Source organism: Lentzea sp. NPDC055074 (assembly GCF_053608005.1).
Genome location: NZ_JBSGUQ010000003.1, coordinates 367,226 through 423,069 on the forward strand (window position 1 = coordinate 367,226; position 55,844 = coordinate 423,069).

At 70.4% G+C, this 55,844-nt stretch carries 53 protein-coding genes and 2 pseudogenes (1 of these 55 cut by a window edge); 23 read left to right on the plus strand and 32 right to left on the minus strand.

The genetic code is table 11. The features are described from left to right. Positions 1-278: 278 nt before the first annotated feature. The 10 genes from ACWF7A_RS08895 to ACWF7A_RS08940 all read right to left on the minus strand — a co-directional run bounded on the left by ACWF7A_RS08895 (position 279) and on the right by ACWF7A_RS08940 (position 6,594). Positions 279-1,088: a tetratricopeptide repeat protein gene (locus ACWF7A_RS08895; protein ID WP_452249866.1), complete on the minus strand. Its 810-nt coding sequence runs from the start codon at positions 1,086-1,088 to the stop codon at positions 279-281. A 322-nt stretch (positions 1,089-1,410) separates the two neighbouring features. Beyond that, positions 1,411-2,445, minus strand: coding sequence for an SPFH domain-containing protein (locus tag ACWF7A_RS08900; RefSeq protein WP_452249867.1), 1,035 nt, complete (start codon positions 2,443-2,445; stop codon positions 1,411-1,413). 3 nt (positions 2,446-2,448) lie between these two features. Beyond that, positions 2,449-2,880, minus strand: a complete 432-nt coding sequence (locus ACWF7A_RS08905; RefSeq protein WP_452249868.1) for an NfeD family protein — start codon at positions 2,878-2,880, stop codon at positions 2,449-2,451. Continuing rightward, complete coding sequence (locus ACWF7A_RS08910; protein ID WP_452249869.1) at positions 2,856-3,566, minus strand: alkaline shock response membrane anchor protein AmaP; 711 nt, start codon at positions 3,564-3,566, stop codon at positions 2,856-2,858. The genes ACWF7A_RS08905 and ACWF7A_RS08910 overlap by 25 nt, the downstream gene beginning before the upstream one ends. Then, the gene (locus tag ACWF7A_RS08915; protein ID WP_452249870.1) at positions 3,563-4,108 is read right to left on the minus strand and encodes a DUF6286 domain-containing protein; all 546 of its coding nucleotides are present in this window, start codon (positions 4,106-4,108) and stop codon (positions 3,563-3,565) included. Before ACWF7A_RS08915 ends, ACWF7A_RS08910 begins: the two co-directional genes overlap by 4 nt. Next, a complete protein-coding gene (locus ACWF7A_RS08920; RefSeq protein ID WP_452249871.1) occupies positions 4,105-4,503 on the minus strand; it encodes an Asp23/Gls24 family envelope stress response protein in 399 nt (132 codons plus the stop codon). Before ACWF7A_RS08920 ends, ACWF7A_RS08915 begins: the two co-directional genes overlap by 4 nt. Positions 4,504-4,508: 5 nt before the next feature. Further along, positions 4,509-4,685, minus strand: a complete 177-nt coding sequence (locus ACWF7A_RS08925; protein WP_253325557.1) for a hypothetical protein — start codon at positions 4,683-4,685, stop codon at positions 4,509-4,511. Beyond that, positions 4,682-5,083 carry a hypothetical protein gene (locus tag ACWF7A_RS08930; protein WP_452249872.1) on the minus strand — a complete coding sequence of 134 codons (402 nt, stop codon included), beginning with the start codon at positions 5,081-5,083 and terminating at the stop codon, positions 4,682-4,684. Before ACWF7A_RS08930 ends, ACWF7A_RS08925 begins: the two co-directional genes overlap by 4 nt. After that, positions 5,080-5,559 carry an Asp23/Gls24 family envelope stress response protein gene (locus ACWF7A_RS08935; protein ID WP_452249873.1) on the minus strand — a complete coding sequence of 160 codons (480 nt, stop codon included), beginning with the start codon at positions 5,557-5,559 and terminating at the stop codon, positions 5,080-5,082. Before ACWF7A_RS08935 ends, ACWF7A_RS08930 begins: the two co-directional genes overlap by 4 nt. Before the next feature lie 291 nt (positions 5,560-5,850). Further along, positions 5,851-6,594, minus strand: a complete 744-nt coding sequence (locus tag ACWF7A_RS08940) for a siderophore-interacting protein (protein WP_452249874.1) — start codon at positions 6,592-6,594, stop codon at positions 5,851-5,853. Positions 6,595-6,678: 84 nt separating this feature from the next. On the opposite strand from ACWF7A_RS08940, the gene ACWF7A_RS08945 reads away from it, so the two are divergent. Continuing rightward, entirely contained in the window at positions 6,679-7,608 is a 930-nt protein-coding gene (locus ACWF7A_RS08945) for a LysR family transcriptional regulator (protein ID WP_452249875.1), read from the plus strand. Positions 7,609-7,724: 116 nt separating this feature from the next. Here the strand turns inward: ACWF7A_RS08945 and ACWF7A_RS08950 are convergent, their stop codons facing one another. The 6 genes from ACWF7A_RS08950 to ACWF7A_RS08975 all read right to left on the minus strand — a co-directional run bounded on the left by ACWF7A_RS08950 (position 7,725) and on the right by ACWF7A_RS08975 (position 15,880). Then, the gene (locus ACWF7A_RS08950) at positions 7,725-8,498 is read right to left on the minus strand and encodes a hypothetical protein (RefSeq protein WP_452249876.1); all 774 of its coding nucleotides are present in this window, start codon (positions 8,496-8,498) and stop codon (positions 7,725-7,727) included. Continuing rightward, on the minus strand, positions 8,470-8,625 hold the full coding sequence (locus tag ACWF7A_RS08955) for a hypothetical protein (RefSeq protein WP_452249877.1): 156 nt from the start codon (positions 8,623-8,625) through the stop codon (positions 8,470-8,472). Before ACWF7A_RS08955 ends, ACWF7A_RS08950 begins: the two co-directional genes overlap by 29 nt. Before the next feature lie 111 nt (positions 8,626-8,736). After that, positions 8,737-10,038: a ricin-type beta-trefoil lectin domain protein gene (locus ACWF7A_RS08960; RefSeq protein WP_452249878.1), complete on the minus strand. Its 1,302-nt coding sequence runs from the start codon at positions 10,036-10,038 to the stop codon at positions 8,737-8,739. An 18-nt stretch (positions 10,039-10,056) separates the two neighbouring features. Next, positions 10,057-11,346 (minus strand): cellulose binding domain-containing protein, encoded by a 1,290-nt coding sequence (locus ACWF7A_RS08965; protein WP_452249879.1) that lies wholly within the window; start codon positions 11,344-11,346, stop codon positions 10,057-10,059. Between the two features lie 46 nt (positions 11,347-11,392). Continuing rightward, positions 11,393-14,248 carry a glycosyl hydrolase family 95 catalytic domain-containing protein gene (locus ACWF7A_RS08970; protein ID WP_452249880.1) on the minus strand — a complete coding sequence of 952 codons (2,856 nt, stop codon included), beginning with the start codon at positions 14,246-14,248 and terminating at the stop codon, positions 11,393-11,395. A gap of 252 nt (positions 14,249-14,500) precedes the next feature. Continuing rightward, the gene (locus ACWF7A_RS08975) at positions 14,501-15,880 is read right to left on the minus strand and encodes a glycoside hydrolase family 43 protein (RefSeq protein ID WP_452249881.1); all 1,380 of its coding nucleotides are present in this window, start codon (positions 15,878-15,880) and stop codon (positions 14,501-14,503) included. An 875-nt stretch (positions 15,881-16,755) separates the two neighbouring features. On the opposite strand from ACWF7A_RS08975, the gene ACWF7A_RS08980 reads away from it, so the two are divergent. Beyond that, positions 16,756-16,905, plus strand: coding sequence for a hypothetical protein (locus ACWF7A_RS08980; RefSeq protein ID WP_452249882.1), 150 nt, complete (start codon positions 16,756-16,758; stop codon positions 16,903-16,905). A gap of 98 nt (positions 16,906-17,003) precedes the next feature. Next, positions 17,004-17,987, plus strand: a complete 984-nt coding sequence (locus tag ACWF7A_RS08985) for a GNAT family N-acetyltransferase (RefSeq protein ID WP_452249883.1) — start codon at positions 17,004-17,006, stop codon at positions 17,985-17,987. 53 nt (positions 17,988-18,040) lie between these two features. On the opposite strand, the gene ACWF7A_RS08990 is transcribed toward ACWF7A_RS08985, so the two are convergent. Together ACWF7A_RS08990 and ACWF7A_RS08995 are read right to left on the minus strand one after the other, a co-directional pair. After that, on the minus strand, positions 18,041-18,775 hold the full coding sequence (locus tag ACWF7A_RS08990; protein WP_452249884.1) for an SDR family NAD(P)-dependent oxidoreductase: 735 nt from the start codon (positions 18,773-18,775) through the stop codon (positions 18,041-18,043). 70 nt (positions 18,776-18,845) lie between these two features. Beyond that, positions 18,846-19,433, minus strand: coding sequence for a TetR/AcrR family transcriptional regulator (locus ACWF7A_RS08995; RefSeq protein ID WP_452249885.1), 588 nt, complete (start codon positions 19,431-19,433; stop codon positions 18,846-18,848). 20 nt (positions 19,434-19,453) lie between these two features. Between ACWF7A_RS08995 and ACWF7A_RS09000 the strand changes: the two genes are divergently transcribed. Further along, positions 19,454-19,636 (plus strand): hypothetical protein, encoded by a 183-nt coding sequence (locus tag ACWF7A_RS09000; RefSeq protein WP_452249886.1) that lies wholly within the window; start codon positions 19,454-19,456, stop codon positions 19,634-19,636. 392 nt (positions 19,637-20,028) lie between these two features. Here the strand turns inward: ACWF7A_RS09000 and ACWF7A_RS09005 are convergent, their stop codons facing one another. Both ACWF7A_RS09005 and ACWF7A_RS09010 read right to left on the minus strand, forming a co-directional pair. Continuing rightward, a complete protein-coding gene (locus ACWF7A_RS09005; protein ID WP_452249887.1) occupies positions 20,029-21,267 on the minus strand; it encodes an extracellular catalytic domain type 1 short-chain-length polyhydroxyalkanoate depolymerase in 1,239 nt (412 codons plus the stop codon). A 250-nt stretch (positions 21,268-21,517) separates the two neighbouring features. Then, a complete protein-coding gene (locus tag ACWF7A_RS09010; RefSeq protein WP_452249888.1) occupies positions 21,518-21,787 on the minus strand; it encodes a hypothetical protein in 270 nt (89 codons plus the stop codon). A gap of 445 nt (positions 21,788-22,232) precedes the next feature. Here ACWF7A_RS09010 and ACWF7A_RS09015 point away from each other — a divergent pair, with 445 nt between their 5' ends. The 5 genes from ACWF7A_RS09015 (at position 22,233) to ACWF7A_RS09035 (ending at position 27,461) form a co-directional block, all read left to right on the plus strand. Further along, on the plus strand, positions 22,233-23,591 hold the full coding sequence (locus tag ACWF7A_RS09015) for an alpha/beta hydrolase family protein (protein ID WP_452249889.1): 1,359 nt from the start codon (positions 22,233-22,235) through the stop codon (positions 23,589-23,591). A gap of 118 nt (positions 23,592-23,709) precedes the next feature. Continuing rightward, on the plus strand, positions 23,710-24,612 hold the full coding sequence (locus tag ACWF7A_RS09020) for a transporter substrate-binding domain-containing protein (RefSeq protein ID WP_452249890.1): 903 nt from the start codon (positions 23,710-23,712) through the stop codon (positions 24,610-24,612). Beyond that, positions 24,609-25,499: an amino acid ABC transporter permease gene (locus ACWF7A_RS09025; protein WP_452249891.1), complete on the plus strand. Its 891-nt coding sequence runs from the start codon at positions 24,609-24,611 to the stop codon at positions 25,497-25,499. The genes ACWF7A_RS09020 and ACWF7A_RS09025 overlap by 4 nt, the downstream gene beginning before the upstream one ends. Further along, complete coding sequence (locus tag ACWF7A_RS09030; RefSeq protein WP_452249892.1) at positions 25,496-26,311, plus strand: amino acid ABC transporter ATP-binding protein; 816 nt, start codon at positions 25,496-25,498, stop codon at positions 26,309-26,311. Before ACWF7A_RS09025 ends, ACWF7A_RS09030 begins: the two co-directional genes overlap by 4 nt. Further along, complete coding sequence (locus ACWF7A_RS09035; protein ID WP_452249893.1) at positions 26,304-27,461, plus strand: CapA family protein; 1,158 nt, start codon at positions 26,304-26,306, stop codon at positions 27,459-27,461. The genes ACWF7A_RS09030 and ACWF7A_RS09035 overlap by 8 nt, the downstream gene beginning before the upstream one ends. Here ACWF7A_RS09035 and ACWF7A_RS09040 read toward each other — a convergent pair. Both ACWF7A_RS09040 and ACWF7A_RS09045 read right to left on the minus strand, forming a co-directional pair. After that, entirely contained in the window at positions 27,449-28,357 is a 909-nt protein-coding gene (locus ACWF7A_RS09040; protein WP_452249894.1) for a PaaX family transcriptional regulator, read from the minus strand. The two genes, ACWF7A_RS09035 and ACWF7A_RS09040, sit on opposite strands and share 13 nt — an antisense overlap. Positions 28,358-28,611: 254 nt before the next feature. Continuing rightward, positions 28,612-29,532 (minus strand): PaaX family transcriptional regulator, encoded by a 921-nt coding sequence (locus tag ACWF7A_RS09045; protein WP_452249895.1) that lies wholly within the window; start codon positions 29,530-29,532, stop codon positions 28,612-28,614. A gap of 69 nt (positions 29,533-29,601) precedes the next feature. On the opposite strand from ACWF7A_RS09045, the pseudogene ACWF7A_RS09050 reads away from it, so the two are divergent. The 4 genes and pseudogenes from ACWF7A_RS09050 to ACWF7A_RS09065 all read left to right on the plus strand — a co-directional run. Next, positions 29,602-29,676 (plus strand): annotated as a pseudogene (locus tag ACWF7A_RS09050) (hypothetical protein); the annotation flags it as partial. Between the two features lie 112 nt (positions 29,677-29,788). Beyond that, positions 29,789-30,835, plus strand: a pseudogene (locus ACWF7A_RS09055) (CaiB/BaiF CoA transferase family protein); the annotation flags it as partial. Between the two features lie 2 nt (positions 30,836-30,837). Beyond that, complete coding sequence (locus ACWF7A_RS09060; protein ID WP_452249896.1) at positions 30,838-31,902, plus strand: 2-hydroxyacyl-CoA dehydratase; 1,065 nt, start codon at positions 30,838-30,840, stop codon at positions 31,900-31,902. Then, positions 31,895-33,142: a 2-hydroxyacyl-CoA dehydratase gene (locus ACWF7A_RS09065; RefSeq protein WP_452249897.1), complete on the plus strand. Its 1,248-nt coding sequence runs from the start codon at positions 31,895-31,897 to the stop codon at positions 33,140-33,142. The genes ACWF7A_RS09060 and ACWF7A_RS09065 overlap by 8 nt, the downstream gene beginning before the upstream one ends. Before the next feature lie 72 nt (positions 33,143-33,214). Here ACWF7A_RS09065 and ACWF7A_RS09070 read toward each other — a convergent pair whose 3' ends face one another. Continuing rightward, positions 33,215-33,877: a TetR family transcriptional regulator gene (locus tag ACWF7A_RS09070; RefSeq protein ID WP_452249898.1), complete on the minus strand. Its 663-nt coding sequence runs from the start codon at positions 33,875-33,877 to the stop codon at positions 33,215-33,217. A gap of 101 nt (positions 33,878-33,978) precedes the next feature. Here ACWF7A_RS09070 and ACWF7A_RS09075 point away from each other — a divergent pair, with 101 nt between their 5' ends. Further along, a complete protein-coding gene (locus ACWF7A_RS09075) occupies positions 33,979-34,461 on the plus strand; it encodes a YybH family protein (protein WP_452249899.1) in 483 nt (160 codons plus the stop codon). 167 nt (positions 34,462-34,628) lie between these two features. Continuing rightward, the gene (locus ACWF7A_RS09080; RefSeq protein ID WP_452249900.1) at positions 34,629-36,560 is read left to right on the plus strand and encodes a glycoside hydrolase family 44 protein; all 1,932 of its coding nucleotides are present in this window, start codon (positions 34,629-34,631) and stop codon (positions 36,558-36,560) included. A 116-nt stretch (positions 36,561-36,676) separates the two neighbouring features. On the opposite strand, the gene ACWF7A_RS09085 is transcribed toward ACWF7A_RS09080, so the two are convergent. Further along, positions 36,677-37,375, minus strand: a complete 699-nt coding sequence (locus tag ACWF7A_RS09085) for a glycoside hydrolase family 11 protein (RefSeq protein WP_452249901.1) — start codon at positions 37,373-37,375, stop codon at positions 36,677-36,679. Between the two features lie 260 nt (positions 37,376-37,635). Further along, on the minus strand, positions 37,636-38,862 hold the full coding sequence (locus tag ACWF7A_RS09090; RefSeq protein ID WP_452249902.1) for an amidohydrolase family protein: 1,227 nt from the start codon (positions 38,860-38,862) through the stop codon (positions 37,636-37,638). A gap of 86 nt (positions 38,863-38,948) precedes the next feature. Here ACWF7A_RS09090 and ACWF7A_RS09095 point away from each other — a divergent pair, with 86 nt between their 5' ends. The 4 genes from ACWF7A_RS09095 (at position 38,949) to ACWF7A_RS09110 (ending at position 42,385) form a co-directional block, all read left to right on the plus strand. Further along, on the plus strand, positions 38,949-39,521 hold the full coding sequence (locus ACWF7A_RS09095; RefSeq protein ID WP_452249903.1) for a TetR/AcrR family transcriptional regulator: 573 nt from the start codon (positions 38,949-38,951) through the stop codon (positions 39,519-39,521). A 152-nt stretch (positions 39,522-39,673) separates the two neighbouring features. After that, positions 39,674-40,528 (plus strand): alpha/beta hydrolase, encoded by an 855-nt coding sequence (locus ACWF7A_RS09100; RefSeq protein WP_452249904.1) that lies wholly within the window; start codon positions 39,674-39,676, stop codon positions 40,526-40,528. 201 nt (positions 40,529-40,729) lie between these two features. After that, the gene (locus tag ACWF7A_RS09105; RefSeq protein WP_452249905.1) at positions 40,730-41,020 is read left to right on the plus strand and encodes an FAD-binding oxidoreductase; all 291 of its coding nucleotides are present in this window, start codon (positions 40,730-40,732) and stop codon (positions 41,018-41,020) included. A gap of 81 nt (positions 41,021-41,101) precedes the next feature. Further along, positions 41,102-42,385 carry an NAD(P)/FAD-dependent oxidoreductase gene (locus ACWF7A_RS09110; RefSeq protein WP_452249906.1) on the plus strand — a complete coding sequence of 428 codons (1,284 nt, stop codon included), beginning with the start codon at positions 41,102-41,104 and terminating at the stop codon, positions 42,383-42,385. Between the two features lie 81 nt (positions 42,386-42,466). Here the strand turns inward: ACWF7A_RS09110 and ACWF7A_RS09115 are convergent, their stop codons facing one another. Both ACWF7A_RS09115 and ACWF7A_RS09120 read right to left on the minus strand, forming a co-directional pair. Then, complete coding sequence (locus ACWF7A_RS09115) at positions 42,467-42,985, minus strand: DUF4232 domain-containing protein (RefSeq protein ID WP_452249907.1); 519 nt, start codon at positions 42,983-42,985, stop codon at positions 42,467-42,469. 389 nt (positions 42,986-43,374) lie between these two features. Then, entirely contained in the window at positions 43,375-44,148 is a 774-nt protein-coding gene (locus tag ACWF7A_RS09120; RefSeq protein ID WP_452249908.1) for an SGNH/GDSL hydrolase family protein, read from the minus strand. Between the two features lie 89 nt (positions 44,149-44,237). Here ACWF7A_RS09120 and ACWF7A_RS09125 point away from each other — a divergent pair, with 89 nt between their 5' ends. Both ACWF7A_RS09125 and ACWF7A_RS09130 read left to right on the plus strand, forming a co-directional pair. Beyond that, complete coding sequence (locus ACWF7A_RS09125) at positions 44,238-44,753, plus strand: winged helix-turn-helix transcriptional regulator (protein WP_452249909.1); 516 nt, start codon at positions 44,238-44,240, stop codon at positions 44,751-44,753. Positions 44,754-45,285: 532 nt separating this feature from the next. Further along, positions 45,286-48,279, plus strand: a complete 2,994-nt coding sequence (locus tag ACWF7A_RS09130) for a substrate-binding domain-containing protein (RefSeq protein WP_452249910.1) — start codon at positions 45,286-45,288, stop codon at positions 48,277-48,279. A 213-nt stretch (positions 48,280-48,492) separates the two neighbouring features. On the opposite strand, the gene ACWF7A_RS09135 is transcribed toward ACWF7A_RS09130, so the two are convergent. Together ACWF7A_RS09135 and ACWF7A_RS09140 are read right to left on the minus strand one after the other, a co-directional pair. Further along, on the minus strand, positions 48,493-49,944 hold the full coding sequence (locus ACWF7A_RS09135) for a phytoene desaturase family protein (protein ID WP_452249911.1): 1,452 nt from the start codon (positions 49,942-49,944) through the stop codon (positions 48,493-48,495). Continuing rightward, positions 49,941-50,405: a MauE/DoxX family redox-associated membrane protein gene (locus tag ACWF7A_RS09140; RefSeq protein ID WP_452249912.1), complete on the minus strand. Its 465-nt coding sequence runs from the start codon at positions 50,403-50,405 to the stop codon at positions 49,941-49,943. The genes ACWF7A_RS09135 and ACWF7A_RS09140 overlap by 4 nt, the downstream gene beginning before the upstream one ends. 236 nt (positions 50,406-50,641) lie before the next feature. Between ACWF7A_RS09140 and ACWF7A_RS09145 the strand changes: the two genes are divergently transcribed. Both ACWF7A_RS09145 and ACWF7A_RS09150 read left to right on the plus strand, forming a co-directional pair. Next, the gene (locus ACWF7A_RS09145; protein WP_452249913.1) at positions 50,642-51,871 is read left to right on the plus strand and encodes a sensor histidine kinase; all 1,230 of its coding nucleotides are present in this window, start codon (positions 50,642-50,644) and stop codon (positions 51,869-51,871) included. Further along, a complete protein-coding gene (locus ACWF7A_RS09150; protein WP_452249914.1) occupies positions 51,868-52,527 on the plus strand; it encodes a response regulator in 660 nt (219 codons plus the stop codon). Before ACWF7A_RS09145 ends, ACWF7A_RS09150 begins: the two co-directional genes overlap by 4 nt. Before the next feature lie 46 nt (positions 52,528-52,573). Here the strand turns inward: ACWF7A_RS09150 and ACWF7A_RS09155 are convergent, their stop codons facing one another. The 3 genes in view from ACWF7A_RS09155 to ACWF7A_RS09165 are tightly spaced (each overlapping or abutting the next) and all read right to left on the minus strand, a layout consistent with a single transcriptional unit that may run on beyond the window. Further along, positions 52,574-54,037, minus strand: coding sequence for a sensor histidine kinase (locus ACWF7A_RS09155; protein WP_452249915.1), 1,464 nt, complete (start codon positions 54,035-54,037; stop codon positions 52,574-52,576). Further along, the gene (locus tag ACWF7A_RS09160) at positions 54,034-54,744 is read right to left on the minus strand and encodes a response regulator transcription factor (protein ID WP_452249916.1); all 711 of its coding nucleotides are present in this window, start codon (positions 54,742-54,744) and stop codon (positions 54,034-54,036) included. The genes ACWF7A_RS09155 and ACWF7A_RS09160 overlap by 4 nt, the downstream gene beginning before the upstream one ends. Then, positions 54,723-55,844 carry the 3' portion of a streptophobe family protein gene (locus ACWF7A_RS09165; RefSeq protein WP_452249917.1) on the minus strand. It continues 9 nt past the right edge of the window, so 1,122 of the gene's 1,131 nt are visible here — the last part of the coding sequence; the start codon falls outside the window, past its right edge — the gene reads right to left on this strand; it ends in the stop codon at positions 54,723-54,725. Before ACWF7A_RS09165 ends, ACWF7A_RS09160 begins: the two co-directional genes overlap by 22 nt.

The window sequence follows — 55,844 nt, forward strand, 5'->3', positions numbered from 1 at the left end:
CGACGCCGGCTGGACTTGGGCCACTGCTCCGCGACGCCGGCTGGACTTGGGCCACTGCTCCGCGACGCCGGCTGGACTTGGGCCACTGCTCCGCGACGCCGGCTGGACTTGGGCCACTGCTCCGCGACGTCGGCTGGACTTGGGCCACTGCTCCGCGACGTCGGCTGGACTTGGGCCACTGCTCCGCGACGCCGGCTGGACTTGGGCCACCACTCCCCGACGCCGGCCGGACCTGGGCTCGGGTCAGGTCCTGGTCATCCGCGTCCGCCGTCGTGCTCTCACGGCTCCGAGACGAGTTCGAACTCGGTGTCCAGCAGCCGTCGAGCGTCGAGATCGCCCCACGAGGCGGCCCGCTCGAGCACGTCGACGGCTTCGTCCTCGTCACCGTGGTCGAGCAGGAACGCGCCGAGGTGGTAGCCGGCGGCGGGCTCGCCGATCTCGTCGGCCAGCCGGAACTCGCGTCCGGCGGACGTGGGATCTGCGCGGCGGCGGAGCAGGAACTTGGCGTAGTCGATGTGCGCTTGCTGTGCGTCCAGGTCGATGGCCGTGCGCAGCAGCCGCTCGGCTTCGTTCAAGCGTCCGAGTTCGGCGTAGACCTCGGCGAGTGCGCAGTGGGTCGTCGGTTTGGCCGTGTCGAGGTTCTGCTCGGCGACGGCGAGCGCGGTGACGACGTCGTGCCGGTCGTGCAGATGGGTGCGGGCCAGGTTGGCGGGCGCCAGAGTGTCGCCCAGTTCGACAGCGCGCTCGAACATCCCCACGGCCTCGTCGAAGCGCCCCTGCTCGGCCAGGAACAACGCGAAGTTGTTCATCGCCTTGCTGTCGCCCTGGTCGACCGCCACCAGGTACGCGCGCTCGGCGTCGTCGGTCAGACCGAGGTCGGCCAGCACGTCGGCCAGCACGTCGGAGAGATCGGCACGTCCGGTCGCGACCAGGGGACCGAGCAGCTCGTGCGCCTCGATGAGCCGGCCCTGCTCGAGGTAACCGCGGGCCAGCAGCCGGGCGGCAGCGACTTCGCCCGCCGCGACAGCCTGTTCGAGAACTTCGATCGCCCGCTCGTGCGGCGCTTGTTCGGTGCTGTCGTCCAGCAACTCAGAGCCATGACGGCTCAACGGGCCTAAGTCAGGCTCACTCATCAGGTCACCCACAATCTGGACCCAGGCTAGCTCACCTGCGGACGGTGCCTCGACCACAGCCCTGAGCCGGAGGGCGTGGTTCATCCGGACGAGGAAGTCCGCGGTGGCCGGTGCGGCCATCGGAGAGAGCGTCATGTCGGCGCGGTCGTCCTGCTCGATCTCGGGGTCGACGACACCGAGCCGTTCGCGCTGCCGTCCGCTCCAGCAGCGTCCCGAGTGGACTGAAAGGGGCTCGACGTCGCCGCGCCTCCCGATCTCGCCGGCCGTCCACGCCCTCTCAGCGACCCGCTGGTTCCGGTCGCAGCGCGGTCACCGGTGCGGCGGCGTCCGCGGCGTCCGAGACCGCTTCCGCCGCTGCCTCGCTCGCCTGGGCGACGTCCTTCTCGGCCTGCGCGGCGGCGGCCTCCACGGCCTCGTCGTGCCCGGCCGCGGCTGATCGCGGCAGCGCCTCGGAGAACGCCTTGGAGACGTCCTGCAGCGCGGTGGTGACCTCGCTCGGGATCACCCAGAACGTGTTGCCGGGACCTTCCGCGAGCTTGGGCAGCATCTGCAGGTACTGGTAGGCGAGGAGCTTGGGGTCGGGGTCGTTGCGGTGCACGGACTGGAAGACCTGGTCGATGGCGCGGGACTCGCCCTCCGCCTTCAGGATGGTGGCGGCCCGGTTTCCTTCGGCGCGCAGTACGGCGGCTTGCTTGTCGCCTTCGGCGGTGAGGATCTGCGACTGGCGTTGTCCTTCGGCGTTGAGGATCGCGGCCCGCTTGTCGCGTTCGGCCCGCATCTGCTTCTCCATCGCCTCCTTGATGCTCTGCGGCGGGTCGATGGCCTTGATCTCCACGCGGTTGACGCGCAGGCCCCACTTGCCGGTCGCGTCGTCGAGCACTCCGCGCAGCTGGTTGTTGATCGTGTCGCGTGAGGTGAGGGTCTTCTCGAGATCCATGGATCCGACGACGTTGCGCAGGGTGGTGACGGTGAGCTGTTCGACCGCCTGCAGGAAGCTGGCGATCTCGTAGGCGGCGGCGCGGGGGTCGGTGACCTGGAAGTAGAGCACCGTGTCGATCTCGACGACCAGGTTGTCCTCGGTGATCACCGGCTGCGGCTGGAACGACACCACCTGTTCACGCAGGTCGATCGGCGGGTAGACGCGGTCGACGTAGGGGATGACGAAGTTGAGGCCGGGCGTGAGGGTGCGCTGGTAGCGGCCCAGGCGTTCGACGTTGCGCGCACGTGCTTGCGGCACGATGCGCACGGCGCGCAGGACGGTGAACGCCGCGAAGATCGCGAGCACGAGTCCGGCGACGAGCAGTGTGGACATGGCTCACTCCCGTGGGTAGACGACGGCGGTGGTGCCGTCGATGTGCAGTACGTCGACCGTGCTTCCGGCCGGGATGACGACGGACGTGTCGTACGGGCGAGCCGTCCAGTCCTCGCCACGCAGGCGCACCAGGCCCTCGTGGTCGTTCACCTCGCGCAGCACGTAGGCCGAAGCACCGACCAACGCCTCCACGCCGAACCGTTCGAGCCGCGGCTGCAGCATCATTCGCCGCGCCCAGGGCCGCACGAGCACCACACCGGCTGCGGACACGACGCTGAACACCACGAGCTGACCGGTGAGCGGAAGACCGATCGCCGCCGACCCCGCCGTGGTGAGAGCCGCGACGCCGAGCAGGCCGAGCGCCGCCGTGAGCGTGAAGATCTCGGCGATGGCCAGGACCAGGCCGATGATCAGCCAGATGAGCCAGAGATCCATGGTGGGACCCTCCCTCGGTGGACCGCACGGATTCGTTGTTCGGCACGCACGAGGCTGAGGTCGTCAGGTGGCTTCGCGTCGAGGTCGGGTGCCTGCTCCTGATGAGCATGTCGTGCAGGTGTTCGCGGGCCGGGCTTGTCGGTGAGGTGGAACTCGACGGTCGTGGGCAACCGGTCGATGCCGAGGGCCTGTCGCAGTCTTGGCAACCCGTTCGTGACGAGTCCGTGGCGGATCGTGCCGGGCTCGCCGTCCCGCGTCGTGCTGATCACCAGCGCCAGAGCCGGGTCGTCCCGGCGCCCGGCCAGGGTGCCGTGCACGGCGTGCACGCCGGGGTAGGTCTCCACCTCGGCCAGCAAGGGGGCGATGGCGGTGCGCGCGGCGAGTTCGGTCCGGCCCTCGCCGGGGCCGACGTCGAACCGCCAGGTGCCGGTCTTCGGTGTGCGGTCCGCTTGTGCGACGAGCCACCGGGTCGCCAGGAGCCCGAGAGCGACCGCGCAGACCGCGGTGACGGGCCAGACCCACGCCGGCGGCAGGGCATCGCCGGGAACGAGAGGTGCGTCGGGGCTGAGCACGTTCAGGGTGGCGACCGTCTCGGCCACGACGACACCGCCGGCGACGAGCAGCACCAGGCCGATGATCGCCAGCACGACTCGGTTGAGCCCTGATGGCCTCTCCAGGTTGCTCATGGTGTTCTCCTGGCCCTGACCCGGACGACCACGGCCGGTCGCGCGGCCGGCCCGACGTGGTCGAGGCGGTTCTCGAGAGCGCCGCGAACGGCGTCGGCGAGCCCTTCGGTGATCGTGCGGTCCGTGCGGATGGTCGCGGTGACGGTGCGCCGTCCGAGGTCGAGTCTGGTGGCGGTCACGCCGTCGACCGAGGAGGCGGCGGTGCGCAGGACGTTGCGCAGGCTCCGGCGAGTGGTGCCGGAGTCCACTGTGGAGCTCGTGTCCGGGTCGTCGTCTCGCAACGGCAGGACGGTGGGCCTTCCGGGAAGCACCGCGCACAGCAGCAGCCCCGCACCGAGCACCACGCAGGCCGCGGCGGTGAGCGTGACGACGGGGTCGGCCCAGCGGGTGTCGTGCAGCGCACCGAAGAGGGCGCGGGGATCGACCCACGGGTCCTGCCCGAGGATCATCTGCACCGACACGACGGCGACGAGAACGCAGACCGCGAGGACGGTCAGAGCCACCAGCACGGCCGGTGTGCTGCGGCGGGGCAACCGTGTCATCGGATCCTCCGCGCGGCCACGAGCGCGCAGTGCAGCGCGGTGACGGTGATGTCGACCTTCGAGACGCTCAGGCCGGTCATCTCGTGGATCCGGCGGGTCAGGTGCGCTCGCGCGGCCTCCGTCGTGCTGCCCACCGGCGCCGGGTAGGTGATCGACAGCCGCACGTCGAGCGCGACGACCGCACCGGTGACGCTGGCGGCGACCCGCACGTCCCGTTCTGCCTCCTCGGAGCCGACCGTCACACCGAGCACGCGCAGCGCCGAACCACCGATGCCGTCGACCTCGAGGGCCGCGTGCGCGGCGATCCGCTCCACCGCGACCTCGCTGATCGTGAGGCTGCCGCGTGCGCCGGGGTCGGTCTTGTTCCCTTGTACCGCAAGGTCCGCGGTGGTCACGACGGTCAGGTCCGGTCGCGGCCGGCCAGCGCCGAGACGTCGAGCTTGCCGTCGAGGACCCTGCCGACGACGAGCCCGGCCGCACCGAGCAGCAGCACGACGATGAAGGCGCCGAAACCGCCGAACGCGGCGGCGAAACCGAGCGCGATGCCCGCGAGCATCCCGGTGGTGGTCGAGTTCACGGTGTTGTCCCTGCTGTGGTGGCCGGAGCGCGGCTCGGCGCCCCGGCTGTCGTGGAGGGCAAGGAGAGCTGGAGTGCCGAGCGACGCCCGGTGGTGATGCCGGGTGACAGGACGCGGGGAAACGCGATGTCACCGATCCACAGGTGGACCGGGGACCCGACTCTCCCGATCGCGGTGTGGACGGCGGCGCGCACGGCCGCGTCGAGCTCGGCGGTGGTGGCCGGGTACCGCGCTACGACGCCGATGACGATCTCGTCGGGGCGCAGGCGGACCCCGTCGATCCTGCGGCCCGGCAGAAGGGTGGCGATCTCGCCGTACCGGCCGCTGTGCGGCCCCGCCACCTGGGGGAGGAGCTTCACCGCGGTGGCGACGACCATCGCCTCGATCTCGGGGCTCACTGCACCCGACCGGGTTCCGGGGTCCTGTCGTCGTCGTCCTCGCCGGGGATGTGGACGTCGGTGACCGCGATGTTGACCTCCACCACCTCCAGGCCCGTCATCTGTTCGACCGCGCCGATCACGTTGCGGCGCACCGCGGTGGACAGGTCGGCGATGGACACGCCGTACTCGACGAGGATGTGCAGGTCGATGGCGGCCTGTCGCTCGCCGACCTCGACCGAGACGCCCTGACCCGCCGAGGCCGTGGCACCGGGGATGCGCTCGCGCAGCGAACTGAAGGCGCGCGCCGCTCCGCCGCCCAGCGCGTACACGCCGGGGATCTCGCGCGTGGCGAGTCCAGCGATCTTCTGGACCACGGTGTCGGCGACGGTGGTCGTCCCCTCGGAGGAGGAGAGCATGCTCCCGTTGGAAGTCGCGATCTCGGAGCTCGTGGTCTGTGCGGGTGGCTTGGCTGCGGTGATGGTCGGGTTGGTCACGGCGGTCTCCTCGAGCTTGCGTTCGGCGTGGACCGGAACCCGGGAACGTCCCTGCAACCGGGGCATCGGCCGCCAGGTGAGCGCGGCGGTGCCGGATCGGTGCAGGGAGACGTGATGTGAGAGAACGTCCCCGAGAATCCCTGTCGCCTGGGTCCGGGGCGGTTGGACATCCGACGAGTTCCCCCGGACCCGGACCGCAAACCACGACGGCGCAAGTAGCGAGACGAGCCGGACTCGCCGGATCCTGGTCACTTCGGCTTCAAGAGGCGCGCATCTGCCGCGACTGCGGTCCTAATGGCCTTTGAGGCCCTTCTTCCCCGGCGCCCAGTAGGGGATGTTGCTGATCTGGCGACCCTGCGCGCCGGCCGAGCGCAACGCCCGGTAGAGGCGTTGGATCGACGACGCCTTGCCGGTCAGCACACCGGATCCGGAGGAACGGTGGGCGCTCAGCACCTCGCGTTCGACCGCGTCCAGGTGCTCGTCGCCGGGGGCACGGGCGACGAGCACGGCGTCGGCCAGGCCGAACCGCCCCAGGACGGCGCGGGACTCCTCGACCGAGTCCACCTCGAAGACGAACCGCGCGTCGCGGTGTCCCGAAGGCGTCTCACGAGCCGCGACGGCGGTGCTGAACGACGTCTCGTCACCGAAGAACACCAGGGGCCGCCGCGGTTTCAGCAGTGAGACCGCGCGACGTGGGCCCACCACGCGGCAGGACGTGCCCGCGGTCGCGGTCGCACCCCAGTCGGAGCCGGGACCGCCGCCGTGGAGGTACCAGAGGATCTCGGCCGTCCCCGTCTCCGGATCGAGCGCCAGCGGGGTGTAGGAGCGGATCTCCCAGGGACCGAGCAACGCCGCACCCACGACGATGACCTGCACGATGTCGCCGGGAGTCCAGGACGCGTTCCTCAGCCCGTCGCCCGTGAGCGAGACCAGCCGGAAGTGGGGGCCGATCTCCTCGACGTGGCGGACCTCGGTCTCGTGCGTGGTGAGGTCGAGGAGCAGCGACGTGAGGCGGCCCTTGCTCGTGGAGATCATGAAATCGACGTTAGGGCGGACCGATTGATCTGTCCAAGACATAGAATGGCGTTCCATGAGACCTCTGGGGCATCGGTCGGGCCCGTGGAACTGAGACACCTCCGCTACTTCGTGGCGATCGCCGAGGAGCAGAACTTCCGCAGGGCCGCCGAGCGGTTGCACGTGTCGCAGTCCCCGTTGAGCCGCCAGATGAAGGACCTCGAGGAGGAGCTGGACGTCGAGCTCTTCGAGCCCGCGGGTCGCGGGATCAGGCTCACCGCCGCCGGAAGGGTCTTCGCGGAACGGGCGCGCGGCGTGCTCGCGAGCGTCGCGTCCGCCGTCGAGGAGGTCAGGGACGTCGCGCAGGGCCGCCAGGGCACCGTGGCCATCGGGTTCGAGCAGGGTTCCACGTTCACCGGCGCGCTGGCGTCGCTCATGGCCGCGTTCCGCGGGCGTGCTCCCCGCGTGCGTCTCGAGCTCGTCGCGATGAGCGGCACCGAGCAGTGGGCCGCTCTTCGCGACGGGACGATCGCCTTCGCCTGCGGAACGCAGAGGCCCTCCGACGACGCGTTGTCCTCGATGGAGATGGTGAGCGACCGGCTCGGGCTGCTGGTCGCCGTCGGCCACCCGCTCGCGTCACGCGAGGACGTCCGGTTGCGGGACCTGGCGGGGGAGCGGGTGGTCCTCGAGCCGCGGGAGCGCGATCCCCGCCTGCACACCGAGATCGCCGCCGCCTTCCAGGCGCGGGGCGCCCACCTCGGCGCGATCACGGAGGTCGCCGACCTGGAGGCGCTCCTGGCGCTGGTGGCGATCGGCGACGGTGTCACGTTCCTCGCGCGGAGGACGGCCGCCCTGGTCACCCCTTTCACCTCCATGGTGTGGCGCCCTCTCGCCGAGCTCGACGTCCGGCTGGCCGACGTGGTCGCGTGGCGGTCGAGGGACGTGGACCTGCCGGTGGTGCGGACGCTCGTCGACTGCGCCCGGGAGATCCGCCCGATGCTGCAACCGGATGCCGACGACCGGGCGCGGACGTAGAGGGCAGGTGCGGCCGGACGACCGTGTTCGCCTCCAGGGAGGTCGCTGGCTGCCGCGTCGGTGCCGCTGCCCGGCAAGGCGGCGAGGGCCGCGACGCGGTTCACAGCACTGCTCGATCAGCCCTGCTGTTGCCAGAACAGTGACAGGCGGTCGAAACGGCGTGCGGTCACGTCCTCGCGTCTGACCAGCATCTGGAGGGAGCCGATGAGGTAGCCGTGGTGCTCGCCGTCGCCCTCGGGCGTCCAGCTGCCGAGCAGCGCCCAGTCCTCGGGCTGGTTCCCGGCCTCCTCGGCCGCGATCTCGAACGTGTCGTCCTGTTCCATCCAGGGCACTCCGCCGATCTGGATCGGCGGAGTGCCGCGGACCAGCTGGTGGCCGAGGTCCCACCAGACGTCGGCGAGCACTTCCGCGGGCGGGAACAGGGGACTGTTCCGCGCCCTGTCCGGCAGGATCAGATCGATCACCGGATGAGCGTCGCCGCGGGGGAGGACCACCACGCTCGCGGATCGCGGTGGGCGTTGCGCCACCGGAGTACCGGCCTCGACGTAGATCGGGTTGTCGTAGCCGTGCAGCTGCCAGCTGGACGGCACCGGGAGAGCGGCCCAGCCGCTGTCGTCGTAGTCGGTGCGCCAGAGGTTCTGGTCCCGGTCGGCCGCGCGGGTGACGTGCTTGAACCGCCAGGTGGCGGTCAGGTCGAGCCGGAACGGAGAGTTCGTGCGCTCCCCGGTCAGCACCTGCTGGAGGTCGGCGCAGGGCATGAACGTGGCGTGTGCCGGCCGGGAGTTGACCTGGAAGTACCCGATGTTGTTGTTCCATTCGGGATAGCCGTTGGGTGGATCGACCCACGCCGCCGCGCCGGCGTCACTGGTCGCGCTGCGCCGCGGCGGCACCCAGCGTGCTCGCCGCCGCGGCGGCGGGGCCGGGGAGGACCACCAGGGTCGTCGCTGTGAGTCCCGCGGCGGCCAGGACGGCCAGCGTCGAACGGGCCCGCCGTCGCAGGGTTCGGCTGTTGAACATCGCAACCCTCGTTTCATCGGTGAAAGGTGGGGTTCCATCTGCCCTGCTGGGCCGGTGTGCCCAGGTGAAAGGCGGCCGGCGCTCCCGTTGGCCGCCTTTCACCCCTCTCCGCTAGGCCTTGGCCCAGCGCTGGCCGGTGCTGCCGTTGCAGGTCGCCACGGTCACGGCCGCTCCGTTGGCGGTGCCGGTGGAGTTCAGACAGAGTCCTGTCTGGACACTGGTGACGGTGCCGTTCGTGCCGATGGTCCAGTTCTGGTTGGTACCACCGTTGCAGTCCCAGATCTGCACCCTGGCGCCGGACCCGGCGTTGAGGGGCGCGTCCAGGCACTTGCCCACGACCTGCAGGGCCTGGCCGTTGCCGCTGAACCGCTGGTTCGCGTTGGTGTGGCAGTCCCACGCGATCATCTGGGTGCCGTTGGCGGTGCCGCCGCCGTTGACGTCGAGGCAACGGCCGGAAGCCTCACCGCGCAACCGGAACGGAGTCGGGGCAGGGGTCGTGTCGCCGGTGAAGAACCTCCACACCTCGGTCTTGACCCAGCTCCTCGCTCCGCTCTCACAGCCCGCGCAGCCGTCCACCGGTCCCTGCTGGTGGCCGCCGTCGAAGGGCGCCCACACCACCGGGTAACCGCTGCGGCAGCCCGAGTAGGCGGTGGTGATGTGCGTGTTGCTGCCTCGTGAGGGCTCGGGCGCGTTCTGCGGACTGCAGCCGTTGTTGCGGACCCACCTGTCGCGCTGGCCCCGGCCGGAGCCGATGTTGTCGCTGATGCCGTGGATCCCCATGAAGGCCACGGGCGCGGTGCCGCCCGCGCACCCGCTGATCTCGCCGGGCGAGGCGATGGCGGCGATCGCGCGGAACACGGTCGGGCGGGAGCACGCGAGGGAGATGCTCATCGCGCCGCCGTAGCTGAAGCCCAGGGAGAAGCGCTGCGCCGGGTCGACGCAGAGGTCGCCCTCGATCCGGCTGATCATGTCGTCGACGAACCGCACGTCCTCGCCGCCGGAGTTGCCCCAGCCGTTGTCGAGGCCCTGCGGGGCGACGAAGATCGCCGAGTTGTCCGCCAGCCTGCGCAGCCCGTAGTGGGCGTAGACGTCACCGTCGCTGCCACCTCCGGCCACCTGCGCGGCGGTACCGCCGAGCCAGTGGAAGCCGAACACCAGTCGATACCGGCGGTTGGGGTCGTAGTTGTCGGGCACGCTCAGGATGAACGAGCGGGACTTGCCGCTGCTCTGGATCGTGTGGGTGCCGCTGCGCAGTGCGGGGGCCTGGCCGCACGCGGCCGCCACCGGGCCGGAGTCACCGATGGCCGGGGACACCGGTTGAGCGCCGGCCACCCCGCCGCTGACGACCAGGAAGACGGCGCAGGCGGCGGCTGTCAACCACCGCACCCGCTGGAGGAAGTTGCTCTGACGCATGGGTTTCCGCACTCTCTGTCAGGAGGAGGAGACGGTGCAGGCCTTGCCGTTGAGGGAGAACGAGGCCGGTGCCGCGGCATTTCCGGTGTGGCTCGCCTGGAAGCCGATGCCGATCGACGCGCCGGGCGCGATGTCGGCGTTGTACGAGACGTTCCTGGCGGTGACCGCGCCCGAGGCGGGGGAGTAGGTGGCACTCCAGCCGGACGTGATGGTCTGCCCGCCGGGCAGGGTGAAGGCCAGCGACCACCCGCTGATCGGCGAGGAGCCGGTGTTCTTGACGGTGATGGTCGACGTCAGGCCGGTGTTCCAGGCGTTGATCACATCGGTGATCTGGCACTCCGCGTCCCCTGGCGGTGGCGTGGTCGTCGTCGTGGTGCTCGTAGGGCCGCCGCCGCCCTCGAACTGGCTGATGAACTTCCACGCCTCACCGGACGTCCAGGTGCGCCAGCCGTCGCCGCCGGAGTCGATCGGTCCCGGTGTGTGCCCGCCGTCGAACGCCGCCCACACCACGGGGAAACCCGCTCGGCAGCCGCTGTAGTGGGTGATGATGTGCGTCCGGCTGCCCGCGCCTGGTTCCGGCGCGTTCTGGGCCGTGCAGCCGTTGTTGCGCACGAACCTGTCGCGCAACCCGCGACCTTGGCCGATGCCGAGGACGTTGTCGCTGACACCGTGGATGCCCATGTAGGCGATGGGCTGGGTGCCACCGTCGCAGCCGCTGAGCTGCGCGCCGGCGTAGACCACGACCGCACGGAACACGGTGGCGCGAGCGCAGGCGAGCGCATAGGACATGCCGCCGCCGTAGCTGAAGCCACCGGCGTAGCGCTGCGTCGTGTCGATGCACAACCCCGCGTCCAAGCGCCGAAGCACGTCGTCGACGAAGGTCGTGTCCTGGCCGCCGGGGTTGGCCCAGCCGTTGCTGTTGCCTTGCGGTGCGACGAAGATCGTGCCGTTGTTGGCGGCGTCGGAGAGCCTGCGCAGTCCGTAGTAGGACCAGTTGTAGCCGTCGGAGCCGCCGGAGTCGACGTCGTTCGCGGTGCCTCCGAGCCAGTGGAACCCGACGAACAGCCGGTACTGGCGGTTGCTGTCGTAGTTGGGCGGCAGCCGCAGGATGAACGAGCGGTTCTGGCCGCCGCTGCTGATCGTGTGCTGGCCGCTCGCCAGTGCGGGGGGCTTGCCGCACCCCGCGGTGGCCGCGGCGGTGCCGGCCTGACCGCCGGGAACCGTACCGCCGAGCGCGATCCCCGCCGCGCCCAGGAACACCACGGCGCTGGCGGCCGCGAGAGCGATCGCGGTCCTACGCCGGAACATGGCAGAACCCCTTGTGCTGATGGAACATCGTCGTCCCTTCCGTCCGTCACACCTGCTGGAGTTGGAATCGCTGGTTCTCCGCCCCGCTCGGGGCCCACTGGGACAAGCGGGCGCCGTCGGCGGCCGACGCCTCCCAGACGTCCACGGCGAGGCCGCTCTGCCGGTTGACCAGGCTGATCACCCCGCCGCCCTGGTCGACCACCTGCCACTGCTGGCTGGTCGCGTTGGTGTCGCTCTGCTGCGTGATGTCCGCGCCGCTGCTCGCACTCGCGGTCTGCAGCACGAGACCGCTGTGGCGGGCGCGGATCCGGTGGTAACCGCCGCCGGCGTCGATGAAGTCGAACTGCTGGTTGAGTCCGCTGGTCCGCGACCACTGCTGCGCCAGTGCGCCGGCCGCGGTGGACACGCCGCTGATGTCGGCGCACTTCCCGCTGTGCCGCGCGACGAGGCGGTAGTACACCCCCGGCCGGACCACCGGCCCCGATCCCGTGCCCTGGCCCGTCGCGCGATAGGTGTGCCCGGCCTCGACGAGGAGCTCGGCGACGTCGGACTCCGGCTTCGCCGGTGCGATCGCGGTGCCCGTCGTCGTGTCGCGCAGCTCGTAGGTGCCGCCGAAGATCCGGTTCCGGATGCGGACGGTGCCGTCGCGGTCCGGTGTGACGGACAGGCTGACGGTGCCGTCGGCGCTCCAGGTCGCGCCGACGGTGTGCCCGCCGCGTCCCCGTAGACCCGTGACGCTGCCGGCGGGCCAGGCCGGGGGCAGGGCGGGCAGCACGTGCAGCTCGCCGTTGTGACTGTGCAGCAGCATCTCGGTGATGCCGGAGGTCGCGCCGAAGTTGCCGTCGATCTGGAACGGCGGGTGCAGGTCGAACATGTTGGGCGCCAGCCGGTCCGTCCGCACGAGGGAGCGGATGAGGTCGTGCGCCCGGCCGCCCTCCTCCAGCCGCGCCCAGAAGTTGATCTTCCACGCGAGCGACCACCCGGTGCCGTCGTCACCGCGCAGCTCGAGCGTCCTGCGGGCCGCGGTGTGCAGCTGGGGAGTGCCGCGCCTGGTGATCTGGTTGCTCGGGTGCAGGCCGTAGAGGTGCGAGACGTGCCGGTGTTGCGGCTCTGTCTCCACCCAGTCGTGCAGCCACTCCACGACGTTGCCGCGCGAGCCGACCCTCGTCGGCGCGAGCCGTTGCCGGGCCGCGCGCACCTGCGTGCGGAAGTCGGCGTCGACCCCCAGCACCTCCGACGCGCCGGCGCACCCGTCGAACAGGTCGCGCAGGATCTGCATGTCCATCGTCGGCCCGGCGCACACGCTGGCGTTCGTGTGGTGGTTGAGCTCGGGGGAGTTCGACGGGTTGGTGACGAGGTGGCCGAGACGGGGATCGGTGACCAGCGTGTCGAGGAAGAACTGCGCGCATCCCTTGAGCGCCGGGTAGTACGTGCGCAGGAAGTTCACGTCGCCGGTGAAGCGGTAGTGGTCCCAGATCATCGTCGAGAGCCACGCACCGCCCGTCTGCCACATGCCGGCCTGGGCGAAGTCGACGACTGAGGTACCGCGCCAGGCGTCGGTGTTGTGGTGGGTGACCCAGCCGCGGGCGTTGTACTGCACCTGGGCCGTGCGGGCACCGGTGACCGCGAGGTCGTTGATCATGCGGAACACCGGCTGGAAGCACTCGCCGAGGTTCGTGGTGTCCGCGTGCCAGTAGTTCATCGGCAGGTTGGCGTTGATCGTGTACTTCGAGTCCCACGACGGGGTCAGCGAGTCGTTCCAGATGCCCTGCAGGTTCGCCGGTTGTGTGCCGGGGCGCGACGACGAGATCAGCAGGTAGCGGCCGTACTGGAACAGCAGGGCGGAGAACTGCGGGTCGGCGGTGCTCGCGTGCCGGGTGATGCGGACGTCGGTCGGCTGGTCGGCCGCCGTCGTGCGCCCGAGGTCGAGGGCGACCCGCCCGAACAGCGCCTGGTAGTCGGCGACGTGGCGGGCGAGCAGGGTGCCGTGGGCGACGCCCTGGGCGGCGTTCAGGCGGCCGCGGGCGATGCCCTGGTAGTCGCCGTCGACCGTGCGATGGTCGACGTAGCTGGTGCCGATGGAGATCAGCAGGGTCACCGCGCTGGCGTTGGTCACCCGCAGCGTGCCACCCGAACTGGTCGTGGAGCCGCCCTCCGGTACCACCCTGGCCAGCGCGAGGAACCGGACGGTGCCCGCGATGCCCCGCTGGGTACCGGAGACGCCGTCCAGCGCGATCGTCGTGGCGTCCGGGCTGGAGGTCGTCGTGCGTTGCGGTGAACCGAATGACGCGGTGAAAGAGATCGAGCCCGGTGTCTCCGCGGTCAGGCGCATCACGATCACCTGGTCCGGCGCGCTCGCGAACACCTCACGTCGATAGCGCACGTTGTTCGCCGTGTACGTCACGACGGTCGTCGCGGTGGTGAGATCGAGCCACCGCTGGTATCCCGACGCGCTCGCGGAGGGCAGCGCCAGCCGGAGGTCACCGACGGTCTGGTAGGCGAGCTGTCCGGCCGGGATGCCCAGCATCGTCTGGTCGATCAGGGACTGCGCCTGCGTCCACTGGTCGTTGAACACGAGCTGCCGGATCTGGGCGAGCGATCCGGCACCACGCGGGTTGCTGTAGTCGTGCGGACCGCCCGCCCACACCGTGTCCTCGTTGAGCTGGAGGCGTTCGGTGTCGGTGTTGCCGAACACCATCGCACCGAGTCTGCCGTTGCCCACCGGCAGCGCGCGCAGCCAGTCCGAGCCGGCCGAGCGGTCGTACCACAGCGCCAGGTCGTTGACCGCCCGCACCTCCGGGGGTGCCGAGGAGGCGGTGTCGGCCGTCGCGGTCCACCCCGCGTGAGTCAGCACGACACCCGCGCCGAGCTTCATGAGCTGCCGCCGGTTCAGGTCGGACATCCTGTCCCTCCAATGAGCTTTCGCGGTCGTCGAACCGACCCCCGGCGGTGGCAGCCGGGAGCCGGGATCCGTTGTGGACAGTCAGCAGCACACCCGCGACGAGAGGGGTGAGGACGAACTTGTGCACGTGCGCCGGCGGTTCAGGACGCCGAGCACGTCACGTCGCTCGTTCGTCACCGTGAGCTCGGCCTGGTGGTCGCCCGGTCAGGTGTTGGTGACGGCTTGGCTCGCGGTGTACGCCGGGGCACCGGGCTACGGGTTCATGCCGCCCGAGCCGAACTGCCACCAGTTCACGTTGAGCAGGTAGCTGCCGCCGCCACTGAACCTCAGGTAGAGGTCACGGGTGCCGGTCAGCCCGCTGACCGGGCACGAGACGGTGGTCCACGTCTGCCAGCCGCCCGTGTTGGGCACCGTGCAGGTGCCGGCGAGTGGACCGGTCGGGCTGCCGGAACGGACCTCGACGGAACTGCCGGCGGTGGTGGACGCGACGCGGGCGGCGAAGAGTGTCGCACCGGCGCCGAAAGCGACGTTCTTCACCTTGATGTAGTCACCGTTGTTGATGAAACCGACGTTCATGCCGCCTTCGCTGGAGACCTCGGTCTCGATGCCGCTGCCCCACGCGATCGTCTCGGCCTCTTGGCGGGCGTAGGGGTTGAGCGTGTCCGCGGCGGGTGGTCCTGCCGTCGTCATGCTCATGGACGGGATGGTGCCGTCGGCGTTGTAGCTGAACTTCTCCACGGCCACGGAGCGGGTGAAGCCGCCACCGCCGGGCAGGGCACCGTTGTGGTAGAAAAAGTACGAGCCGCCCTTGAAGTCGACGATGCCGGGGTGGTTGGTGAAGCTGCTGCCCTGCGTCGCCATCACGGTGCCGCGGTAGGTCCACGGCCCGGTCGGGCTCGGCGCCGTGGAGTAGGCGATGAACTCCGAGCAGCACTTGGCGGCGAAGACGTTGTAGTACAGGCCGTTGCGCTTGTAGACCCAGGGACCTTCCTCGTAGAGGGTGGGCCGGTTCGGGTCACCGGTGCGGGTGCCGAACCCGGCGGTGGTGAGCGGGATCCTGGTGATGCCGCCCGAGTAGGAGATCATGTCGGCGTTGAGCCGGACGTAGGACAGGTTGGGGTTGCCCCAGTACAGGTACGCCTGGCCGTCGCCGTCGATCATCACCGTCGGGTCGATCTCGCCGTTCTCCACCAGGGGCCGGCCGAGGGCGTCGCGGAACGGGCCGGTGGGGCTGTCGGCGACGGCGACACCGATGGCAGGGCGTCCCGTCGCCTTGGTGACCATGGGGACGTACCAGTAGAACTTGCCGTTGCGTTCCACGGCCTGACCGGCCCACGCGTCCTGTTTCGCCCAGCTGAACGAGGCGAGGTTCAGGGGAGAACCGTGGTCGGTCCAGTTCACCATGTCGGCCGACGACCAGACCCGCCACTCCTTCATGGTGAACCAGGTCGAGCCGTCCTCGTCGTGTCCTGTGTAGAGGTAGACCCGTCCGTTGTGGACCAGCGGCGCCGGGTCGGCGGTGTAGATGTGTTGCACGATCGGGTTGTCCGCCCGCACCGGAGTGGCCATCGCCAGGATCAGGCCCACCGCCACGGCGAGGTGCGTCCAGAACCTTCGTGTTGTCGTCGCCATCATCGTCTCCCCAATGGCAGGGGAGCGCCGCAGCGGACTTCTCGTCCGATCCGCAGGGCCGTCCCCTCCGGTTGTGTGGTGCGGGATGTCAGCTCGCCGACCTCGACGTCAGTTTCGTCGTCCACACTTCGTGCCCACTGCTGGTGATCACTGCCGTCGCCTTCGCTCACGTGGCGATGAGCGTGGTGAAGGGCTGACACGCAGGAGTCTCGCAGCTCTATGTTCGCGTTCACAATGGGGTGTTCATGATTTCTTGCCCAGATTGACCTGAATGGTCCATCTGAAGAATTGAGCGCTTACAAAGCGCTAGTAGAAGCCATTGTTCGACTCGATTCGACGATGTGCTCGAACGGATCTTGCTAAAGTGAGCGTTAACATATTTAGCATTGGCGCAGAGTGGTTCCGCGGTTGTGCCGACTCCCGCCCGGCTGCTTTTCGCACAGCGGTACGCCGTAGTTTGAGAGCGCTCTCACAACCTGGATCAGGGCGCGGGCGCCCCGGTGATCCCCCGTTGGCGTGGAACGTGCTCGACGAACTTGTCCTCGGGGCCGTCGTCGAGGAGGACGAGACGCCGGGTGACCACGAGACGCCGGGTGTCCTCGACGACCTCGTGGTCACCCGGCGGCTGCTCGAGTTCGACATGGCGCTGGTCGCCGCTCGTACCGCCGACCAGGACACCGTCGACGAGCTGCGCGCTGTCGTGGAGCTCGTGGACCGGCTCGTGGACGACCCCGCCGCTACCGCGAACAGGACCGGATCTTCCACGGCACGATCATGCGGACCTCCGGCCACCGGATCGCCAGGGGAGTCGTCCGCGTGCTGGAGAGCCAGGTCGTCATCACCGCCGGCTACCTGGGCAGAACGGACCGCTGTGCGTGGCCCCGAACCGGGGCCACCGCCGCATCTGCGAACGGATCGCGGCCCGCGACCCGGACGGTGCCGCCGCGGCCCTGTTCGCCCACATCACCGAAGCCTGGCTGGTGCGTCGCAGCGACGCGGGGGACCCGGACCGCCCGGAGCGGTAGCTAGATCCCGCCCGCCCTCCGCGTTGATCGACGAGATCCTCGGCAGCGCGGCGTGAAACGGGTGGCGGGCCTGCCTCGCGGTTCGAGATCATCCGACCATGTCGGATGACGCGCCAGGACCAATCCTTCCGCTGGGCTTCGGGTTCCGGCCGTACCGCGGCGACGAAGACCACGGCCCCATGGCCGCAGTGCGGCAGGGGTCCGTTGAACGGGACGGGATCGACGCCCGTTCGGTCGTGGAAGGGCTCCCGGCAGCGGCCGAGATCGCCGAAGCCTCGGCCAAGCTGGAGGAGCCTTCCCAGAACCAGATCCTGGTGACGCACGAGGGGACCGTGGTCGGCTACTCGACGATCCGGTGGTGGCAGGAGAGGGACGACACGTGGCTGTACCTGCACCGCGGCTACCTCCTGCCCGACCATCGCAGCCAAGGCGTCGGCTCGGCCATGCTGAGCTGGGCCGAAGAGCGGATCCGCCAGCTCGTCGAACAGCACGGAACGGCCCGCACGGCGGTGATCGGCGCGAACGCCATGGCCTCCGAGCAGGACGCCACGGCGCTCCTGCTCGCAGCCGGCTACCGACGTGTCTTCAGCCTGGTCGAGATGGAGCTGGGTGATCTCCAGCAGCTGCCCGAGCCGGACAGCGGACTGCCGGCCGGGATGCGCACGGGGCCGATCGGGACGAGCCACTACCGCGCCGCCTGGAGGACGGTCGTCGATTCGTACGCGGACAAGAGTCCCACTCGGAAGTGGAGTTTCCGGGACTTCGTCGACGCCGCCGACCCTGCGTGCTGGAGAGCGGCGTGGAACGGGGAGGACGTGGTCGGCGTCGCCCTCTGCGCCCTCCGCCGTCACCACCACACCGTGGGCGAGGTCCAGGAGTTGAGTGTCCGGACGGACCAACGACGCCTGGGAATCGGCCGCGCCCTGCTGCTGGACGGGCTGCGAAGTCTTCGCGAGCAGGGTGCGACGACCGCGCGGCTGTTCACGGGCACGGCGAATCCGCACCGCTCCTACGACCTTTACGAGAGTGTGGGTTTCCGGCGGCGGAACGAGTACGTCCGGTACCGCAAGCCGCTTGCCTGATCGTCCGGTCACCGACTCGGACAGCAGGGTTGCGTGCGCTCCGCGTTGTGCCTTCAGAGCGTGTAACCGCCGTCGGCGGTGAGGCTCGCGCCGGTGATGTAACGCGCGTCGTCGCCTGCGAGGAACGCGATCAGGCCGGCGATCTCGGCCGGGTCGCCGACGCGGTTCAGCGGGCTGCCCGCGGCGAGCTGGTCGAGGGCGCCCGCGTTGATGTCGGTGTCGATGGGGCCGGGCTGGACGTTGTTCACGGTGATGCCGCGCGGTGCGAGGTCGAGTGCGACGCCCTTGACCATGCCGGCGACCGCGGTCTTGGTGAGCTGGTAGACGCTGGCCCCGCGGGTGCCGGTGCGGATGGCGACGTTGCTGCCGATGGTGATGACACGAGCGCCGTCGGCGAGGTGCGGGACGGTGGCCTGGATCGCGAGGTACACGCCGCGGACGTTGACGTCGAGCATGAGGTCGAGGTCTTCCAACGACACCGTGTCGATGGTGCCCACGCGCATGATGCCCGCGTTGACCACGACTACACCCAGCTCGCCGAAGTGGCCGACGGCCTGGTCCACGGCCGCGCGGATCGCGGCGGGATCGGCGCTGTCGGCCTGCACGGCGAACGCGCGGCCGCCGTCGCGTTCGATCGCCTCGACGAGGTCCTGTGCCTTGCCGGGGCTGGAGTTGTAGGTGAACGTGACCGCGTGGCCCTCGGCTGCCAGCCGGGTGACGGCGGCCGCTCCGATACCGCGGGACCCGCCGAAGACCAGGGCGGAGGGGCGGGTGTTCTGCGTGTTCATGGGAAAGCCCTTTCTGGATGGATCAGTCAATAACTGGGGCGCGAAGAAAAGTCCGCGCCGTGGGTGGTTGTCAGGCGCGTGCCGCGATGCGGTCGACCGTGAAGTCGGCCAGCTGCCGGATGGACGCGACGTCCGCGCCTGCCCGTGCCGAGAGTTGCAGGCCGGTCATCGTGAGCAGCACGAACCCGGTCGCGCTCGCGACGTCGACCGACTCGTCGATCTCGCCGGCCGCCTGGCCCGCCCGAACCCTGGTGGAGACCTCCTCCGTCAGGATCCGGTTCGTCCTGTCCCGCATCCGCGCCAGCTCGGGGTCCGTCGAGCCGAACTCGCTGACCGAGCCGACACCGAGGCAGCCCAGTGCGCGGACCTCGTCGTCCTCGGCCGCGACTCCGGCCAGGAGCTGCCGGATCCCCTCGATCGGCGACTCCTCGCCGGTGAGGCGCCGGACGTGCCCGGCGACCGTGGTGTCCTGATAGGACGCCAGCACTTCCAGGTAGAGCTTTCGCTTGTCCCCGAACGCGTTGTAGAGGCTCTGGCGGCCGATCCCCATCTCCTTGAGGAGGTGGTCGGTCGAGGTGGCGGCGTAACCCTTGTCCCAGAAGACCCTGGTGGCCTTCCGCAACGCCTCGTCCCGGTCGAACTCCCGTGGTCGTGCCATGCCGAGGACACTACGAGGTTATGGATCGATCTGTCAATAACGCGCGGTGCTCGCCCGGTGTGGTGCCCCGCCACCGCTCGGAAAGCCCGGCGGAGCAGGGTCTCGCCGCGGAACCCGGACGCGACGTCGGTGATGGACCGCTCGGTCCCGAGCAGGCGCCGTGCCTCGGAGACCCGGAGCTCGCGCGGTTCCGCGGCCAGTGACAGGGTCGCGTCGAAGAACCTCATCGCCTGGGGTGCCAGGACCGTGGAGTCCGGAGTGGAGACTGCCGGAGGGTCTCGGCGACATCACCGGTTCGACGCCCACTGAGGCCGGTGCGCTGCTCGCCGCCGGCGTCGCGAGCTCCGTGCTCGGCTACCTCGGTCTGCTCCTCGCCCCGCGACACTCACACTGCTCTGGGTGCTCCTCTTCCCGATCTGCCTCGTGCTCATCAACGACCGCACCCGGTTCCGGGGCCGGGCTGCTGCACGACGTGAGCGGCGTGTGGACCCTGCCGCCGCTGTTCCAGCTCGCTGTCATCCTCGTGACTGCCGTCCCGGCCATCACGCTCGAGGAGCCCGCGTTCGTCGAGGACGAACTCGCCCGACGATCCCGGTCAGCCGGCGGCGCAGGTCGTGCCGTTGAGGGTGAACGAGGAAGGCGCGGCCGCGTTGCCGGTGTGGGTGGCCTGGAATCCTATGTCGACGGACCTGCCGGGCGCGATCGTGCCGTTGTAACCGGCGTTGCGCGCGGTGACCTGTCCGGTCGACGGCGCGTAGGTCGCGTTCCAGCCGGAGGTGATGGTCTGCCCACCCGCCAGGGTGAAGGCGAGTGACCACCCGTTGATCGCGGCGGTGCCGTTGTTGGTGATGGCGAGGCTCGCGGTCAGGCCGTTGTTCCAGGCGTTGACGGTCGTCTTCACGCTGCACGTGCCCGGCACGGGCGGGTCGGGATCGGGGTTGCCGGTGATGCCGAAGAACTCGACTGCGGCGGCGGCCATTCCGGACGACGGCAGGCTGTGCCCGGCGCCCTGGATGCTGTAGGACTCGACCTTGTCGCCGTAGCGGCTGCGGTTCCAGCCGGCCCGCGGGGTGTCGGTGGACGTCGGCGTCTGGCTCAGGCCGAACACGTTGGTCCACTGCTCGACCTGCTCCTGCAGCAGGGAGTACGGCACGAGCGTGTCCGCGGTGCCGTGCCACAGCTGCATTCGCGGACGGGGGCCGGTGTAGCCGGGGTAGGCCTGCCGGACGAGATCGCCCCACTGCTGCGGGGTGCGGTTCGCGCCACCGCTTCCCGTACACCTGCTGCTGCCGGGCGGGTAGTCGGCGGCGTTGGCGAAGCAACCGAAGGGCACGCCCATGAACGCCGCGCCGGCCTTGAAGACGTCCGGGTAGAGGGCGAGCATCTCGTTGGTCATCATGCCGCCGGAGGAAGACCCGGTGGCGAAGACGCGGCCGGGGTCGCCACCGTAGCGCTGCTGGACGTAGGTCACCATCGAGACGATCGACACCGGATCACTGCCGCCACCGCGCCGCTTGGCGGCGTCGGACCAGGTGTCGAAGCACTTGCCGAACCCGGCTTCCTGTTGCGCGCTCGGGTAGATGACGACGAAGCCGTGCCTGTCGGCGAGCGAGGCGAACTCGCTGCCGGAGTAGAAGCCGGGGCCGGAACCGCCACAGCCGTGCATGGCGACCACGATCGCGGGACTGGCCGGGCGGTTGTCCGGCACGTAGACGTGCATGCGCATGCCGCCGGGGTTGTCTCCGAAGGCGGTCACCTCCACCAGCGAAGCGGCGGAAGCCTGTGGTGCCACCAGGACCCCGGCGACGGTGAGCAGTGTGACGACGAGGGTCATGAGAGTTGATCCGCGCGTGGCCAAGACCGACCTCCGGTCAGAGATTCCGGAACCGAGGGCCAAAGGTATTCAGATCTGTGACGGTCGTCAATTTTCTGCCGAATAAGAATGGTGAGGTGTTCGACGAACGTGCCTCGTGAGATGGGGCGAACTCCCGGGACCTGTGTCGAATCCGTGAACGGCGGTCTGTCGCCGGACACGGGGCCGTACTACGTCACCGCGCTGATCCGCCTGCTCGTCCAGATGAGAGTCACGCGACGTCGCTCAACGGCAGAACGCCGCTCACCGAGTCGATCCGGTCGTCGTCCTGGAGGAGGTGAACGGGGCGGTCGAACCTGTACTGCACGACTTCACGGGCCGGGTCGGTCGTGAAGATGCGCACGACGTGGCCGTGCCGGCTGACGGCGGCGGCGCGGAGCGGCACCCGGTAACCAGGCCACGGCTCGTGCCAGAACCACTGCCCGGCAACAACATCGGCGGCGATGTCGCCGACTCGCGTCTGTACGACCGACGTGTTCATTCGTTCCCCTCGAGCCGGAGCGGTGGTGGAGCTCTCCAGAGAGGTTCCCCTTTCCGGGCGAAGTCACGCTCACTCCTTCGCGGTACACGGCGCGCTGCCGTCCCGCGCGCAGGGGACGCCATCCTCTTGGCCTCTCGGCTGGCCTTCAGCACGTCCAGGACCGTCGAGGGAGGACATCAGCACGACGTCCTCGGTGACGCCCAGTTTCCTGAGGCCGGCTTCCAGGACCGACACGGCGTTGTGAGCCAGCCGCGGACCAGAGGCCTCGCCGCTCCCACCCTCGCCGGCCTCTGTCGTAGGTCGCGACCTCCGAGCCGGTGGCCTTCGCCGGGCGCGGCGCGAGGCGCCGGGTTGTCATCCGACATAATTGTTGACGGTCGTTGCTCGATGAGCACATCATAGGTCCCGCTCCCGACATGTACGTCCGGCGAGACTGGAGACATCGATGTCCACAGTGCGCAATCTGGGTACCGTCCTGACGACCGCGGTGATCCTCTTGTCCGGCGTGCCCGCCGCCAGTGCCGCGCGGCCGGACGCGGGTCCGTGCCTCGAAGCCGCGGCCTGCACGTCCGGGAGCCTCGCCGACGGCACGCCCTACCAGTTCGTCAAGCCGGACCGGTGGAACGGCGCTGTCCTGGTCGACATGGACTTCGCCGCCGGAGGTCTGACCACCCCGCTGACCGCCGCCCTCGTCGGGCGCGGGTACGCCGTGGGCGGTACCACCAGGACCGTCACCGGCTGGCGCATCGCCCAGGCGATCGGCAACCAGGCCGCCGCGCTCGACCGGTTCGAGACGGCGTTCGGTCCCGCTCGGTGGGCGATCGCCGAGGGCCGCTCGATGGGTGGCTTCGTCGCCGCGGGCGCCGCGCAGGTCCACCCCGGGCGGTTCGACGCCGCGGTGCCGATGTGCGGTGGCCTCGGTGGCTCGGTCGGGCAGTGGAACCAGAAGCTCGACACCGTGTTCACGCTGAAGACGGTGCTGTTCCCCGGCTCCGCGCTGCCGGTGACGGGGATCCCCGCGGACGTGCCGGGTGCGCAACAGCAGTGGATCTCGGCGCTGGCCGCGGCCCAGTCCACCGCGCGGGGACGGGCGCGCATCGCGCTCGCGTCCGCCATCGGGCAGCTCCCCGGCTGGGGGCTCGCGGCGGACGGCGGCACCACGCCGGTACCGCGCTGGTGGGACTCCGCGGAGGTGGAGAACGGCATGTACCTGGCGCTGGCGGGTGGCCCGCTGCCCTACGTCGGGCAGGCGATGAGCAGCAGGCGCGCCATCGAACAGCTGGCGGGCGGCAACCCCTCCTGGAACACCGGGGTCGACTACGGCCGGCAGTTCGCGCTGGCCGAACCGAGCCACCGGCTGGCCGTCGCGCGGTTGTACGCGGACGCCGGGCTGGACCTGGTCGCCGATCTGCGGCAGCTCGCGGCCGCTCCGCGCGTCGCCGCTGATCCGGCCGCCGTGGAGTACCTGGCGCGGGGCATCGTGTTCACGGGTGACGTGCGCGTTCCGGTGCTCACGGTCAACGGCACGGGCGACCAGATCTCCACGGTGGCGCAGCAGCAGTCGTACGAGACGCTGGCCCGCCGCAAGGGGAACGACAGGTTCGTGCGGCAGACGTACGTGCAGACCGCCGGGCACTGCACGTTCACCACGGGGGAGCAGGTGGCCGCGATCGACCTCGTGCTCCAGCGCGTGCGGACGGGTCGCTGGCCCGACGTCTCGCCTCGCGCCCTGAACAGGCAGGCGGGCGACGGCCGGTACGTCGAGCACACCCCGCCCCGTTTCAACCGGCCGTACGCGGGCTGACCACCGCGCCCGGCGGTGTCGGAACCTCGACGAGTCTTGACATGGCCGGGCGTCGACATTAGACACTATCCATCACGGCCGTAAACCATATGTTGTTATATCGACGGCGGGAGCACCGATGCTCAAGTCTCGTAGATCTCTTCTCGCGACACTGGCCGTGGTGCTCATCGCCGCGCCGGGGTGTGGCGGCGGCTCGGCCGACGGCTCCCAGAGCCCCGGCGGGAACGCGGGCGCCGGCCACCACGACCAGCTTCCCCAGCAGTTCAAGGACTCCGGGGTGATCCGCTTCGCCGGCGACTCGCACCCGCCGTACCGGATCGTCGGTGCGGACGGCACCACCGTCACCGGTCTCGACCACGACCTCCAGCAGGCCCTGGGCAAGGTGCTGGGCGTGCGGATGGAGACCACGATCGTGCCGGGCCTGCCCGCCGCGCTGTCCGGCATGCTGTCGGGCCGCTACGACGCGTTCAACGGCCCGGTCAAGGACACCGCGGAACGGGAGAAGCAGTTCGACGCCGTGGTCTGGATGGTCACCAGGACCGCCTACCTGGTCCCGAAGGCCAGCTCCGGCGGCATCAAGGCCAGCGACGACCTCTGCGGCAAGCGGGTCGCCGCGGTGTCGGGCAGCATCGTCCAGGACCAGGTCGTCCGGCTGACCGACTGGTGCGTGAAGAAGGGCAAGCCGCAGGTCCAGTTCATCGGGCTGGCCGACACGAACGGCACGATCCTCGCCGCGAAGTCCGGCCGGGCCGACGCCGCGGGCATGACCGAGAGCGCCGCGATCGACGCCCTGGCGGCCGCGAAGGACGACTTCACCTACGTCAAGCAGACGGACGAACAGGGCGCGGGCGTCGACAAGCTCGCCATGCTCCTGCCGAAGGCGAGCGGGCTCGGTCCGGTGATGCACCAGGCGTTCCAGGAGATCTTCGCCAACGGCGAGTACGCCCGGATCATGAAGCAGTACGGGCTGGAGAACGTCCAGGTGGACAAGCCCGAGATCAACACGGCGGCCGGCCAGTGACCACGACCGCCACCGCCACCGCGGAGAACGTCCAGGCCGTCGACGTCGCCACCGCCCGGCACCGCCCGAGGCCGCTGCGCTGGCTGCTCGGTGCGGTCATCGCCGTCCTGGCGGCCCAGGTCGCCTGGTTCGTCACGCACAACCCCCGGTTCGAGTGGCCGGTCGTGGCCGAGTACCTGTTCGACCCGAACGTCCTGGCGGGCCTCGGCACCTCGGTGCTCCTCACCGTCGTCGCCATGCTCGCCGGTTCGGTGCTCGGCGTGCTGCTCGCCCTGGGACAGCTGGCGGACTTCGGCCCGGTGCGCTGGGTGTGCACGCTCTACATCGGACTGTTCCGAGGCATCCCGCCGCTGGTGCAGCTGCTGTTCTGGTTCAACCTCGCCTACCTGCTGCCGAGGTTGTCGATCGGCGTGCCGTTCGGGCCGACGTTCGAGTCGTGGTCGACCAACGACCTGATCACGCCGCTGACCGCCGCGCTGATCGGTCTCACGCTGCACGAGGCCGCGTACATGGCCGAGATCGTCCGCGCGGGGATCCTCTCGGTCGACCCCGGTCAGCGGGACGCGGCGATGGCGATGGGCTTCACCGGCGGGCAGACGTTCTTCCGCGTGGTGCTGCCGCAGGCGATGCGCGTGATCATCCCGCCGAGCGGCAGCCAGTTCATCTCGCTGCTGAAGGGCACTTCTCTGGTGAGCGTCATCGCCATGACCGACCTGCTGCACGCGGTGCAGGTCGTCTACAACCAGACCTACCAGATCGTCCCGATGCTGATCGTGGCCTGCTTCTGGTACCTGGTCGTGGTCACCGCGCTCTCGTTCCTGCAACAGCGTCTCGAACGCCGGTTCGGCCGGGGACAGCGAACCTCCCGAGGGGAGTGGGTGGCATGACAGAGGTCGCCGAGGGGCCGGTGCTGAGCGTCCGGAACATCCGGCGCAGCTTCGGTGCACACGCCGCGCTCGACGGGGTCAGCCTGGACGTGGCCCAGGGCGAGGTGGTCGCCGTCATCGGGCCGTCGGGCTCGGGCAAGTCCACCCTCGTGCGGTGCGTGCACCAGCTGGAGCCGATCGACAGCGGGGCCATGTACCTCGACGGCGACCTGCTCGGCCACGAGCACGCCGGCTCCGGGCTGCGCCCGTTGCCCCCGCGCCGGGTGGCCGAGCAACGGCGCCGCATGGGCATGGTGTTCCAGCAGTTCCAGCTCTTTCCACATTGGACAGTGGCGCGCAACGTCACCGAGGCGCAGGTGCGGGTGCACGGGCGCAGCAAGGAACAGGCGCGCGAACGCACCATGGAACTGCTCGGCAAGGTCGGGCTGACGGAGAAGGCCGACGCGCATCCGCGGCAGCTCTCCGGTGGCCAGCAGCAGCGGGTCGCGATCGCGAGGGCGCTGGCGACCCGGCCGCGCATCATGCTGCTCGACGAACCGACCAGTGCCCTCGATCCGGAACTGGTCGACGAGGTGCTGACCGTGATCAGGGACCTGGCGGCCGCCGGGCTCACGATGATCATCGTGACGCACGAGATCGGCTTCGCGCTCGAGGTCGCCGACCGCTTCGTGTTCATGGACCGCGGCCGCGTCGTCGACCAGGGCCCCGTCTCCCGCGTGCTCGACGACGACAGGTCGGACCGCCTGCGCGCGTTCCTGTCCCGCTACACGCAGCAGCGCGGTACCGCGCAGGAGGAGAAGACCGTTGTCTGACGCGGTGACCGTGCTGTCGGTCGGAGACCTCGTGCTCGACGAGCCGGACCCGGCGTCGTTCCTCGTCCCCGCCCGCCAGGCCCTCGCGCGGGGCGACCTGGTGATCGGCCACGTCGAGGTCCCGCACAGCACGACGGACGTCCAGGTCAGCACCGACGTCCCGGCGCCACCCGCCGATCCGGCCGGGCTGGCCGCCCTGGCGGACGCCGGCTTCCACGTGGTGACCCTCGCCGGCAACCACGTCTACGACGCAGGGGAGGTCGGCGTGACCGACACGATCGCCCACGCGCGCGCCGCCGGGCTCGCGACGGCGGGCGCGGGACCCGATCTCGCCTCGGCCAGGGCACCGGCCGTGCTGGAACGCGGCGGGCTGCGGATCGGGGTGCTCAGCTACAACCTCGTCGGGCCGCGCGAGTCGTGGGCCACCTCCAGCAAGGCGGGCTGCGCCCACGTCCGCGTGCTCACGCACTACGAGCTGGACCACGCGACCCCGGGCGGTCCGCCCAGCGTCTACACCTTCGCCGACCCGGCGAGCCTCGCCGCCATGAGCGGCGACATCGAGGCGCTGGCGTCCGAAGTGGACGTGGTCGCGGTGTCGATGCACAAGGGCGTCGGGCACACGCCGGCGGTGCTGGCGATGTACGAGCAGCCGGTCGCGCGGGCCGCCGTCGACGCGGGCGCGCACGTCGTCTTCGGGCACCACGCGCACATCATGCGCGGCATCGAGGTGTACCGCGGACGGCCGATCTTCCACGGTCTCGGCAACTTCGTGACCGTCACGCACGCGCTCAGCCCGACCGGCAACGACAGCGTGGAACGGTCCGACTGGGCGCGCAAGCGCGTCGAGCTCTACGGTTTCGCGCCGGACCCGCAGATGCCGTTCTACCCGTTCCACCCGGAGAGCAGGAACACCGTCATCGCCGTGTGCCGGTTCGACCGCGACGGCGTCGTCTCCGCGGGGTTCGTGCCGTGCTGGATCGACCAGCGCGGCCGCCCGGTGCCGGTGTCGCGTTCGGACGGCGGGGAGGCGGTCGCCGAGTACGTCCTGCGGATCGGCGAGAAGGCGGGCCTGGCCGCGGAGTTCGACTGGGACGGGGACGAGGTCGTCCTGTCAGGCGTGGGCACGGGGCCTCGCGCTCAGCCCGAGTAGTCGCTGCCGTGTCCGCGCACGAGGGCGGCCACGTCCGCGTCGTACTGGCCGACGACCTGCTTCACGCGCTGCTCGGCCAGCAGCGCCAGGTCGTCGTAGAGCTCGGTGAACAGGGCCCTGGCGCGCGCCCTCGGCCACGGCTGCGGCAACAGCGCGGACGGCAGGTCCGGGTCGAGGCCGGGGAACCGGTTCCAGGCGTCCATGAGCGCCGTGCGCGCCACGAGGGCCTCGGCCGTGCCGATCCGCCCCCGGGCGAGCCGTGCCCGCACGACCGAGTACTCGTCGATCAGCTCGACGTACCGGCCGCGCAGCTCGTCGAGGTCCCAGGCGCGGAGGGGATCGCCGCCCAGCGGGCTGCCGTCGGCCACCTCCGCGCGCAGCACCGTGGCGGAGTCGATGCCGAGCGCGGCCAGCACCGCCGCGATCTCGGCGACCCGCTCGTGCGGGCAGACCCACACGCCGTCGAAGAGGGACGCGAACCCGAGCCAGCTCAGCCGGGTGCGCAGGGCGTGGCGCAGGTCCCGCTGGTCCTCGGGCACCGAGAACACCGCGACCGTCCACTGCCCCTGCCACGGCACCTCCGCCGCGCCGAACGCCACGATGTGGCGAAGGCCGTCCTCGAGAACCCGCGCGGCGCGCCCGCTCAGCGCGTAGTAGGTGTGCCGGCCGACCCGCGACAGCTCCAGCAGCCCGCGCCGGGACAGCCGGCTCAGCGTCGCTCGCGCGCTCACCTCGGTGATGCCGAACTCGCCCAGCAACGCCACGAGCGCGGCGGAGGGCAGGGGCGCGCGTTCTCCGTACCAGTAGTCGCCGAGCAAGGTGAGGAGCAGGTGCTGGGGACTGCCGCCGGACTGCATCCTGGGGAGTGCGGGCGCATCGTGAGGAGCGGCGGTCATGGCGTCACTGTACAGTTTTTCGCTCGATCGTTAGTGAGACAGTTCTACGTTTCCCGCCTCCGAGCGCGATCATGGCGTCAGCGAACGACATTGAGATACCGATCCCAGCAAGGACGCGCGCTGGCGGAGTGACGTGCCCTGCAATGCTTGACACTTTCTGTTCCGAGTGGTCGTCTATAAGTCTAGCGAGTATGCCGATCGGTGGTGTGAGGGGAGTGCGGATGCGTTCTCGGCCCGAACCGCGCCCGGACCCGTCAGGACACCCGGAGCGTCGTGTGGTGGCGCACCAGCTCGGCGTCGTCCGGGTCCAGTTCGAGCACGACCTGCCGGACCCGGTGCTCGGCCAGCGGTCCGAGACCGTCGTACACCTCGGCGAAGAGCGCCCGAGCGGTGTCCCGGGGCCAGTCCCGCGGCAGCAGCGCCTGGGGGAGGTTCGGGTCCTTCCACCGGAAGGTGCGCCACTCGTCCATGACCTGGGTGCGGCACACCAGGGCCTCGGCCGCCGTGACGCCGCCCGCCCGGACGCGGTCGGCGAGCGGCGACACGGTGCCGATGAACTCCTCGTACAGACCGCGCACCTCGTCGAGGTCCCACGCGTCGGTCAGCGGCCGGCCGCCGACGGGCCCGTTGGTGCGCAGCACGACCGCGCTCGTCACGCCGAGGGCGTCCAGCTCGCGGACCGTGTCACCGGCGGACGCGGTCGGCGAGATCCAGAACCCGTCGAAGATGGGGGCGAGCCCGAGCCAGCGCAGCCGCGTGCGCAGCTGGTGGCGGATCTCGCGCTGCTCCTCGGGGATGGAGAACGCGACGGTCGTCCACGTGCCGTCCCACGGCTCGGACACCGTGCCGAACGACAGGACCTTGTGGACCGACTCGGCCAGCGTCGCCGCGGCCGTGCCCTCGACGCCGTAGAACGTGCGGCGGCCGTTGCGGCGCACGCTCATCATGCCGCGCCGGGACAACCTGCTCAGCGCCGCCCGGCCGCTGGTCTCGGTGATGCCGAACTCGGCCAGCAGGCGGACCAGTGCCGCCGACGACGCCCAGCCGCCGGTGGACAGCCAGTAGTCCGCGTAGAGCGTCATCAGCAGGTGCTGGGGCGCGCCGCCGTGCTGCTGGCGGGGGAGCAGGTCGGAGCGAGGACCGCGCGGGGCGGCGGATCGCGGCGTGGCCGTCACGATCAGCGAGTGTAGAGGTGGTACGCCGACCGTCACGGGAAGTGCCGGTCGTGACCGGGAGGTGCGCAGGTGACAGAGCAACCGCTCGCCGGGCGGACGGTCGTCGATCTCACGACCGCGCTCGCCGGGCCCTACGCCACCCTGTTGCTCGGGGGCCTGGGCGCACGGGTGATCAAGGTGGAGAACCCCCCGCACGGGCGGGGACTCGTCCCGGGGCAACGCTCCGTACCTCGGCAGGGACGGTCTCGGCCTCGGGCGGGTCCACTCCGACGACGTGTCGGTGTCGATGCTGCTGCGGGGCCGCAACAAGGAGAGCGTCACGCTCGACCTCAAGCACCCCGAGGGCCGCGACGTGCTGACCGACCTGGTGCGGCAGGCCGACGTGCTGGTGGAGAACTACAGCGCGGGTGTCACCGACCGGCTCGGCATCGGCCCGGCGGTCATGCTCGCGGTCAACCCCCGGCTGGTCTACACGTCCATCAGCGGGTTCGGGGCCCAGGGCGGGACCGGCAAGGCCATGGACACGATCATCCAGGCCCTGTCCGGGATCATGGGCACCGCCGGGCGGGAGGGAGACGACCCGGTCCGCAACGGCCTGCCCGTCGGTGACCTGGTCGCGCCGCTGTTCGCGGTGATCGGCACGCTGGCCGCTATCGTGCAGGCCGACCGGACCGGCGCCGGGCAGCACGTGGACGTCTCGATGCTCGGGGCGTTGACCTCGCTGGTCGCCTGCGAGCCGTTCGACGCCTACGCGGCCGTCGGCCTCGCCCAGCGCACCGGCTCGCTCGTGCCGAGGCTCGCGCCGTTCGGGCTGTTCGAGGCCGCGGACGGATGGCTGGCGCTGTGCGGCCCGACAGACCGGTTCGCGGCGGGGGTGTTCGGCGCCATGGGTGATCCGGCGCTGACGCTCGACCCTCGTTTCGCGACGAGGGACGCGAGAGTGGCGAACGCGGCCGTGCTGCACGAGCTGATCGGGCAGTGGACGGCCGGGCGGCGGCGTGCCGAGGTCGTGGCGCTGCTCGTCGACAACGGGGTACCGGCCGCGGAGGTGCGCGAGCCTGCCGAGGCCGTGCGGGATCCACTGGTCCGCGCGCGGCGTGAGGTCGTCTCGCTGTCCCACCCGGCCCACGGCGCCACGGCGGACATCTCCGCCACCGGCGTGCCGATCGTGTTCTCGGGCGCGGACGTCGGGTTCGACCGGCCCGCCCCGGCGCTCGGTGAGCACAACGACACCGTCTACGGGGACTTCCTCGGGTACGACACCGGCCGGATCGCCGCACTGCGCGCGGACGGGGTCATCTGAGCATGGACGCCCCTCTGCAGCGGCTGCTCGACCACTACGAGCGGCGTTACCCGGCCACCGCCGACCAGTTCGTGATCGGCTGTGTGGGCCAGGACGTCCCGGTCGAGCTCGTGACGGCGGCGGGCGCGCTTCCCGTGCGCCTGGCGGGACGGCCCGGCGCGGACCTGACGACGGGGGAGACCTACCTCGGTCGCGGTGTGGACCCCGCGGCGGTGTCGGTGCTGACCCGGCTGCTCGCGGGCGAGTACGGCCGGCTCGACCGCCTTCTCGTGTCGCGCGACTGCGAGGCCTCGCTGCGCCTGTTCTACGCGGTGCGCGAGCTGCGGCGGCTCGAACCCGGGCTGGGGCTGCCGGAGACCCACCTGGTCGACGTGCTGCACCTGCCGCACTGGACGACCACGCGGTACGTCGAGGGCCGCTTCGCCGAGCTGGTCGCCGTGCTGGAACGGTGGACCGGGACGAGGCTGACCGCGCCGGGGATCGCGTCGGCGATCATGCTGCACGACGCCCGCCGCGACCTGTGGCGCGCGGTGTCCGCGCTGCGCGGGGACCTCCGGCTGACCGGGGTGCAGGCGCTGGCCGTCTACGGTGCCGTCCTGCCCGTGGCCGAGCACAACCGGCTCCTGAGGCAACTGCTCAGGTCCGATTTGGACGTCCACGAGGGACGAAGGGTGTTCCTCACCGGTAGCTCCCACGACAACCCCGACGTGTACCGGTCGTTCGAGGAGATGGGCAGCGTGGTGGTGGGCGAGGACCACGACTGGGGAGATCTCCTCGCGACGCGGCTCGTGGGCGAACCGACACTCGCCGCCCTGGTCGAGCACTACCAGTACAACGGCCCCACCGCCGCACGGGCGTCGATCGCCGCCCGCGCCGCGCACACGGCACAGGCGGCGGCCGACCGCGGGGCAGAGCTCGTCGTGTCCTACGTCAGGCGCAACGACGACGCGCCGCCCTGGGACTTCCCCGCGCAGAAGGAAGCGTTGCTGCCCCACGGCATTCCGGCCGTGATGTTCGACCGCCAGGAGTACGGCTCGATCGACTTCAGGGCGGTGTCCGTTGGCTGAGAAACTGCTGGCGTCGGCCACTGAGGCGACCCGCTACCAGCGCGAGTGGTTCCGCGACCTGCGGAAGTCCGCTGCCGCGGGCGGCCCGCTGGCGCTGGTGAACGCCGACGCTCCCCAGGAGATCTTCCGCGCCATGGGGATCCCGTACGTGGTCAACCAGTGGTGGGCGTCCGTGGTCGCGGCCAAGCAGCGAGCGCCGTACCACCTGGATCTCCTGCGGGCTCGCGGCTACCCGGACCACACCGAGCAGTACAGCTCGCTCTCGCTCGCGTCGCTGTTCGACCCCGATCCGGACCAGGCCCCCTGGGGAGGCCTGCCCCGGCCGACGATCGTGCTGGCCGAGACCGTGGGCGACGGCGGACGCAAGATCTTCGACGTGTGGGGCAGCCAGCAGGACATCACCTACTACGCGCTGGAGAGCGCGGCCGAGAACGTTGTCCCGGTGAACTGGTGGGACCTGATGCCGCACGACTGGGAGAAGGCGGTCGGCACGGCGAGACTGGACCTGATGGTGGCCGAACTGCACAACCTGATCCGGTTCCTCGAAACGACGACCGGCCGGGTGTTCAGCGAACGCGCGCTGAGGCGAGTCCTCGACCACGTCAACGAGCAGGCGGAGTGGAACAGGCGCACCCGCGACCTCATCGCGCGCACCAGGCCGAGCCCGCTGGCCGTCACGGACAGCATCCCGAGCGTCATGATCCCGCAGTGGCACCGCGGCACCGAGTGGGCCACCGCCGCCGCCCGGAGGTTCAACGAGGAGGTCCAGGCCCGCGTCCAGGCCGGCGCCGCGGTGTGCGAGGACGAACGCGCCCGGCTCATGTGGATCGGCCGGGGCCTCTGGTACGACATGGACTTCTACCGCAGGTTCGAGCAACGCCACGGCGCGGTCTTCGTGTGGTCGATGTACCTGGCGATAGCCGCCGACGGCTACCCGCGGTACGGCGACGATCCTTTGAGGACACTGGCGGCCAGGTTCGCCGCCTTCCACGACCAGCTCTACACCCCGCCGTGGTCGAGCGAGTGGTACGTGAAGGAAGCCAGACTGCACGGCGTCGACGGCGTGGTGCACCTGGTGTCCGACGACGCCCGCGGTGGCTACTTCACCAACCGCGCTCTCCGCGCCGCGGGCATCCCCGTGTACGAGCTGCACGCCGACAACGTGGACACCCGCTCCTTCGGGGAGACCGCCGAGGCGGAGCTGGGGGACTGGCTGGAAAGCGAAGTGCTCCGCCGGTGATCGGCCGTGCCTGTGGATGCCGACGTCGCTCGGTTCCGGCGACGTGCCGGCAGGTCGCGAAGAGCGACGTGGTCAGGCCGAGTCGCCTCGGACCGCGGGCAGTCCGGCGGCGGTCGCCGCGATGAAGCGCTGCAGCGTCGGCCGGAAAGGCGGGAACACGGCCGCGATCCCGGGTTCGCGGGCGTAGAGCTCGGCCAGCGTCGGTGGCGGCTGCGACAGGGGGTACAACCTGCCGACGAACGCCCCCGCGGCGAACACCACCGAGGAACCGTCCCTGCCGGTCAGCTCCGGGCACGCGGCCATGATCTGCTCGCCCACCCGCGCGTACATGTCGATCGCCCACAGCTTGTACGTGTGCAGCACCTCGAGCGAGACGTTGTGCTCCAGCATGGTCTCGGCGTGGCCGATGAGGTCGCAGTACAGAGGACGCTCGGCGAAGGAGTCCGCCAGCGCGGAGGCCATCTGGCCGACGCCGGAGGCGCTCCCGAGCCGGGCCCGCACCGCGTCGGCCCAGTCCGTTCCGTCGCGCATCGTGAGCTGCAGGTAGATCTCTTCGCGGGTGCCGAAGTAGCGCAGGACGTTGGACTTCACCAGGCCGACGGCGGCCGCGATGTCACCCAAGCTGACCTGGGCCACGCCCTTGGTGAGGGCGAGGTCGCGGGCGGCCGCGAGGATCGCCTCCCGCCGCTGCTCCTTCTGGTCCGGGCGCCGTGCCCGGCGGAACGACGTTTCCATGTCGCTGGGCACTCTACCAGGAGGTTTTGTTAAAAGTACGGTGTTCCTTTATTGTTCGGCCGGTCAGCACCACACCCCTGCGCGGCCGGAGGCCACGACCCATGACCCAGCAACAGCGCTCCCTGTCCGCGACGGTCGACGAGTTCGTCGACGCCTTCAACGTCAACGACCTCGACCGCGTCATGGCCTTCTTCGCCGACGACGCGGAGTACGAGCCGGGTGACGGCGCGAAGCACCAGGGCAAAGCCGCGATTCGCGCGGAGTTCGCGCCCCAGTTCGCCGGCAGGTACGGCGCGATGCGCTTCGACGTGCACGACAAGCTCGTCGACGAGCCCGGACGACGCGCGGCGATCCGCTGGGCGTGCCGGATCGACGTCTCCGGGCCACGTGGCCGCGGCGTCTACCCGTTGCTGCGGTTGCTCGGACTCCTGCGGCACGGCCCGCGGATGGTCTGGCAGGGGATGGACGTCTTCCACTTCGACGCCGACGGCTCGATCACCGGCAAGTACTCGTACGCGAACTTCAAGGTTCCGCCGATGAAGCGCGACAAGGGAGAGCCGTGGAGCATTGCCGCGTCCAGGTGACTCCGCGGCGGACACGTCGATGATCGGGTGAACGTGTTCACCCGAGTCCGGTCTTCGACTCGAACATCGTCGATTCGACCTGGTCGCTTGACGCTCTGCGCGTTTCCCGCGACCGTCCTGTGGCACATATCCACGCACTGGATCGGGCGGGGGCGTCTGTGGTCGGCATGCGGCAACGGCGGAAGGCGCGTTCGGTCACGGCCACGGCCTCGGCGGCGTTGCTCGTGGCCGCGACCTTCACGGTCCAGGCGGCCACGAGCGCCACGGCGGCGGCCACCGGGCCCGGGCTGTCGGTGGACGTGTCCGCCGCCCGGCACGCGATCAGTCCCGGCGTCTACGGCCTGAACGGCGGCGATCCGGCGTTCAACGCCGAGATCGGCCAGTCGGTGGCGCGCTGGGGCGGCAACGCGTCCAGCCGCTACAACTTCAAGAACCACACGTACAACACCGGCAGCGACTGGTACTTCGAGAACATCGTCGCCGACGAGCAGCACACCCTCGAGTGGATGGTCGGGTCCAACCTCGACCGCGGCATCAAACCGGTCGTCACCGTGCCCATGGTCGGCTGGGTGGCCAAGGAGTCGCCGTCGTCGCACCCGTTCGCGTGCGGCTTCCCGGCGACGAGGTACCCGCAGCAGGACGGCTTCGACGAGTGGGACCCCCACTGCGGCAACGGTCTGCTCAACGGGGCGAACCTCGCCGGCGTGCCCGCGGACACCTCGGTCAGGGCCGACGCGGCGTTCGCCGGCGAGATGGTGTCGCACCTGGTGAGCAGGTTCGGCACGGCGGCGCAGGGTGGCGTGCCGATCTACGAGCTCGACAACGAGCCGGTGCTGTGGGCCCACACGCATCGTGACGTGCATCCCGAGCTGGTCTCGTACGACGAGCTGGGGAGCAAGGGCACGGCGACCGCCGCGGCGATCAAGGCCGCCGACCCGAGCGCGGCGGTCCTCGGGCCGTCCGGCTGGGGGTACTGCGAGTGGGTCGCGTCCGGTGTGGACGGTTGCGGGCCCGGTGCCGACTCGGCCGCGCACGGTGGGCTCAACCTCTCGCAGTGGTACCTGAAGAACATGAAGGACTACAGCGACGCCCACGGGGGTAGGCGTTTCCTCGACTACTTCGACCAGCACTTCTACCCGCAGATCGGCAGTGGCAAGGACCCGGAGTCCAACGCGCTGCGGCTGCGGTCCACGAGGTCGCTGTGGGACCCCACCTACGTCGAGGAGTCCTGGATCGGCCCCGGCGGTGTCAACGCGCCGCCGCTGCAGTTCATCCGCACCATGAAGTCGTGGATCGACCAGTACAACCCCGGCACCAAGACCGCCATCACCGAGTACAACTGGGGCGCGCTGGACGACATGAACGGAGCGCTGGCCCAGGCCGACGTCCTCGGCATCTTCGGCCGGGAAGGCCTTGACCTCGCCACGATGTGGGGCGAGCCCAAGCCCACCGATCCGGGCGCGTACGCGTTCCGGATGTACCGCAACTACGACGGCGCGGGCAGCCGGTTCGGTGACGTCAGCGTGTCGGCGACCTCCGCCGACCAGGGCCGGCTCGCGGTGTACGCGGCACAGCGCTCGTCCGACGACGCGCTGACCGTCATGGTCGTCAACAAGACCGGCGAGGACCTGACATCGCCGCTGTCGATGGCCGGGTTCGACGGAACCGGTGCGGCGCAACGGTTCACCTACGGCCCGGCGAACCTGGGCGCGATCGTGCGCGGCGCCGATCTCCCGGTGAACGACGGTCGTGTCGACGCGACGTATCCGGCGAACTCCATCACGCTGCTGGTGCTGCCGCCCGCCGGGTGTTCGGCGAGCCTGCACGTCAACGGCGACTGGAGCACCGGCCACGTCGCGACGGTGACCGTCACCAACGAGCGCCACACGGCGATGGCCGGGTGGCGGGTCGACTGGACGTGGCCCGGCGGCCAGCAGGTCACGAACTCGTGGAGCACCACCCTGAAGCAGGACGGCGCCCGCGTGGTCGCCGCGGACGCCGGGTGGAACGGCTCCCTGGGAGCGGGTGGCAGCACCACGTTCGGGTTCCAGGCCACGGGCAGAGCGGCCGCGCCGACGTTGCACTGCACCCCGGTCTGAGACGCCGATCGAGAACGTTTCAGGCGTGGCGGGGGACCTGCTCGAGGAAGTCCACGAGGCCGCCGGGAGTCGTGGGCGACTCCCGGCGGCCCGGAACCTGGATCAGGGGCAGGCCATCACCTCACGGTGATGTTGGAGTTGCCGCTGCTCTGGTATCCCTCGGTCGCGAGGATCATGTAGTAGCTGAAGTTGCCGAGCCGCATGTTGGCACGGCTCCACGCGTCGAAGTGGTTGCCGGTGGTGATGGACCCACCGGTCCGCCTTTGCTGCCGGACGCTCCAGAACTGCGGGAAGGTCTTGTTGTTGCCTTCGACGGACGGCGCGTTGTACCGCATCGTCTGGTAGATGTCGTACGTGCCACCGTCAGTGGTGACGGTGCCTTTGTAGGTGCCGGTGGGCCGGTAGTTGCCCCAGTTGTCGACGATGTAGTACTCGACCAGCGGGTTGGACGTCCACCCGTACAGGGTCAGATACGCGTTGCCGGACGGGTTGAAGCTTCCGGAATAGTTCACCGTCCGCCGAGAACCGTTGCTCCAGCCCTTGCCGCCGACGAAGTTGCCGACATTGCTCCACGAGGTGCTGTAGTTGCCGCCGGATCCGAAGTCCATGCAGACCCGGCCGCCGCCGTCGGTCCAGAAGGAGAAGTAGTAACCGCCGTTGTTGCCCGTCTGGCTCGAGCACGTCGCGGCTGCACCGACATCAGCGCTGGCCACAACGGGTGTCAGCGCCATGACCAGCGCGGTGCAGGCGCCGCCGGCGAGCAGTGCGACACGGCCGCGTTTGCGGCTCGACGGTCGAAATGTGAATTCAGCCATGTGCGGTACTCCTCGTCATCGAGGTTGGCACGGCAGCCAGGTAGCACGAAGCGACCCGTGCGAGTGAATGGTGATCGCGATGACGGCCGCCGTCGATTCGGACACTAGCAGTGCCGAGTCGACTCCGTAAGGTCGCGGAGAAGTTTCGAAACATTCCGGCGAGCCTTTGCCTGCTTTAGCAGGCTGCTTTTGCATTCATCAAACAAGTCGAATTGTTCGACGAACTCGTGTTCCTGGACCAAGCCAAAAGATTCAGGTGCTCACCGGAGGTCCTTCACAACCCGTCCGGCTTGGACGACGAGCACGGCGTTGGCGGGATCGGCGAAGATGTTCGGGTCCTCGAGCGGGTCGCCGTTCCAGAGCACGAGGTCTGCCTGCATGCCGGGAGCGATGACCCCCACGTGGCCGGACAGGCCGAGGATCTCGGCGTTGGTCTTCGTGGCCGACACGAGTGCTTCCATCGGCGTCTCCAGCTCCGCGCGCAACCTGAGCTCTTCGCCTCGGCGGTGCTGGGCCGGGCCGATGAGGTCGGAACCCAGCCCGATCCGCACCCCGGCCTTCCTGGCCACGGCAAGCGCCTCGGCCATCCGCTCACGGACACCCAGCACGCGATCGCGGGTCGACTCGCCGAGGCCTGCTCCAGCGGTGTCCTGGAGCAGTTGCTCGACGACGGCGAACGTCGGAACGAGGGCGACCTCGTGAGCGGCCATCAGGGCTGCCGTGGGTTCGTCGAGGTCGGTGCCGTGCTCGACGCAGCGTGCCCCAGCCTCGACGGCGTTGCGGATGCCTTCGTTGTTGTGGGCGTGCACCGTGACGTAGGTGCCTCGTGCCGCGGCTTCCTGAACAGCGACGGCGATCTCCTCCACGGTGAACTGGGTGTCGGTCAGCTGGTCGTGGGCTCCGACCACTCCGCCGGTCACGCAGAGCTTCAGGAACGACGCGCCGCGCCGGAACGCCTCGCGCACGTTGCGCCGCAGCTCGTCCGCGTTGCCCGCCATCATGGACAGGGCGCAGAGGCCGGGAACGTGATGGCTGCTCCACAGCTCGGTGGGCTCCCAGGCGGCCCCGTAGTAGCCGTGCCCGCCGGTCTGGCACTGAACAGGTCCGCACGACAGCACGCGTGGACCCCTGACCTTGCCCTTCGCGATCGTGGTGACGACACCACCGTCGATCCCGCCGGTGTCCCGGACGGTCGTGAAGCCGGCGTCGAGCGCCGCGCCGGCCGTGGCGAAGATGTCCGCCGCGATCTCGGCGGCGCTGATCTGGAACGAGAACTGCGGCTGGATCGGGCTCGACAGTCCCAGGTGGACGTGGGCGTCGATGAGGCCGGGCGTCATCGTCAGCCCACCGGCGTCGAGCCGCTCTTCGTGCGTGCTGGAGGCGCCGAGCCCGGTGATGCGCCCGTCCTCGATCGTGACGTCGACGTCAACGGGGTCGCGACCGGACCCGTCGACCACCGTCGCGCCGGCTATCCGCACACGTCCCACGGGTCGTTCCCTCCGCCGTTGCGAGTCGGCTGCGACCATGTGCGGTGCGACACGCCGCCGTACTTTCCAATGGATAAACTGTGGGAGTGGACCTGTCAAGCACGGAACGCAAGGGCGAAGCACGCGAACGTCTCCTGGCGCGGCTTCTCGACGCCTTCGGTGAGGCCCTTCCTTCGCCAGAGGTGTCGCTGCGCGAGATCGCCGTCCGGGCGGGGACCAGTCACGCCCTGCTGCGGTACCACTTCGGGTCGCTCTCGGGCGTGTTGGCGGCGATGCTCAAGGCACAACGAGAGCGGGACAACGAGGAGCTGTTCAAGGCCGCGGAACAGGACACCTTCGACGACCTCGTCGTGGCGATCTGGCGGACCTACACCCGCCCGGAGCAGCTGTCGCGTGTCCGCGGCTTCTTCCACGTCGTGGGCCTGGCCGCGTACAGCCCCGACGACTTCCGCGAGTTCATCGACTCACTCGACGACCTGACCAAGGTTCTCGCCTCGCTCGCGGAACGCGAACAGGCGAGCGCCGAGGACGCGCGGACCATGGCGACCGTGGCCGTGGCCGCGATACGCGGCCTGCTCCTGCAGGAGGTCCTGACTCCGGGAACCCACTCGGAGGACGCGGTCGCCTCGATCCTGCGCATGAGCAAGGGCCGGTCCTGAGGGCTGTCGGTGTCCGAAGTGGACGCCCGGAGGCCGGCGCCACGTTCTGACCGCCACGCTGTGCTCCGCGCTTGACAGGATCGCCACCGTAGTTTTCCATTGGAAAAGAAAGGGCGCCACGCCTTCAGCGACCGAGTTGTGAAGGACCCCCGATGAGCACCATGTGGCAAGGCTGCCTCGCCGACACCGACTACTTCGAGATGCGCTCCAGCGGCGGGTACGACTACGGCGTCTGGGTCACCACGCCGCCGGGCTACGACCCCGCCGAGGCGGCCGCGCCCGTCCTGTACGTGCTCGACGGCAACTGGGCGGTGGGGCTGACCGCCCCGCTGATCGTCACCCAGCTGGACCGCATGCACCAGATCCAGCCCTACGTCCAGGTCAGCGTCGGGTACGCGGGTGAGGAGGCGCAGCACTGGGATCGGCTGCGCAACCGCGACCTCGTTCCTCCCGGAGAGCCCATCGCCCAGGAGTTTCTCGACGCCGTGGAGATGGGGGTCGAAGCAGGTACGACGACTCGCGAGCAGGCCGACGCCTATGTCGGCGAACTGCGCGACACCCGGGCCGACGCGTTCCTGCGGTTCCTCACCGAGGAACTGCAGCCGCGGATCGAACGCGATCACGGTGCGGCCTCGAGCGGTCACGGTCTCTTCGGCTACTCCTACGGCGGACTCTTCAGCCTCTACGCCTGGCTCAACAGCGGCGGGTTCTTCGAGAGCATCGGGGCGGGCAGCCCGGGCGTCGTCAGCACCGGCAGCCAGGTCTTCGCACAGCTCGCGCGGCTCGGCGACAGCCTGCCCGCCGCCAAGCTCCACGTGACGTTCAACGAGCAGGAGCTCCTCGGCGAGCTGCCCGTCTACCAGAACCTCGCGAAGAACACGGCCACTCTCCTCAACGACCTCACCTCGCGCGGTGTGGCGGTCACCAGCGCGGTCATGCGGGAAACGCACCTGACCGGCCTGCAGGCATCGTTCCTCAGCTACCTCAGGACCTGCCGCTCCGCGTGAGCGAGCACCACTGTCTGTCCGCAGTGGACGCCTGGAGGAACATGGGGCTCGCGGTCGAGGCGGACACAGTCCCTGCCGGCACGCTGCGACTCCGCCCGGGGCGGAAGGCGACGAGGAGGCGGCCACGATCCCGTCCTGCTTCGAGCGGGCCGGCGCGACCTGGGCCGCCCGGCCCACCGACCAGCAGGAAGCCGATGCCCTGTGCGCCGGCTCGCCTACCCCGCCCTGGAACGGCTGGGACCGGTGCTCACCGAGGACGCCTGCGTTCCCGAGGCCGCGGTGCCGGAAATTCTCGCGCATCCACCGGACCGCGGAGGCGCACGACATCAACATCGCACCGTCACCGGTGAGCACGGCGTGGGAACGCTGAAGAGGGACGGCCTGAGCCGAGAGCTGTCACCCGAGGTCCTCGCGCTGCACAGCAGCGTCAAACAGGCGCTCGACCCGCACGGGGTCCTCAACCCCGGCAAGGTCGTGCCGCCAGTTCCGTGAGCTCTCGAGCGGCCCAGGTCTCCCGGAAAGCCATGACGACACCGCACGAGCATCGCGTTACCTCACGGAGGGAGACACGCATTGGGGACCGACGTGGTCGTGATCGGGGCAGGCGTGATCGGCTCGTCGATCGCGCTCGAGCTGGCGCGAGCGGGCCACCGGGTGGTCGTGCTGGACCGCGCACCCGGCGCGGGACAGGGCTCGACATCGGCGTCGAGCGCCATCGTCCGGTACAACTTCTCGACCTTCTCCGGAGTGGCGTTGGCGTGGGAGTCGCACTGGTGCTGGCTCGACTGGGCGGAGCACCTCGGACACGACGTCGGCGACCTGGCCGCGTTCCGCAGGACCGGCCTGGTCATGCTGGACGTCGACGCCGCTCCGCGCGCGTCCTGGCTGCCGTTGTTCCGTCACGTCGGTGTCCCGTACGAGGAGTGGGACGACGCCGTGCTGGCGGAACGCGTCCCCGGCATCGACGTCAGCCGTTGCTGGCCACCGAAACGGCTGGACGACGAGGAGTTCTGGAAGGACTCGGAGCTCACCCTCGGAGGCGTGTACACCCCGGACGCGGGTTACGTCTCGGATCCGGGCCTCGCCGCGGTCAACCTGGCCGCCGCGGCGGTGGCACACAGGGCGGAGTTCCGGTTTCGCAGCACGGTGACGGCCGTGGACACGTCAGGTGGACGTGTGACCGGCGTGCGGTTGTCGGACGGCACCGGCATCGCCTGCGGGGTGGTCGTCAACGCCGCAGGTCCGTGGTCCAGCACGCTGAACCGCCTGGCAGGCGTGGGTTCCGACTTCACCGTCGGACTGCGCGCGATGAGGCAGGAGGTCGCGCACGTGCCGTTCCCAGGAGGCTACGACGGGCCGATGGTGGCGGACATGGACCTCGGCACGTACTTCCGCGGCGAGGTGGGCGGTGGCCTGCTCGTCGGCGGAACCGAACCGGAGTGCGACCCGATGCAGTGGACCGACACCCCGGACAGCGTCGGCGTCCACCCGACGGCGGCCGTGTTCGAGGCTCAGGTGACCAGGGCGGCACGGCGGCTGCCGAACCTCCCGGTGCCGAACCGCGCACGTGGCGTCGTGGGCGTCTACGACGTGGCCGACGACTGGACGCCGATCTACGACCGCACCGAGCTCGACGGCTTCTACGTCGCGATCGGCACGAGCGGCAACCAGTTCAAGAACGCTCCCGTCGTCGGACAGCTCATGGCGGACCTGATCGGACGGGTCGAGAACGGTGCCGACCACGACGCACGGCCCGTCCGGTTCGTCGCTCCGCGCACCGGACTGGAGATCGACCTGGGCACGTTCTCCCGGCGCCGCACCAGGAACACCGCGAACACCGGAACGGTGCTGGGCTGAGCTCAGATCACGCGCCACCAGCCCAGCACGGCTTCGGCACCTGCGTGTGGCCGACCGTCAAAGCGTGGGCGATGCTGGTGTTCAGGCGGGCGACACGGATGTCAGCTCGACCGACGATCCCCGCAGAGCCTCTCCCGCGGGCCACGCGACCGTGACGGTGTGCCCACCGTCGACCGGCAGGTTCAGGTTGACGACATCGGGCTTGAAGGACGCCGGCGCCTGCGAGGACACCAGGATCCGCGACTCGGCGGGCTTGCCGGGCTGGACGTTCACCGGCGCGGGCGTGCCGTTCGGGTCGTCGAGCACGACGGTGAAGCCGCTGTCGTCGCCCTCGCCGTGCCCGCTGCCCTTGGTGAACGTGACGGCTGTCGGTGCGCCCTGCAGCTTGCAGTTCGTGTGCTCGCTCGCTGCCGAGTAGTGCAGGACGAAGGCCTGCTGGCCCGCGGACGAGTAGGGGTCGTGCGTCACGGAGACGTTCAGGTCCGCGACGTCGCACGGCTGGTCGGACGGATTGGCCGAGGCGACCCCCGCCACCAGCGGCACCGCGGCAGTGGCGAGCAACGCCGCGGCGCTCAGACCAGCGATCGACTTCCTGTTCATGAGTTACCCCTCCCTGTGGTGACCCCCATGAAACGCAGGATGCCCGGCGAGTGGCCGACGATGCCTCAAGATGACATTCGTCTCAATGGAGCAACCCCGTCTCACGCGGAAGCCTGCCGGGCCGGAACGCGAAGGTCGCGTCGTCCGACGCCTGCGACGTGTCCTGGTGCCCGCCCAACCGCGATGACCTCATCGCCATGACAGCGTCGTCCGTGCCCACACCCGATCTCCTCGCCCTCGTACGAGCCGTGCCCGATCACATCGCCTGTGAAGTCCACTGTGGACGATGCTGTCTCAGGAGGCCGGCAGTTCCCCGACCACGCGAGTCGCCGAGAGGGACGGCGTGTCCGATGGTTGCGGCGACGCCACTGCGGCGATGGATCAACCGATCAGTCTTGTGCGCCGGTCCGGGTGAGGTTCCACTGTCCGCGGGGGAGTTGGGTGGGCAGTGGCCGGCCGCGGTCGGTTCGCAGGATGGTGCGGAGCGAGCGGATCTCGGCCAGTCGTTGTGCCGTGGTCACCGCCGGTCCGGTCGGGGTCCAGGGGGAGCGGGCGTGGCCGACTATGAGTTCGGCGAAGCTGTGGGCGATGCCGGCGTGTCCGTGCGTGCCGGGGTGGACGCGGTCGATGGACCACATCCGTGGCGCGTGGGTGCGTTCGTCGTGCCACAGGTCGTGCATGATCGCGTTGTGCTCGGCCGCGATCGTGCGCACATGGTCGTTGACGAGCTGGAACCGTGAGCGTGTTGCCTGGTGCAGGCGTGCGGGTCCGGGCCAGCGGCGGGTGATGTCCGGCAGGGTCGCCATGACCACCCGTGCGCCGGTGTCGCACAGGGCCGCCACCGTCTGCCGCAGCACGCGGCCCACTGCGGCGCCGTCGAAGCCGTGGCGGTCGAACGCGTCGTTGGCGCCGACCATGACGCTCGCCAGGTCGGGTTCGAGGCGCAGTGCCTGCTCGAGCTGGTGCTGCAGGACGTGCTGGGCGTGCCATCCGCGGACGGCGAGGTTGTCGTAGCGCAGGCCGGGCCACGCGTGGTCGAGTTCGCCCGCCAGGACGTCGGCCCAGCCCCGCAGCGTGCCGTCGAGCCGGGGGTCACCGACCCCCTCGGTGAGGCTGTCACCGAGCGCCACGAACCGCCTCACCGGCTGAGTACCGTTAACCATACCCAGCACGGTAGCGGAACTGTCCGGCACACGGCACGCCAGCGGTTCTTGCGGACGCCGCGTGCTGGGGCATGTGACACAGTGCGCGCATGCAGCAGCGCCGCGCGCAGGACCCGACCGAGGCCGCGGACCCGCCGTGGAACCGTGACGCGTGGCTCCTGGAACCGGACTCCGTGCAACGAGCGCTCGACGTGCTCGTGCCGCGCAGCGCCGGGCAGATCGTGCGTGAAGCGTTCTACGGCACCCGGCGCTTCGACGACTTCCGCCGCCACACGGGCCTGACCCCGAGCGTGCTGTCCGCACGTCTGCGCGAACTGACCGACCAGGGCATCCTGGCCAAGGTCGCCTACCACGACACCGGATCACGCGGCCGCCACGAGTACCGCCTCACCGACAGGGGCCGTGATCTGGCCACCGCGATCATCAGTCTGCTGAACTGGGCCGACCGCTGGCTTCCCACCCCCGGAGGGCCCACCGTCGTGCTCACCCATCACGGCTGCGGCGCGTCGATCCGAACCGAGATCCGCTGCGCGCACGACCACCCCGTGCACAGCCTCGGCGACATCCAAGCCGCCCCCGGGCCCGGCGCCAGCGCGCGGGATTGACCCACCCGTGGCGCACCTGACGAAGCTGGCAGTGGTTGCTGCTCACCGTATGGTCGCCGGTGTTTTTTCGGCGGTACATGCGTATAAGTGGGGGCAGGGGATGAGCCTCGTTGGTGGACGACACCGCATTGCCGTGACGAGGTTGCCGGAGCGGTCGTGGTTCAGGTGTTCTTCGTCCTCTTGCACGCCGGGATTCTGGCGGCGAAGGGCTCCGGCTCCCAGCGCGTCCCCATTGACGCGTGGGCGGCTTTTGCATTCAGTTGGCTCATCGTGGCCGGTATCGGCGCTGCCTTCGTCAGGGAAGCATTCGAGTGCGAGAACTCGGCCGCAATCAAACCGAGGTGGCACGGGTCATTGCAATGTGCAGCGTCTTGCTTCTGGCTGCTTCGGTGTGCGGCTCGATTCCACGCGTGGGGTGTTACTGGAACCGCGCACCGTGGGTATCATTTGCAGCCGTCGCGGTCACCATGACGGTACGTGACCGATCGGGGGTTTCGTGGGAGACGACGGAACAGCGCGACCCACCATCGGCATGATCACCGCGGGCCCGCTCATCGAGCTCGCCGGTGAGCAGTGGCAGGGCGTCAGCGACGGTGCGGCAAGCCTCGGATGCGATCTGATCTGCTTCGTCGGCACCGAACTGGCGCACCCGGACCACCACAAGCGACAAGCCAACGCTGTCTACGACCTCATCGCACCCGGCCGGATCGACGCGCTCGTCATCTGGACGACGCGGATCAGCCAGCAGATCACCGAGGCTGCGATGCGCGAGTTCGTGGACCGCTACGCGCCGGTTCCGATCGTGAGCGTCGAGGCGCACCTGGCGGACTGGCCGACGGTGCTGATGGACAACCGCGCCGGCATGGACCAGGCGGTCAGTCACCTGATCGAGGCACACGGGCACCGGCGGATCGGGTTCGTCCGCGGTCCGCTCGGGCACGTCGGCGCCCAGGACCGCTACCAGGGCTATCTGGACGCGCTGGCCCGGCACGAGCTGCCGCTGGAGCCGGCGCTCGTGACCACACCTGCCCCGTCGTGGGATCCCGCCGCCGCCGCGGACTCGGTGGCCAAGATGCTGGACGAGGCGGTGGAACCGCCGGACGCCATCGCGGCGGCCAACGACGAGTTCGCGCTGGGTGCGGTGACCGCGGTGCAGGAGGCGGGCCTACGCGCGCCGGAGGACGTGGCGGTCGTCGGGTACGACAACCACACCTGCATCCGCTCGAACGATCTCGGCTACCAGTCTGTTTCACCCCAGGCGTCGACGGGCAGCGTGCACCGCCGGGTCAACATCGACGCGGGGACGCCCGCGCTCACCACGGTGCGCGCGCCGTTCCACGAGATGGGGCGTCGGGCGGCCGAGCTCGCGCACGCGTTGATCCGCGGTGAACCCGCACCCGCCCTGGAGGTCGTTCCCACCGAGCTCGTCGTCGGCCGCTCGTGCGGCTGCATCCCTTCTGGCAACGGTGTCTCCGCTCCCGCGCACGGGAAGCTCGCGGTGCCGGAACACGGCACCACCGAGGCGGTCGCCGCGAACCTGCGTCAGAGTCTCGGCCCGAGGTCGGCTGTCCTGCCGGAGCGCTGGGCCGAGCGGCTGATCGGCCTGTTCCTGGACGCGGGCCGGCCAGGGGGCAGTGGCGGTCGCTTCCTCGGAGAGCTCGCGGAGCACCTGCGGGACAGCGCACGCGCCGGATGCACGGCGCAGTCGTGGTGGGCGCCTCTGTTCTACCTGCGTCGCTTCGCCCTCGAACGCGGCACCGATGAGGCGGCGATCGAGGACCTGTGGCTGCGGGTGCAGCTGATGGTGGCCGACGTGGTCGAGCGGGAGAGGACGTTCGAGTACCTCCTGCACGAACGGCAGGATCAGACGGTGCGCGAGGCCGGTCAGCGACTGATCGTCTCGCGCAACGCCGCCGAGCTCACCGAAGCACTGGTGCAGGAGCTGCCCAGGCTGGGGATCCCCGGCTGCCACGTGATGACGTTCGAGCCGGACCACGAGTGGGCGAGTCCGCTGGTGTCGTACGAGAAGCACGAGCTCCGTCCCGAACGCGCGGCGTGGACGTTCCGGTCCTCGATGCTCACGCCCCATCGGATCGACCGGCCGGCGCCGGGGAGCTTCGTGGTGGCTGCCCTGTTCGGGATCGAGGAGCAGCTGGGGTTCGTGCTGTTCGAGGTGGGTTCGATGCCGGGCTGGGTCTACGAGGCGATCCAGCAGCAGCTCGGCAGCGCGTTGCGCGGTATCAGGATGCTCGAGCGGGAACGGCAGGCACTCGCCGAGGCCGAACAGGCGCGCAGGTCACTGGAACTCGCCCACGCCGAACTGGAGGACCGGGTGCGGGAGCGCACCGCGGCACTGGTCGACGAGATCGCCGAGCGCGAGCGGCTGGAGACGCAGCTGCGGCACGCGCAGAAGATGGAGGCGATCGGCCGGCTCACCGGTGGTATCGCGCAGGACTTCAACAACATCCTCACCGTGGTCAACGGCAACAGCGAGATGCTGTTGCGACGTACCGCACCGGACGACCCGCGGCGTCCGGAGATCGAGGACATCCAGCACGCGGGCGACCGTGCCGCGAACCTGACCCGCCAGCTGCTCGCGTTCACCCGGCAGCAGGTCCTGCACCCCGCTCGGATCGATCTCGGCAAGACGATCACCAAGTTGCGGACCATGCTGACGACCTTGGTCGGCGAGGACGTGGAACTGACCGTGGACACACCGGCCGACGTGTCGCCGGTGTGGGCCGATGCCGGACAAGTCGAGCAGATCCTGTTCAACCTCGCCGCGAACGCTCGTGACGCGATGCCCGACGGCGGCGTGCTCAGCATCGAGACGGACGACACCCACCTCGACGCCCACCACCTCGGACGCATCTCCGGGGTGCGGCCTGGCGACTACGTGGTTCTCCGAGTTCGCGACACCGGCACGGGTATGGACGAGTCGGTGCAGGCACAGATCTTCGAGCCGTACTTCACCACGAAGCCCGTCGGCAAGGGCACGGGTCTGGGGCTGGCCACCGTCTTCGGCATCGTGCAGCAGAGCGGTGGTCAGATCGACCTGTACAGCTGCCCCCGTCGGGGGACGACGGTCTCCGTCTATCTGCCCCGCGCGCGGACCTCCACGACACCGCTTGCCGGACAGGCGCCGTGCCTGCCCGCACCGCGCCGCGGCTCGGGGACCATCTTGCTGGTCGAGGACGACGACCAGGTGCGCACCCTGACCCGTCGCGTCCTCGAACGCTCCGGGTACGTGGTGGTCGAGGCGCGCAACGGGCTGCAGGCGCTCGGCGTGTTCGACGACCACGAGAAGGACATCGACCTCGTCGTCACGGACATCGTGATGCCCAGGATGGGAGGCCGTGAACTGGTGGCCGAGCTGCGGCGAATCCAGCCCCAGCTTGCGGCCTTGTACATGTCTGGTTACCCGGCTGAGGAGAAGCTGGACGAGCCGGCCGTACTGCTCGCCAAGCCCTACGCCGAGGCCGAGTTGCTGGGCCGGGTGCGGTCTCTGCTGGACCCGGCAGGCTGAGCACCCGCACGTGCGTCGAACCAGATCTTCGGATCTCTCGGTCTCCGACGGCGACGCGATCAGGCAAGGTCATGCATCGCGGCGGATTCGTCGAGCCGTATCGCGGACAGGACGCCGAGTTTGTCCGAGGCTCGGCTGAGTCGCCGCCCTGCGTCGAGAGGACGCCGTTCGCGGCGTTGAGCCCCACGCTGATGCTCCTGCTCGTCGCGGTGTTCACGATGTCGTTGTCCGCGTCGTTCTCGGCCCGAGGCCGGCGAGTGCCCGCTCGGCCGCGTGGTACCCGCCCATCCCGTGCACTCCCGCTCCCGGTGGGGTGGCGGCGGAGCACAGGTACACGCCCGGAACGCCCGTGTCGTACGGGTGCGGGGTGAGGCGCGGCCGGAACACGAGCTGGAAGGGGTCGTTGGCGCCGGTGAGGATGTTGCCACCGACGTAGTTCGCGTTGCCCCGCTCCAGCTCGGCCGGGTCCTTCGCCGAGTGCGCCACGATCCGCTCGCCGAACCCCGGGGCGAAGCGCTCGATCTGGTCGATGATCTCGGCGGTGGCGTCTCCGGTGTGTCCCCGGGGCACGTGTGCGTATGCCCAGACGGGGTGCACGTCGCCCGCGGAACGCGTGGGATCGGCGAGGTACTGCTGTCCCACCAACACGAACGGCGCCGGCGGCATCGTGCCGCGGTGGACCTCGCGAGCGGTGCGCAGCATCTCGTCCGGACCGCCGCCGAGGTGCACGGTCCCGGCCCTGCCGCACTCGGCGTTGCGCCACGGCACACCACCGCGCACGGCGAAGTCGACCTTGAACGCCGCCGGACCGTGACGCCATCGGCGGTACGCCCGGTGCACCCGTCGCGGAAGCCGGTCGCCGAGAATCCTTGCCGCAGTGGAAGGAGCGGTGTCGAGCAGCACGACGTCCGCCTCCGGGAGGTCCGGAAAGGACTCGACCCGCGTTCCCGTCACCGTCTTGCCACCGAGGTCCAGCAGCAGCGCGGTCATCGCGTCGGTGATCGCCTGCGAGCCGCCCTCGGCGACCGGCCACCCGAACCGGTGCCCTGCGGCGATCAGCATCGCCGCGACCGACGACGTCATCGGCGCGCGCAGGTCGTGCATCACGTGTGCCGCGACGCCGAGGAACAGGCTCTGCGTGGCGGGCGAACGCCACCACCGGCGCATCAGCGCGGCGGGTGGAACCGCGCGCAGACCGAAGCGCGCCAGGTGCACCGGGTGGGACGGCCACCGCGTCAGCGGGCCCAGCAGATCGTCCGCGGTGGTCTCGACGTGGGCGGCGAGCGGGCCGAACGCCTTCAGCCACCGCCCCCCGTCGCCCGCGGGGAGACCCGCCGCGGTCTCCTCGGCGGTCCCGCGCAGCACCGCGGCCGTGCCGTCGTCCTGCGGGTGGGCGAGCATCACCTCGGGGTGCCGCCACCGCAACCCGTACCTCTCCAGGCCGAGCCCGCGCAGGAACGGTGACAGCACGGCGGTCGGGTGCACGGCCGAACACTCGTCGTGCAGCGTGCCCGCCACGAGCTTCTCGGTCGTCCTGGCACCGCCGCCGAGCCGGTCGGAGGCTTCGAGGACCGTCACCTCGACGCCGTGCTGGGCCAGACGCACCGCGCCCGCCAGTCCGTTGGGGCCGGAACCCACCACGATCGCCTTCACCACCGCGCTCATCCCCGGCTGTCCGCCGGGGAACGCCGTGCGGCGTCGACGGCCGGGTCGGAGAAGACGGCCCGCAGCCTGGCGCGGTCCTGCAGCACGAGAAATCCACAGAGGACGGTGTATAGCGCCGCCATGTACTTGACGGACGGGTAGTCGAACGCGAAGTCCATCAACGTGATGTTGAGCCCCACCGCGAACAGGGCGCACGCACCGATGAACGTGGTGCGGCGGAACAACAACATGAGCGCGGGAACCAGTTCGAACAGGCCGGTGATCCGGCCGTAGAAGGGTGAGTAGCCGTAGAACAGCCACACCAGCGAGGTGCCGTCCACCGTCGACTTCGAGAGGTCGTCCCAGTCGCCGTAGTAGTACTGGCCGCCGGCCAGCTTGACGCATCCGTAGACGGCGAAGACCAGCGCCATCAGCAGCCTGACCACGAGGACCACCTTCGACGGTGCCTTGCTCCAGATCATCCTTCTGCTCCACGGTTCCGGCCGTGCTGCCCGTCAGCCCGGCGTCGGTTCCCATCCTCGGTGCGGAGCCCCGCGCGGCACGTCCTGCGCGGGGCCCGTCCGGCAGGCCACGCGGACGACGTCGTGTCCTCCTCGAGGAGGACGTGGTCGGACTCGGAGGAGGACGCGGCACGCGGCGGCGTTCTCTAGCCTGCGTGTTCGCGCCCGACGGGGTGTGATTCGCCAGGGAACCGCGTGTGCGGGCCGGACCGGGGGTGGACGTGCGGCGGATGATGGCGTGGCTGCGGGCGCGGCCGCTGGTGTTCGACCTGGCGCTGGTGGCGTACTTCCTGTGGCCCCTGCCCTTCGAGGTGATGGGCCGGTCGCCGTGGTGGCTGCAGGTGCCGGTGGTGATCGGCCTGGTGGGGCCGTTGCTGATCCGGCGCCACCATCCCGGCGCGGCGGTGGCGGTCGTCCTCGCGACCATCGCGTTCGAGTTCCTGACGTCGCCCTGGGGCACGTTCGTGCCGATCATGAACCTCACCCTCGCCCCGGTCCTGTACTCGGTGGCGGTCTACGGCCGGCGGTGCCAGGTGTGGCTCGCACTCGCCGGCAGTGCGGTCGTCGTGTCCTGGTGGGCCGTGCGGACGTTCGACGCCAGGGACGGGCAGTGGCGGGAGTTCGTGGTCGCGGTCGGCTTCGTCGTGTTGCTGCTGCTCGCGTGCTGGCTGCTCGGGGAGTTCGTCTCCGCCCGCCGCGCTTATCTGCTCGCCGTGGAAGATCGTGCCGTGCGGGCCGAACGGGAGCAGGAGGCCCTGGCACGTGCCGCCGTGGCCGAGGAGCGCACGCGGATCGCCCGCGAGATGCACGACGTCGTGGCGCACGCGGTGAGCATGATGGTGATGCAGGCCGAGGGCGCCCGGCTGTCGCTCACGAGCGGCGGTGACCACGTGGAGCAGGCGTTGCGCGACATCAGTCAGGGTGGCCGCGACGCGATGGGGGAGCTGCGGCGCATGCTGCACCTGTTGCGTCGGGAACCGACCGGCACCGCGCCGCAGCCCACCGGCACCGACCTCCGCGCCGTGGTGGACGGTGTGCGGGCCGCCGGCCTGGCCGTCGACCTCGACGAGCGCGGCGGGACCGATGACCTGCCGGCAGGGCTGGTGGTGCAGGTCGTGCGGATCGTGCAGGAGGCGCTGACCAACGTCCTCAAGCACGCCGTCCCTCCCGTCACCGCTCAGGTGCTGGTGGACTGGGGCCGTGGAGCTGATCGCCGGGACGTGCGGTTGTGCGTGCGCAACACCGCCGCCTCGGCGGCACGTGGACCGCTGGCCGGCCTGCCGTCCGGCGGGCACGGCCTGGCGGGCATGCGGGAACGCGTGGCCATGTACGGCGGAACGGTGAGCGCGGAGCGCACCGCGGACGGAGGGTTCGTGGTGGAGGCCGTGCTGCCGGTCGGCGGCGGGGAAGGGACGAACCGAGCATGACCAGGGCACGAGTGGTGATCTGCGACGACCAGGAGCTCATGCGCAGCGCGTTGCGCATGATCGTGAGCAGCCAGCCGGACCTGGAACTGGTCGGTGAGGCCGCGGACGGCGCGCAGGCGGTGCGACTGGCCACCGAGCACCGTCCCGACCTGGTGCTGATGGACGTCCGCATGCCGGTGCTCGACGGCGTGGAGGCCACCCGGCGGGTGTGCGAGGTCAGCCCGGGCACCAGGGTTCTGGTGATCACCACCTTCGACCTCGACGAGTACGTCGACCAAGCCCTCCGCCACGGTGCCAGCGGGTTCCTGCTCAAGGACGCCACCAGCGAGGAGATGCTCGTCGCCATCCGCGCCGTCCTGCGCGGTGACGCGGCGATGGCACCTGCCGTGGTGCGCAGACTGGTCGAACGGCACCTCCGCACCCCGGCGGCGCCACCACCCGATCCGCGCCTCGAACGCCTCACCGACCGGGAGCGCGAGGTGTTCGCGTTGCTGGCCAAGGGCGCGGGCAACGCCGAGATCGCGCGGCAGCTGTTCCTCGGCGAGACGACGGTGAAGACCCACGTCGGCAGAGTTCTGTCCAAACTGGACCTCCGGGACCGCGTCCATGCCGTCGTGCACGCCTACGAGAGCGGGTTCGTGCGTCCGGGCGAGTGACCCGCTGTGCGAGACGAGCACCTCGTCGATCCCGGCCGTCCGGCTCTCAGCACCGGTCGAGCAGAGGCAGGGTGAGGCGGAAGCACGCGCCCTCGCCCACGGTCGTGTCGAGCTCGAGGTCACCGTCGTGGGCACGGGCCAGGGCGAGGGCGATCGACAGGCCGAGTCCGGCGTTGGCACCGCCCGCCCGGTTGCGCGACCGGTCGGCGCGGTAGAAGCGCTCGAAGACGCGTGCCGCGTGCCGGGCGGTCAGGCCGGGGCCCCGGTCCGCCACCTCGAGCACGGCGCGGCCGTTCGCCGTGCCCACGCCGATGCGGACCGCCGTGCCCGGCGGGGTGTAGGTGGCGGCGTTGCCGATCAGGTTGGTGACGACCTGACGCAGCACGTCCTCGTCGGCGTGGACCGGGGCGGGGCCGGGTGGTCCGGTGCCGCCGGGGCCGGTGAGCTCGACCGGGCGGGACGGGTCCAGGGCGCGCAGGTCGTGCCGGGCGTCGTTGGCGAGGGTGCGCAGGTCCATCGGCGCGGGGTCCAGCTGGGCCCGCGGGGCCTCGTCCAGGCGGGCGAGCAGGAGCAGGTCCTCGGTGAGGCTGGTGAGCCGGGTGGCTTCGCGGTCGATGCGGAGCATGGCCTCGTCCACATCGGCCCGGCCGGGCATCGCACCCATCCGGTACAGCTCGGTCGAGCCCTTGATGCCGAACAACGGGGTGCGCAGCTCGTGGCTCACGTCCGCGAGGAACGTCCGCATGCGCGCCTGGGACGCCGTCCGGTCGGCGAAGGCCTGTTCGAGCTGGCCGAGCATGGTGTTGAGCGAGGCCGCCAGGTGCCCGACCTCGGTGGCCGGTGCCGCGAGGACGGGGACGCGCCGGGTGAGGTCGCCTTCGGCGATCGCGGCGGCGGTGTGCTCGATCCGGCGCAGCGGCCGCAGACCACGGCCCAGTGCGAACCAGCCGACGGCCGTCAGGAGCAGGAGCAGCACGGCGCCGCTGACCAGGCTCGTGGTGCGGAGGCGGGCGGTGGTGGCGTCGGCCTCGGCCAGCGACGCCGCGACGACGACCGCGCCGTCCCACCCGGTGGTCGGTCGTGCGGCCGCGCGCCAGCGTCCCGAGCCGTCCGCGGCGCTCAGGTCGACGGGCTCGCCGTCGGCGGGCACGGTGCGCAGCTCGCCGGGCCCCGGCAGCGAGGCACCGTCCAGCCGGCTGGTGTGCAGGCCTCCCACCACCGCGCCGTTCGCGTCCAGGTACACGAGATAGGGCGCGCCGATCAGGCGCAGGGCGGGATCGAGGAGCTCGGGGCGGGCCGTGGCGTCGGTGGACGCCAGTGGTCCGGCGGCGGGCACGCGGGAGAGGATCTCGCCCAGCGAGCGCAGCTGGGCGTCGATCCGGTCGAGCTGGTAGCGCTCCAGCTGATCGGACACGACCGCACCGACCAGCCCCAGCCCCGCGAGCAGGAGGCTCGCGGTGAGCAGCAACAGCCTGGTGCGCAAGGAAAGCCTGCCCAGCACGCGCGTCACCGCGCGGGTTCCCGCATCACGTAGCCGACGCCGTGCACGGTGTGGATCAGCTTGGTGTTCTCGACGTCGACCTTGCGTCGCAGGTACGAGATGTAGGTGTCCACGATGCCAGCGTCGCCGCCGAAGTCGTAGCGCCACACCCGGTCGAGGATCTGCGCCTTGGACACCACGCGCCCGGCGTTCTCCATCAGGTAGTGCAGCAGCCGGAACTCGGTGGGGGAGATGCGGACGGGCAGCCCGTCCCTTCTCACCTGGTGCCCCTGCGGGTCGAGCACGACCGCCCCGACGGTCAGCAGGCCCTCGCGGTGCCCGGAGGTGCGGCGCAGGATCGCCCGGATCCGGGCGATCAGCTCCTCCAGGTCGAACGGCTTGGTCACGTAGTCGTCGGCACCCAGGGACAGGCCGGTGACCTTGTCGGCCTTGCGGTCCCTCGCGGTGAGGAACAGGACGGGCACGGGCCCGCGGTGCCCCTCCGCGCGCCGCTCGCGCAGCCGCCGGACCACCTCGAAGCCGTCCACGTCGGGCAGCATCACGTCGAGCAGCACCAGGTCGGGCGGCTCCTCGGTGGCCGCGGCGACCGCCTCGGCACCGGTCGCCGCGGACGTCACCCGGAACCCCGCGAAACGCAGGGTCGCGGACAGCAGTTCGCGGACCGTGGGCTCGTCGTCCACCACCAGCAGCGTCGTCACCGGACTCGATCTCTCCACGCGGGCCACGGTACGGACGTCAACCTGAGAACCCCCGCGACGAGCAGACCACCCGCGACACCGGCCGCACCTCCCGCCAGCACCGCGCCCACCGGGCTCGCCGCCACCCGCACCTCGAGCACCGGCACCGAGAACGCGAACGCCTCGACACCGAGCCGTGCCACCAGCCGCGACATCCACGCCAGAACTCCCAGCGACACACCCAGCACCGCTCCGCCGCACGCCGCGCGGAGCAGCGGCCGATCGCCAAGGCCACCGGCCAGTCCGGTGACGACACCGAGAGCGAGCAGCACGGCGAGCGCCACCCAGGTCAGTGATCCACCCGGCGAGGGCGGCGCGACTCCGTCGAGAGCGCACGCCAGCACGCCGCTGGACTCGACCGTCCAGGGCACCCCCAGTCCGAACGACACCACGCCGACCACGACCGACGGCAGCAGGAGCAGCATTCCGCCCGCAACGGCCGGGTCTCCCAGTACCCAGGCCAGGAGAAGGCTCGCGCCGACGAGCGCACCCACCGTCCACAGTGGAGCGCGCAACGAGACTTCGAACCGGGCGACCAGCCAGCACACACCGACGACCGCGAGCGCCCAGCACAGCGCTCCGGCCACCACGGGGCCGACGGGCACGGAGAACCCCAGACCGAGCGAGTCGACAGCCCCGACACGGCCGAGGGGACTGGCCGCAGGCAGCCCGCAGGTGCCGGACAGCCCGCCTGCCGCACCACGGGGCGGCGTCACCGTTCCCCGTGCTGTCCAAGCGATCGCCACCACGCCGGCCGTGAACGTCGTGGCCGCCGCCGCGCCGCGGACGAGCAGCCCGTCCCGGTGCCGCAGCAGCAGCCACCCCAGCACCACGGCGCCGGCCAGCGCGACCCCCGACGGCACCACCTCGACGTCGCCCCGCACCGTGAACCGCGCGTCACCCGGTGCGGCGCCGAACTCGGCCGAGCCGCCCACGGCCATCGCCACGATCGCCGCCGTCAGCCGGCCCAACCCGCCCACCCGGCCCGCGTCGAGCAGCAGCAACCCGGCCGCGGCGACACCCGCCATCGCGGCCAGGGACGTGACCGCCGCCGTCACTCCGCGCCACACGTCCCGCCG

What these genes read in the sequence shown, in the direction of transcription:
- ACWF7A_RS08900 (WP_452249867.1), bottom strand. Translation starts at nt 2,445, where the DNA reads ATGTCCACACTGCTCGTCGCCGGACTCGTGCTCGCGATCTTCGCGGCG.
- ACWF7A_RS08905 (WP_452249868.1), bottom strand. Translation starts at nt 2,880, where the DNA reads ATGGATCTCTGGCTCATCTGGCTGATCATCGGCCTGGTCCTGGCCATC.
- ACWF7A_RS08910 (WP_452249869.1), bottom strand. Translation starts at nt 3,566, where the DNA reads ATGAGCAACCTGGAGAGGCCATCAGGGCTCAACCGAGTCGTGCTGGCG.
- ACWF7A_RS08915 (WP_452249870.1), bottom strand. Translation starts at nt 4,108, where the DNA reads ATGACACGGTTGCCCCGCCGCAGCACACCGGCCGTGCTGGTGGCTCTG.
- ACWF7A_RS08940 (WP_452249874.1), bottom strand. Translation starts at nt 6,594, where the DNA reads ATGATCTCCACGAGCAAGGGCCGCCTCACGTCGCTGCTCCTCGACCTC.
- ACWF7A_RS08955 (WP_452249877.1), bottom strand. Translation starts at nt 8,625, where the DNA reads ATGTTCAACAGCCGAACCCTGCGACGGCGGGCCCGTTCGACGCTGGCC.
- ACWF7A_RS08960 (WP_452249878.1), bottom strand. Translation starts at nt 10,038, where the DNA reads ATGCGTCAGAGCAACTTCCTCCAGCGGGTGCGGTGGTTGACAGCCGCC.
- ACWF7A_RS08965 (WP_452249879.1), bottom strand. Translation starts at nt 11,346, where the DNA reads ATGTTCCGGCGTAGGACCGCGATCGCTCTCGCGGCCGCCAGCGCCGTG.
- ACWF7A_RS08970 (WP_452249880.1), bottom strand. Translation starts at nt 14,248, where the DNA reads ATGTCCGACCTGAACCGGCGGCAGCTCATGAAGCTCGGCGCGGGTGTC.
- ACWF7A_RS08975 (WP_452249881.1), bottom strand. Translation starts at nt 15,880, where the DNA reads ATGGCGACGACAACACGAAGGTTCTGGACGCACCTCGCCGTGGCGGTG.
- ACWF7A_RS08985 (WP_452249883.1), top strand. Translation starts at nt 17,004, where the DNA reads ATGTCGGATGACGCGCCAGGACCAATCCTTCCGCTGGGCTTCGGGTTC.
- ACWF7A_RS08990 (WP_452249884.1), bottom strand. Translation starts at nt 18,775, where the DNA reads ATGAACACGCAGAACACCCGCCCCTCCGCCCTGGTCTTCGGCGGGTCC.
- ACWF7A_RS08995 (WP_452249885.1), bottom strand. Translation starts at nt 19,433, where the DNA reads ATGGCACGACCACGGGAGTTCGACCGGGACGAGGCGTTGCGGAAGGCC.
- ACWF7A_RS09000 (WP_452249886.1), top strand. Translation starts at nt 19,454, where the DNA reads ATGGATCGATCTGTCAATAACGCGCGGTGCTCGCCCGGTGTGGTGCCC.
- ACWF7A_RS09005 (WP_452249887.1), bottom strand. Translation starts at nt 21,267, where the DNA reads ATGACCCTCGTCGTCACACTGCTCACCGTCGCCGGGGTCCTGGTGGCA.
- ACWF7A_RS09010 (WP_452249888.1), bottom strand. Translation starts at nt 21,787, where the DNA reads ATGAACACGTCGGTCGTACAGACGCGAGTCGGCGACATCGCCGCCGAT.
- ACWF7A_RS09015 (WP_452249889.1), top strand. Translation starts at nt 22,233, where the DNA reads ATGTCCACAGTGCGCAATCTGGGTACCGTCCTGACGACCGCGGTGATC.
- ACWF7A_RS09020 (WP_452249890.1), top strand. Translation starts at nt 23,710, where the DNA reads ATGCTCAAGTCTCGTAGATCTCTTCTCGCGACACTGGCCGTGGTGCTC.
- ACWF7A_RS09030 (WP_452249892.1), top strand. Translation starts at nt 25,496, where the DNA reads ATGACAGAGGTCGCCGAGGGGCCGGTGCTGAGCGTCCGGAACATCCGG.
- ACWF7A_RS09040 (WP_452249894.1), bottom strand. Translation starts at nt 28,357, where the DNA reads ATGACCGCCGCTCCTCACGATGCGCCCGCACTCCCCAGGATGCAGTCC.
- ACWF7A_RS09060 (WP_452249896.1), top strand. Translation starts at nt 30,838, where the DNA reads ATGGACGCCCCTCTGCAGCGGCTGCTCGACCACTACGAGCGGCGTTAC.
- ACWF7A_RS09070 (WP_452249898.1), bottom strand. Translation starts at nt 33,877, where the DNA reads ATGGAAACGTCGTTCCGCCGGGCACGGCGCCCGGACCAGAAGGAGCAG.
- ACWF7A_RS09075 (WP_452249899.1), top strand. Translation starts at nt 33,979, where the DNA reads ATGACCCAGCAACAGCGCTCCCTGTCCGCGACGGTCGACGAGTTCGTC.
- ACWF7A_RS09080 (WP_452249900.1), top strand. Translation starts at nt 34,629, where the DNA reads ATGCGGCAACGGCGGAAGGCGCGTTCGGTCACGGCCACGGCCTCGGCG.
- ACWF7A_RS09085 (WP_452249901.1), bottom strand. Translation starts at nt 37,375, where the DNA reads ATGGCTGAATTCACATTTCGACCGTCGAGCCGCAAACGCGGCCGTGTC.
- ACWF7A_RS09100 (WP_452249904.1), top strand. Translation starts at nt 39,674, where the DNA reads ATGAGCACCATGTGGCAAGGCTGCCTCGCCGACACCGACTACTTCGAG.
- ACWF7A_RS09115 (WP_452249907.1), bottom strand. Translation starts at nt 42,985, where the DNA reads ATGAACAGGAAGTCGATCGCTGGTCTGAGCGCCGCGGCGTTGCTCGCC.
- ACWF7A_RS09120 (WP_452249908.1), bottom strand. Translation starts at nt 44,148, where the DNA reads ATGGTTAACGGTACTCAGCCGGTGAGGCGGTTCGTGGCGCTCGGTGAC.
- ACWF7A_RS09125 (WP_452249909.1), top strand. Translation starts at nt 44,238, where the DNA reads ATGCAGCAGCGCCGCGCGCAGGACCCGACCGAGGCCGCGGACCCGCCG.
- ACWF7A_RS09130 (WP_452249910.1), top strand. Translation starts at nt 45,286, where the DNA reads ATGATCACCGCGGGCCCGCTCATCGAGCTCGCCGGTGAGCAGTGGCAG.
- ACWF7A_RS09135 (WP_452249911.1), bottom strand. Translation starts at nt 49,944, where the DNA reads ATGAGCGCGGTGGTGAAGGCGATCGTGGTGGGTTCCGGCCCCAACGGA.
- ACWF7A_RS09140 (WP_452249912.1), bottom strand. Translation starts at nt 50,405, where the DNA reads ATGATCTGGAGCAAGGCACCGTCGAAGGTGGTCCTCGTGGTCAGGCTG.
- ACWF7A_RS09150 (WP_452249914.1), top strand. Translation starts at nt 51,868, where the DNA reads ATGACCAGGGCACGAGTGGTGATCTGCGACGACCAGGAGCTCATGCGC.